Genomic DNA, 56,330 nt, shown 5'->3' with positions numbered 1-56,330 from the left:
CTCTACCTGGCGAGTTGGGACGGCGAACGGTGGAGCGTCGACCACAGTGGGACCGGCGGCGAGGGGACCGAGACGTACCAGGAGGTGGCAACGTTCCCATCGATGCGCCACTTCGGCGACCCGGACGGGCGCACGGCCCGGGAACAGGCGGACGCGGTGCTCGATTCGTTCGGAATCGAGATCGACGATCCCGAGAGCCTCCTGGGCCCCAACACGGCGACGTGGGCGCCGGACGAACCGCAGGACGACTGGACTGGTCTCGACACGGGCCCCTCGGGCTTCAGTGTGGAGCACCGTTCGGATTGGGTGGTGCGCGAGGCCGATCCGGAGGGTGCGCCGTCGCAGCTTCTCGTGTTCTTCGACCGCTACGGTGCCCAAACCGCGACTCTCGAACGCTTCAGCGCGGATCCCTCCGCGGGCGGAACCTGCGCACAGGGTGGGGAGACGTACCGCATCCACGCGAGTGAGGCAGTGTCCGCGAAGGACGACGCTGGGTCGCTTGAGGTGGCACTCATGACGGGCACGAACGCCGTCGGGAGTTGGTCGTTTGTGGGACTTGTGCGCGCCGGACAGCCGGCGGCGGGGGCGCTGTGCGAGGTGGACCGCCTCCTGGAGGTCGACGGGACGTTCGTGGTGGCGCAGGGCATGTCCGCTCGGCTCGGGTTCGAATCCGATGCCGAGCTTGAGGCCTATGTGAAGTCGCAGTCCTGGGCCGACACGGTCCGCTTTGCACAGTCGCTGCGCTTCGGCTGACCGACGCGCGGGGAAACGAGGGAGGCCGCGCGGCGATCGCCGCACGGCCTCCTTTCGCGATGTCGCTGTCCGTCAGACGGACCGCTGGTCCGGTCCGTTATAGGCCGAAAGCGGGCGGATCAGCGAGTTGGCCGCGCGCTGTTCCATGATGTGGGCGGTCCACCCGGCGATGCGCGAGGCGATGAACAGCGGAGTGAACATGGCCGTGTCGAAACCCATGAGGTGGTAGGTCGGACCGGCGGGGTAGTCGAGGTTCGGCTTGATGTTCTTCGCCTCGCCCATCGCCTGCTCCAGCCCGTCGTACAGACCCAGCATCTCGGCCCGGCCGTAGTGCTCGATCATGCGGTCGAGCGCGGCCTTCATCGACGGCACACGGGAGTCGCCGCTCTTGTAGACGCGGTGGCCGAAGCCCATGACCTTCTTCTTCTGGGACAGGGCCTCCTCCATCCAGGCCTTGGCTCGGGCGGCGGCGTCCTCCCGCGACTCGTCCTTGCGGATCCCGATCTCCTCGAACGTGTGCATCACGGCCTCGTTGGCCCCGCCGTGCAGCGGGCCCTTCAGGGCGCCGATGGCGCCGACGACCGCCGAATGCAAGTCCGACAGGGTGGAGGTGATCACCCTGGCGGTGAAGGTCGAGGCGTTGAACGAATGCTCGGCGTAGAGGACCATCGAGACGCGGAACGCGTCGACGACCTCGGGTACAGCCTCCTCGCCGAACGTCATCCACAGGAAGTTCTGCGAATAGTCCAGGTCCTCCCGCGGCTCCACCACATCCAGTCCGCGGCGTCGACGCTGGTCGTACGCGACGGCGGCGGGGAATGCGGCCAGCAGCGACTTCGCCTTCGCGAGTTCGGCCTCCGGGGAGGAGTCCTCCGCGAGCGGATGGTTGGCGCCCAGCACCGAGACGGCGGTGCGCGCCACGTCCATCGGGTGGCATGTGGTCGGCAGCAGGTCGATGGCCGCCTTCACGTTCGCATGCATGGACCGGTTCGCGCGCTCGAAGGCGACGAACTCCGCCAGTTCGGACTTGTTGGGGAGGTCGCCGTTCCACAGCAGGAGGGCCACCTCCTCGAAACTCTTGCTGGCCGCGAGCTCCTGGACCGGATAGCCGCGGTAAAGCAGGGAATTGGTGGCGGGATTGACCTTCGAGACGGCCGTGTAGTCGACGACAACGCCGTCGAGCCCCTTCTTGATGTCCTTGGTATCGGTATCGCCCATGGTGGTGCTCTCCTTCGAACGCTTACGGGTTGGCGTTGTTGCCGTCGATATCCAGGCCGGGGACCTGGAAGTTGAAGATGCCGGTGTCGAACTTGTTGTAGGCCTCGTAGTCCACCAGTTCATAGAGTCTCACGCGGGTGAGCATGTTGGGCACCTCTTCCTCCTGGCTTCCGGTGGCGGCGATGGCGTCGAGGGTCCGCTCCGCGGCGCCCATGGCGCTGCGCAGCAGGGTGACCGGGTAGATAACCATGGCGACCCCGACGTCGGCCAGTTGCCGACGGGTGAACAGCGCGCTTTTGCCGAACTCGGTCATGTTGGCCAAGACCGGAACCTCCACGGCCCCGCAGACGGCCGCGAACTCGGATACGTCCCGCATGGCCTCCGGGAAGATCGCGTCGGCGCCGGCGTCCACCAGTGCCTTGGCACGGTTGATCGCCGCATCCAGACCATCGACGGCGCGGACGTCCGTGCGCGCCATGATCAGGAAGTTGGGGTCTCGGCGGGCGTCTGTTGCGGCGGCGATCCGCTTGACCATCGTGCCCAGGTCAACGACGTTCTTGCCGTCGAGGTGGCCGCAGCGCTTGGGGTTGAACTGGTCCTCGATGTGGCAGCCCGCGAGGCCGGCGTTCTCCAGTTCCTGGACGGAGCGCGCCACGTTCATGGGCTCGCCGAAGCCGGTGTCGGCGTCGACGAGGGAGGGCAGATCCGTCATCCGGGCGATCTGGCCTGCGCGCTGGGCGACCTCGGTGAGGGTCGTGAGCCCGATGTCGGGCAGCCCCAGATCGTTGGCGAGGACCGCGCCGGAGATGTAGACGCCGTCGAAACCCTTTTCCCCGATGAGACGCGCGGAGAGCGGGTTGAAGGCCCCCGGGAACTGGCGGGCGGTTCCGGGCACGAGCATCCCGCGCAGGGCCGCGCGCTTCTGCTCGGGGGTCACGTTGGAGTACAACATCCTAGAACAGCCCCTTCGGGGCGGCCGCGAGGTCGATGACGCCGGGGGCCGCAACGATGTTGAGCTGCCCCAGCTCGCCGGAGCCCAGCTTCTCCAGGTTTTCGGCCGCCGCGATGAAGCGGTCGATCTCGTCGTCCTCGACCAGGCCGGCGGCCAGGGCGCGGAACTTGTTGACGTACTGCTCGCGGGCGAACGGCCGTGCGCCGAGCGGGTGCGCGTCGGCGACGGCGATCTCGTCGGTGACCACGGTGCCGTCGTTCAGGGTGATGACCACCGAACCGCCGAAGGCCTTCTCGTTGATGTCCAGCGAGTGGTAGCGGCGCGTCCACTCGGTGTCTTCCTCGGTGGTGACCTTGTTCCAGAGTTCCACGGTATCGGCACGGCGGGCACGCTCGGGGGAGTACGAGTCGACGTGGTGCCAGGAGCCGTCCTGCAGGGCCACGGTGAAGATGTACGGAATGGAGTGGTCCAGGGTCTCGCGCGAGGCGGTCGGATCGTACTTCTGTGGGTCGTTGGCGCCCGAACCGATCACGTAGTGGGTGTGGTGGCTGGTCTTGATCAGGACCGAGGCGACGTTCTTGGCGTCGGTCGTCTCCGGGTGTTCGCGGTTGAGCTTGCGGGCCAAGTCGATCCAGGCCTGCGCCTGGTACTCGGCCGAGTGCTCCTTGGTGTAGGTGTCCAGGATGGCGCGCTTCGCCTCGCCATCCCCCGGCAGCGGCACCTCGTAGGCCGCGTCCTTGCCGTCGAGCATCCAGGCGATGACGCCGTCCTCGCCCTCGTAGATCGGCACCGGGGAGGTTTGGCCGCGCATGGCGCGGTCGGCGGCCTCCACGGCCATCTTGCCCGCGAAGGCCGGAGCGTGCGCCTTCCAGGTGGAGATCTCGCCCTTGCGCGACTGGCGGGTGGCAGTGGTGGTGTGCAGTCCCTGGCCGACGGCCTGGAAGATGGTTTCGACATCGAGGCCCAGCAGCGTGCCGATGCCGGCGGACGCCGACGGCCCGAGGTGGGCGACGTGGTCGATCTTGTGCTTGTGGAGGCAGATGGCCTTCACGAGGTCCACCTGGATCTCGTAACCGGTGGCGATGCCCCGGATCAGGTCCTTGCCGCTGGCGCCGGTGTGCTGCGCGACGGCGAGGATCGGCGGGATGTTGTCGCCCGGGTGGGAGTACTCGGCGGCTAGGAAGGTGTCGTGGTAATCAAGTTCGCGCACGGCCACGCCGTTGGCCCAGGCGGCCCACTCGGGGGAGACCTTTTCCGTGATGCCGAAGACCGAGGCGCCCGCCCCGCCGGTCGACGGCGCATGGGTCAGCGCCTGGGCGCGGGCAGCGACGATGGGTCCGCGGTTCAGCGAGGCTATGGCGACGGAGGCGTTGTCGATGACGCGGTTGATGATCATGTCCGCGACCTCCGGCGCGACCTCGACCGGATCGGCGGCCACGCGGGCGATCTTGTGGGCCAGCTGCTCTTCGCGGGGAAGGTTTTCCTCCGAGCGGTACACACGTACGGCGTGGTTGATCATTGGGGATCCTCTCGTGTTGGTGCATGGGATTTGATGTGGTCGAGGCTGTGCTGCAGGTGGAGCATGGTGGCCGCCGCGGCGAGGTCCGGATCGCCGGCCGCGATGGAACGCGCGATCGCGGCGTGCTCGCCGGCGGAGGCGCGGAGGCGTGCGGGATCGTCTTGGGCCAGCCTCCGAACCCTCGCCAGGTGGACGCGCAATCCGCGTAGCGCCTGCTCCAGGTACGGGTTGCGGACCGCATCGTCGATGGCGGCGTCCAGCTCCGAGGCCAGGCGGTAGTAGTTCTCGCGGGGAGCATCAACGGTTTTTTCCCCGCCTGGGGTCGCTGCCGCGGCGAAACGCCGCGACAATGCGATAAAGGGGTCCGTGGCGCCGGACCGTGCTGCGATCCGTGCCGATTCCACCTCGAGTGCCCGTCGCAGTGCGAACAGGTCGTCGACGTGTTCGAGCGAGACGTCGGAGACGACGGCGCCCCGGCCGCGTTGCTGGACGGCCAGCCCGTCGGCCGTCAGCCGGGACAGCGCCTCGCGCAACGGGGTGCGGGAGACGCCGAGCCGTTCCGCCTGCTCCACCTCGCCGAGGACGGTCCCCGGTGGGAGCCGCCATTCGACGATGTCCCGGCGTAATTCGCCGTACGCCTTGTCACTTGCCCTCATATCGTCATTGTATACACAGCTGTTCCATTCATGGGCCACTTATCGCATTTCTTGGGTATTTGGGCGCCGGTCCTTCCACTGTGTATACACGTCTCTTGAATTGTTTGTGACGGTCGCCATAGTCTTGGCGCAGACAGGACGGGCCGAGCACCCGAGACACCGCTCGCGCCGCAAGTAAAGAACAAGGGAGTTCCGATGCCGCCAACGAACGAACAGCCAAGCACGTACCGGGCCACGCACGCAGCCAGCGTCAAGGATCCCGCGGGCTTCTGGCTCCGCGAGTCCGCGCGCATCGACTGGTCCACGCCACCCACCCGTGGCCTCGACGAATCCGCCGCGCCGCTCTACGGCTGGTTGCCCGACGGCAGGCTGAACCTCAGCGTCAATGCCTTGGACCGCCACGTGGCCGCCGGAGCGGGGGACCGGGTGGCCCTGGTCTACGACTCCGCCGTCCTCGGCGCCCGGCGCAGCTACACGTACGCCGAGTTGCTCGCGGAGGTCGAGCGTTTCGCCGGCGTGCTGGTCGGACTCGGCGTCGGCCGCGGGGACCGCGTCCTGCTGTACCTCCCGATGATTCCGCAGGCCGTGGTGGCCATGCTCGCGTGCGCCAGGATCGGCGCGGTGCACTCGGTGGTGTTCGGTGGTTTCGCCGCCACCGAGCTCGCGGCGCGTATCGACGACGCCGCTCCGGCAGCGCTGGTCACGGCGACCGGAGGCGTGGAGCCCTCGCGCCGCGTCGAATACCTTCCAGCGGTCGCGGAGGCGTTGCGGCTCTCCAACCACACCGTCCCGCACGTGGTGGTGCAGCACCGGGACGGTTTCGTCGCCAACCTGGCGGAGTACGACGGCGGCGTGGCTCGACCGGCGTCGGACGACGCCGGTCGGGCGGCGACCACCTGGCACGACTGGGAGGCGCTCGCGCGGACCGCACGGCCCGCGGCCGCGGTCGACGTGGACTCCACGCACCCGCTGTACATCCTCTACACCTCGGGGACCACGGGCGCACCCAAGGGCGTCGCCCGGGACACCGGGGGCTACGCCGTGGCGATGAGCTGGTCCATGGAGAACATCTACGGCGTCCGCGCAGGGGACACCATGTTGACCGCGTCCGACGTCGGTTGGGTGGTCGGGCACTCGTACATCGTCTACGGCCCGCTCATCGCCGGGGCCACCACGGTGCTCTACGAGGGCAAGCCCGTGGGCACGCCCGACGCCGGTGCCTTCTGGCGTCTCGTCGACGACCACCGGGTCAAGGTCCTGTTCACGGCGCCGACCGCACTGCGGGCCATCCGCAAGGCCGACCCGGAGGCGGAACTGCTGGCCGCCCACGACACGTCGTCTCTGCGCGCGCTCTTCGTCGCGGGGGAGCGGCTCGATCCCGACACCTACGGGTGGGCCACGGCCGTGCTCGGGGTGCCTGTGGTCGACAACTGGTGGCAGACGGAAACGGGTTGGCCGATCGCCGCCAGCCCTTGGGGGCTGGAGGAACTGCCGCTGAAGCCGGGATCGCCGTCGTTTCCCGTTCCCGGCTACGACGTCCGCATCCTCGATTCCCTGGGGCAGGAACTTCCGCGCGGACAGGAGGGCAACATCGCCATCCGGCTTCCGCTGCCGCCCGGCGCGTTGACGACCCTCTGGGGAAACGACGAGCGGTACATCTCCTCGTACCTGGAGCAGTTCCCCGGCCACTACGCGACCGGCGACTCGGGTCTGCTCGACGCGGACGGATACCTGTACGTGATGGGCCGCACCGACGACGTCATCAACGTCTCCGGCCACCGACTGTCCACGGGGGCGATGGAGCAGGTGCTGGGTGCCCATCCCGCCGTCGCCGAATGCGCCGTGATCGGCGTTGCGGACGGGCTCAAGGGACAGGTTCCCCGCGGGTTCGTGGTCCTGAAGGACGGAGCGGCGACCACCGAGGAGGCGCTGCGCGCCGAACTGGTGGCCATGGTCCGCGAACGGATCGGCCCGGTGGCGGACTTCCGGCAGGTGCGGATCGTCGAGGCCTTGCCCAAAACGCGCTCCGGCAAGATCCTGCGCAAAACCATGCGGCAGATCGCCGACGGCGTCGACTATGCGGTGCCGGCGACGATCGAGGATCCCCAGGTCGTGGAGGACCTGATCCCCCTGCTCCGGCCCGAGGGCTCGCACCAATCCGGCGAAGGGCGCCTGGGATAAACTCGCGTGGGACCGGGAGGGTGTCGATTCCGGCGGTGAGGGGAAAACGTTGGATCCACTGGGCGGAATGGGTCGGGAGGAACTCGGCATCCTGACGTGGGTTGCCGCCGGCGTCTTCGCGCTTGCGGTCGGCCTCTGGCGTCCACACGGATTTCATTGGACCGCTGTTGGATCCGTGCTGCTCTTCGCGGCGCTCAATGCGGGTGCCGGGATCTACGTCCTGAACCACTTCCGTGATTCCCGCTGGCCCGCGGGGGGACAACCGTCCCTGAGCGTTCCGTCGCTCTCGGGCACGCCCCTGGTCGGACAATACCTCGAATCCCTGGAATCCACCCTGAACGGCGTGGTCGGTGGCATGAACGATTTGCTGGCATTCCAACGGGCCCTTCCCGTGGCGCTGGATTTCCTGGCCGTGTCCGGATGGGCCCTCGTGGTGTCGTTTCCGCTGGCCGTTCTCGCCGCCGGCATCGGTTTAGTCCGGACCCGGCGCACGGCTGCGGAATTCGAAAAGTACCGTGCCACCGTTGACCTGCTGAAGGACGAGCTCGAGCGGGTCAAGCGGCAGATTGGGGCGCCGGACCGGCATTAGGCCCATGGGTGGCCGCTGGCGTCAGCCCTTCCAACGGTATTCGTATTCCGGGCGGCCGCGCGTCCCGTGCCGCGGCGACTTGGGCGCGACACCTTGGACGCTGAGGTGCTCCAGGTACCGCCGGGCGGTGACGCGGGAGATGTCGAGTGCCTCCGCGACCTCCGTGGCGGACAGGCCCGCCGCGGACCCGCGGAGGATGGCGGCGATCGACGCGAGGGTCTCCTCCAGCATGCCCTTGGGGAGGCTGGCGGGTCCGGTGGTGCGCAGCGCGGCGAAGGCATTGTCGATGGACGCCTGTGTGGGCGCGTCGGGACCGGAGAGGTTCAACCGGAAGCCGCGGTAGTTCTCCAGCTTCTCGCGGAAGGCCGCGAACGGAAAAGGCTTGATCAGGTATTGCGTGATCCCGGCCGCGATGGCCGTCCGGACCACCGACAGGTCCCGAACGGCCGTGATGGCGATGATGTCCACCGTGTTGCCTCGCCCGCGGATGCGCCGGGCGACGTCGAGGCCGTGCAAGTCCGGGAGGTTCATGTCCAAGAGCACCAGGTCCACGGGTGCGCCCGCGGCGCCGGCCGCCTCTAACAGCGACAGTGCCTCGGAGCCGCTGTGGGCGATCGCAGTGACATCGAACCCCGCCACCCGGCGGACGTAGTCGGCGTGGGCGGCGGCGGTGATGGGTTCGTCGTCGGCGACAAGAACGCGCAGGACGCGCCGTGGATCAGCCATTCGGACGGCCCCCGGCTTGCCCGCGCGGGGTTCGTCCATACGCGGCCGAGCCGCGCTCCAGCGGCAGGGTGACGGTGAAGATGGCACCGGCGTCGTTATCCACTTCCAGCGAACCCCCGAGCCGCACCACCGCCTGCCGCACCAGCGCCAGGCCGAGGCCCCGGCCGCCCGCCGTCGACGAGGCCGGCTTTGTCGACGCTCCCATGCGCAGGAAATCCTCCAGATGATCCGGATCTACTCCGGGACCGGAATCGGCAACGGAGATCACGACGTCCGAGTCGACCACCGAAAAGTCGGCCCACACCCGACGCGCCGCGGACGTCGCCGCGGCGTCGAATGCGTTGTCCAGAAGGTTTCCCGTGATGGTCACGAGGTCCCGGGCGTCGAGGGAATCGCGGGGGAGCTCGCCGTTGGCCGTGAGGGTCAATTCGATGCCGCGCTCGTTGGCCTGAGCGGCCTTCCCGACGAGCAGCGCGGTGAGGAACGGTTCGTCGATGGACTGCACGACGTCGTCGGTCAGCCGCTGCGATTCCTGGCGGTCCCGGACCGCGAAGTCCAGCGCCTCGCGCTCCCGCCCCAGCTCGATCAGCGAGGCGACGGTGTGTAGGCGGTTGGCGTGTTCGTGCGTCTGTGCCCGCAGGGCCTCGGTCAGGGTCTTCATGGTCTCCAGCTCGCCCGTCAGCGCCTGGATTTCAGTATGGTCCCGCAGCGTGGCCACGGCGCCCGGGCGGCGCGCCATGGGCCGCCGCGCCCCCGGGCGCCCGACCCGCAACCCGACTGGACCGTCGGTGGGTTCCGCCGCCCGTTCCTGGCTGATGACCAGGACGCGGCTCTTGGTGAGGTGGATCTCGTCCGTGGCCCTCCTGCCGCTTTCGAAGAGGTCGCGGACGGTGTCCGCGAGACCGAGTTCGCCCACCGGCAGGGGCCTGAGGGCACCCGCTGGCGGCAGGCCGAGAAGGTCCGCGGCGTGGTCGTTGTAGAGGACCAGCCGTCCTTCGCCGTCGACGAGCACCAGCCCCTCGCGCAACGAGTGCAACGCGGAGTCGTAGTAGGCGAAGAGGCGCCGGAGTTCTTCGGGCCCGTAGCCGAGGGTGACCCGGCGCAGGTAGCGGCTGAGCAAGTACGCGGCCACGCCTCCCAGGGCGATGGCGGAGGCGGCGACGCCCAGGATGGCCGGGACGCCGGCCGCCCGGCTGATGGCCAGGGTCCGCATCGTCACGCCCACGGACACCATGGCCGTGACTTGGCCGTCGGCGCCGCGGACGGGGGCGATCGCCCGGACCGAGGGACCCAGTGTGCCGGTGTACTCCTCGACGTGCGTACGTCCTGCGAGCGCCTGTTCGATGCTCCCGATGTAGGGGCGGCCGATTTGTTCGGGTGTCGGATGCGTGTACCTGGTCCGGTCGGTGTCCATCACCGTCACGAAATCCACCGACGCGCTCTCGTGGAGTTTCCGCGCGTACGGCTGCAGTGCGGCGGAGGGGTCCGTGCCCTGGACGGCGGACTCCACGAAGGGGTCCAGCGCCAGCGTCGCCGCGACGCTAAGGACCCTGTCGGCGGCGAAGTCGTGCGCCTGCGCCTCCGCGCCGCGGTAGCTGAAGGCGCTGACGACGAGAGCCACGGCGGTCACCAGCACCAGTTGCCACGCGAACAACCGGGTGGCCAGGCTCGCGGACCTGTTGCCCATGGCTCTCCCTTCGTCGCGGCGGACCCATCGACCGTCGCGTGAACAGTATGAACGCAAGGGGTGATGCCGGTCACGCGGGCCGCACCATGGTCATAAGAAGTCCCACCAACAATACCGAGGAGTACCCATGGCGACGACGCCAACCCACCTTGAAGGGCAGCCGGGCAACACGCCGGCTGGTAACAACGCGGCACCCAAGAAGGACCGCACGCACTGGCTGTACGTGATGGTCATCGTGGCCGTCGTCGCCGGCGCCACGATCGGCCTGGTTTTCCCCGAGCTCGGCAAGTCCCTGAAACCGCTCGGAACCGCGTTCATCGCGCTCATCAAGATGATCATCGCCCCCATCATCTTCTGCACCATCGTCCTGGGCATCGGTTCCATCGCCAAGGCCGCCACGGTCGGCAAGGTCGGCGGCCTCGCGCTTCTCTACTTCATGACGATGTCCACCTTCGCTCTGGCGATCGGGCTGATCGTGGGCAACATCATCCACCCCGGCTCCGGCCTCGAGCTCAAGCCGTACGAGTCGGCCGCCGGCGGCGAGGAGAACGCCACCGTCAAGTTCCTGTTGGAACTGATCCCCGGCGACATCGCGGTGCTGCCGACCCTCGTGCTGGCACTCTTCGTGGGATTCGCACTCCAGTCCATGGGCAAGTCCGGTGAGCCCGTGCTCAACGGCATCCGCAACATCCAGGCCGTGGTCTTCCGCCTGATGATGATGATCATGTGGGCCGCTCCGATCGGCGCCTTCGGCGCCATCGCCGCGGTCGTCGGCGCCACCGGCTGGGCCGCCATCGGATCGATGGCCATCCTCATGGGTGCCTTCTACGCGACGTGCGCCGTCTTCATCGTGGTCGTTCTCGGCGGCCTGCTGAAGGTGGTCACCGGATTGAACATCTTCTCGCTGCTGCGCTATCTGGCCCGCGAGTACCTCCTGATCTTCTCGACGTCGTCCTCCGAGTCGGCGCTGCCCCGGCTCATCGCGAAGATGGAGCATGTCGGTGTGTCCAAGCCCGTCGTCGGCATCACGGTTCCGACCGGCTACTCGTTCAACCTGGACGGCACCGCCATCTACCTGACCATGGCGTCCCTGTTCGTCTCCACCGCCATGGGCATGCCCATGAACCTCGGCGAGCAGATCGGCCTTCTGGTGTTCATGATCATCGCGTCCAAGGGCGCCGCGGGCGTCACCGGCGCCGGCCTGGCCACGCTCGCGGCCGGGCTCCAGGCGCACCGCCCGGAGCTGTTGGACGGCATGGGCGTCATCGTCGGCATCGACAAGTTCATGTCCGAGGCGCGCGCACTGACCAACTTCACCGGCAACGCCGTGGCGACCCTGCTGATCGGAACCTGGACCCGGGAACTGGACAAGGACCAGGCCCGCGCCGTGCTGGCGGGGGAGCGCCCCTTCGACGAGCTGTCCCTGCACCCGGAAAGCCATTGACCCGGGAAAGCCGCTAGCCGCGCCGCGCGCTAGCGCCCACGGGTCGCCGGCGCCGCGCGGAGCCGCGAGCACGGCACGGCCGCTTCGCCCCAGCGGGCGGGGCGGCCGTCGTCGTCCCTGTCAACCCTCCACCTCAGCTTCAAGGTAAAGGCTCGCCGACCCGGCGCGTCCAACGGCACCGGACGGCGGGGGATAGCCTAGGGGGTAGGCAGGAATCAGAGTCAAACGAACGGAAGCGTGGTTCATACCGTGAGCGAGGAACAGGGTTCGGGCACCCGGACGGCAGGTCTGCTGAAGGAGCCGCCGGCGATGGGACCGACCGGGCGACCCCTCACCACCTTCCCGGAGCCGCCGCCGCTTGACGGCCACGGCCCGGCGCGTGTCATCGCAATGGTGAACCAGAAGGGCGGGGTCGGCAAGACGACGTCGACGATCAACCTGGCCGCGGCGCTCGCCGAGTACGGCCGCAAGGTGCTGCTGGTGGACTTCGACCCGCAGGGGGCGCTGAGCGCGGGCTTCGGCACCAACCCGCACGAATTGGACACCACGGTCTACAACGTCCTGATGGACCGGAAGACGGACATCCGGGACGCCATCATGAACACCGACGTCGACAACGTTGACCTGCTGCCGGCCAACATCGACCTCTCCGCCGCCGAGGTCCAGCTGGTGAACGAGGTCGCGCGCGAGCAGGTCCTGGACCGTGCGCTGCGCAAGGTCGCGGACGACTACGACGTCATTCTCATCGACTGCCAGCCCTCGCTTGGGCTGCTGACTGTCAACGCCTTGACCGCGGCGCACGGTGTCATCATTCCGCTGACCGCCGAGTTCTTCGCGTTGCGCGCCGTGGCGTTGCTGGTGGAGACCATCGAGAAAGTGCAGGACCGCCTCAACCCGGGGCTGCAGGTCGACGGTGTCCTGGCGACGATGTACGACGCGCGCACACTTCACAGCCGGGAGGTCCTCGGACGCCTCTTGGAGGCGTTTGGCGACAAGGTCTTCGAGACGGTCATCAAGCGCACCATCAAGTTCGCCGACGCCAACGTGGCCGCGGAACCGATCACCAGCTACGCCACCAACCACCCGGGCGCGGAGTCCTACCGCAACCTCGCCCGCGAACTCGTCAGCCGCGGCGGCTCCCCGTAATGACCACGGGTGGGGCGGAGACCGCGCCGCCCGCAACCGCCGGGTTCGCCGTCAACCTGGCGAATTTCTCCGGTCCGTTCGACCTGCTGCTGGGCCTGATCTCCAAGCACCGGCTGGACATCACCGAAGTCTCGCTGGCGCGCGTCACGGACGAATTCATCGCCTATATCCGCGAGGTGCGCGAGCGAGGCGGCGAGAAGGCCCTGGACGAGACCACCCAGTTCCTCGTCATGGCTTCCACATTGCTTGACCTGAAGGCCGCGCGGCTGCTGCCGTCCGGGAAAGTGGAATCGGACGAGGACATTGCCCTTCTGGAGGCCCGGGACCTGCTCTTCGCCAGGCTCCTGCAGTACAAGGCATTCAAGGTCGTCGCCGGAGAGCTGGAGACCAGGCTGGAACTCGAGGCAGACCGTTTCCCCCGCCAGGTGTCGCTCGAGCCGCGGTTCTCGTCGCTCCTGCCCGAATTGCTGTGGAAGACCAGCGCGGCGGAATTTGCCGACCTGGCGCGGAGGGCCCTGGCGCCCAAGCCCGCCCGCGAAACCGAGGTGGGGCTGTCCCACCTGCACGCGCCCGCCGTGAGCGTTCGCGAACAGGCGGAGCACCTGGCTGAAATCCTGCGGTCCTCCGGCCGGCAATCCTTCCGGACGTTGATTGCCGACGCCGGATCGCGGCAGGTGGTGGTGGCGCGTTTCCTTGCGTTGCTGGAGATGTTCCGCGACCACGTCGTGGCATTCGACCAGGTGGCGCCGCTGGGGGAACTCGAGGTCCGCTGGAACGCCCACGGCACGAACTGGAGCCCGGACCTGCTCCGCGAGGAATACGACGCCGCGGCGGAGCCGGCCGGAGCCGCCACCGAAGGAGCCCCATGAGCGAAACCCCGCAGGACGTCCCGGATCCGGACGAGCTTCCCGGAGGCGCGCGCGCGGCGGTCGAAGCCGTGCTCATGGTGGTCGACGAACCGGTCTCCGCCGAACGGTTGGCCGCGGTCCTCGGCCTGACGCCGCAACGGGTGCGCGGGCTCGTCCAGGAACTGCGCGCGGACTACGGGACCACCCGGGGATTCGAGCTCCGGGAGGTCGCGGGGGGCTTCCGGATCTTTTCCCGACGTGATTTTGCTCCCTTCGTGTCCCGCTTTGTCCTCGACGGCCAGACCGCCCGGCTGACACGGGCCGCGCTGGAGACCCTGGCCGTCGTGGCCTACCGCCAGCCCGTGTCCCGGGCGCGGATAGCGGCCATCCGGGGCGTCAACGTGGACTCGGTTGTACGGACACTCACGGTGCGTGGTTTGGTGGAGGAATCATCCACGGATCCGGAGACCGGCGCGCTCCTGTACCAGACCACCTCGTATTTTCTGGAAAGATTGGGTATGGGTAGCGTTTCGGAGCTGCCGAAGCTCTCACCGCACCTGCCCGGAATCGAGCACCTCGACGAGTTCGAGGACCACGGGTTCTAGGCACCAAAACTACGCAACATTGAAGGACATGACATGACCCAGGGATCCCGTTCCGGCGCAGGCCGCGGCGACCAGCGCCGCCAGGGCCCATCGCAGGGCTCGGGGCGCGGCCAGGGCCCCGCCTCTTCCGGACGCGACGGCGGACCGCGCCGCGACGAACGGCAGGGCGGCTCCTTCGGAGGGGCGTCCGACGGCGCCAAGGGCGGTCCCAGGGGCGGCTCCAAGGGCAAGCCCGCCGGCTCCGGCAAGTCCGGGGCCGGGAAGGCCGGAGGCGGCAAGCCGGGCGCCAAGCAGGGCGGCGCCTACGCATCCAAGGGCCCGCGCCCGTTCGGCAACGAGCGCTTCGGGCGCAACCTCGGGCCGGTGGCGCGCAAGCGCCCCGCGTCGAAGCCGGCGCCGCGGCCGCGGGAGGACGTCGAGGAGCAGGATGGCGTGCGGCTGCAGAAGGTCCTCGCCAACGCCGGGGTCGCCTCCCGCCGCGTCAGCGAGGAGATGATCGCAGACGGCCGCGTCGAGGTCGACGGCGAGATCGTCACCGAGCTCGGCATGCGCGTCGATCCGGCCACGGTGAGCATCCACGTGGACGGGATGCGCATCCAGCTCAACGACACCCTGAAGTACTTCGTTTTCAACAAGCCCCGCGGTGTGGTCTCCACCATGGACGATCCGGAGGGCCGCCGTTGCATCTCCGACTACGTCAAGAAGCGCGGCGAGCGGCTCTTCCACGTCGGCCGGCTCGATGTGAACACCGAGGGGCTGCTGCTGCTCACCAACGACGGCGAGCTGGCCAACCGCCTCACGCACCCGTCCTACGAGATCCCGAAGACGTACCTGGTCCAGGTGCCCGGCCCGATGGCGCAGGGCATCGGGGCGAAGATGAAGGACGGCATCCAGCTGGAGGACGGCTGGGCCAACGTCGATTCCTTCAAGCTGGTGGACTCCACCCCCGGCAAGGTGCTCGTCGAGGTCATTCTGCACTCGGGTCGCAACCGCGTCGTCCGCCGTCTCTTCGATGCCGTCGGGCACCCCGTCAAGCGCCTCGTCCGCGTGCAGATGGGTCCCATCCGACTGGGCGACCAGAAACAGGGAACCATCCGCCCGCTGGGAAACCAAGAGGTCGGGCACCTGCTCGCCGCGGTGGGAATGTAGCCGGTGGCCGCGACTCACCTTTCCGGCAGCGTGCTGGTGGTCGGCACGGGCCTGCTGGGAGCGAGCATCGGCCTCGGCCTCAGCCGGCGCGGGATCGACGTCCTCCTGTCGGATCCTTCGCCCACGGCGGAGAAGGTGGCGCAGGACATCGGCGCCGGAACCATCCTGGGCGCAGGCAAGACGGCAACCCCGGACCTTGTCGTCGTCGCCGCGCCGCCGGACGTCACGGCGTCGGTCGTAGCGGCCGCGCTCCGCGAGCACCCGGGCGCCACCGTCGTCGACATCGCGAGCGTGAAGTCGTCCATCCTGGAGTCGTTGCGCGCGGACGCGTCACTGCGGCCCGCGGACCTCGAGCGCTACGTCGGCACCCATCCGATGGCCGGCCGCGAGAAGTCCGGCCCGGCCGCGGCGCGGGGGGAACTGTTCACGGCCATGCCCTGGGTCGTCTGCGCCCACCCGACGAGCAGTCAGCGCAGCCTGCTGGCTGCGGAGTCGCTGGCCATCGACCTCGGCGCCACGGTCAGCCGCATGGACGCCGCGGAACACGATGGGGCCGTCGCCCTCATCTCGCACTTTCCCCAGGTCGCCTCGTCGCTGCTGGCCTCCCGGCTGCTGAACGCACCGGGGCACACCCTGGCGCTCGCCGGCAACGGTCTGCGGGACACGACGCGGATCGCGGCGTCGGACCCGCGGCTCTGGATCCAGATCCTCAGCCACAACGCCCCCCAGCTGGTGCCGATCCTGCACGGCCTGCGCGAGGACCTGAACCGGCTCATCGACACCCTTGAGCATCCCGGCGCGCCGGGGGCGCTGCTCGACCTGGCGGAGCTGATGGGGGAGGGCAACGCCGGCCAGGCGAGAATCCCGGGCAAACACGGCGCGCCTCCCCAGGCGTTCGCCGTGGTCACCGTCCTCGTGGACGACACCCCCGGCCAAATCGCCCGTCTCCTGGCGGATGTCGGCGAGGCCGGCATCAACGTGGAGGACCTCCGCATGGAGCATTCCTCCGGACACCAGGTCGGCATGGTCGAGGTGTCCGTGCTCCCGGGCCGGAGCCAGGAACTGGTCTCCGCCCTCACCGATCGCGAATGGAAAGTGGTGCAGTAGATGAAGCAGCTAGTGGTGGCCGTCGACGGACCCTCCGGAAGCGGCAAGTCATCGGTTTCCAAGGAGGCCGCCCGGCGCCTCGGCGCCGCGTATCTCGACACCGGCGCCATGTACCGCGCCGTGACCTGGCACTGCCTCGACGCTGGAACGGACCTGACCGACGCCGCGGCCGTGGCCTCCGCCGTGCGCACCGCGGACCTGTCGATTAGCACGGACCCAGATGTGGACGAGGTTCGGATCCACGGCACGGACGTCACGCTCGCGATCCGCGAGCCGTTCGTCTCGGAGGCCGTCTCGGCCGTTGCGACCAACCTGGAGGCGCGGGCCGAGCTGGTCCGCCGGCAGCGCGAACTGATCGCCGGCCAGGGACGGATCGTCGCGGAGGGCCGGGACATCACCACCGTGGTCGCGCCGGACGCGGACGCGAGGATCCTCCTGACCGCCAGCGAGGAGGCCCGCCTGCGGCGCCGCGGGATGCAGTTGGGCGGCACGCAGTCCTCGGAGCAACTGCACCGGCAGGTGCTCACCCGAGACGCCCGGGATTCGACCGTCACCAACTTCACCACGGCGGCCGACGGCGTCGTCACGCTCGACTCCTCGGAACTCGACTTCGAGCAGACGGTGCGGGCCGTTCTGGAGATTGTCCAGGGGCGGCCCGAACGGGCCTAGAAACACATCGGCCCAAGACATGCGAAAATGGAAGGTGCCTTCGCGTCCAGCGGGGGCGGCAAACAAAGGAAACCCCTCATCATGACCGATAGCGCCGCCTACCCGGGCGACGGCGACGACTACGTCCCCTCGGGCGAGGACCACATCGCCGAGAAGCTCCAGGGCATCTCCGACGAGGACGCCGAACTGCGCGCCGCGTCGTTGCGCGCCGGGCTCGACGACTACGAACTCGACGAGGAGGACGCCGCCCTTCTTTCCCACGCGGACGACGACTCGTTCGATGAGGAGGACGAGCGGATCCCGCCGGTCCTCGCGATCATCGGGCGCCCGAACGTCGGCAAGTCCACGCTGGTCAACCGCATCATCGGGCGGCGCGAGGCCGTCGTCGAAGACGTTCCCGGAGTCACCCGCGACCGCGTGTCCTATTCCGCCGAGTGGGGCGGCCGCGACTTCACGCTGGTCGACACCGGCGGTTGGGAGCACGACGCGAAGGGCCTGCACGCGCGCGTCGCGGAGCAGGCGGAGATCGCCGCCGATCTGGCCGATGCGATCGTCTTCGTCGTGGACTCAGCCGTCGGCGCCACGGCGACCGACGAGGGTGTCGTGAAGATGCTCCGACGCATGAAGAAGCCGGTCTTCCTGGTCGCCAACAAGGTCGACGACATCTCCCAGGAGGCGGATTCCGCCGCGCTGTGGGGCCTCGGCTTCGGGCAGCCGTATCCCGTTTCCGCCCTGCACGGGCGCGGAACCGCGGATCTCCTCGACGAGATCGTCAAGAAACTGCCCGAGTTCTCGGCGAACGAAGGGCTCATCCCGCGCGGCGGACCGCGCCGGGTGGCGCTGATCGGCCGGCCCAACGTCGGCAAGTCCTCGTTGCTGAACAAGCTCGCGGGCAGCGAGCGCGTGGTGGTCGACAACACGGCCGGCACCACCCGCGACCCCGTCGACGAGCTCGTGGAGCTCGGCGACCGCACCTGGCGGTTCGTCGACACCGCCGGGATCCGGCGTCGGCAGCACATGGCGCACGGCTCCGACTACTATGCGTCGCTGCGCACGCAGAGCGCGCTCGACAAGGCCGAGGTCGCCGTCGTGCTCCTGGCCGTCGACGAGGTGCTCAGCGAGCAGGACGTGCGGATCCTCCAGATGACCATCGAATCCGGGCGCTCGCTGGTGTTGGCCTTCAACAAGTGGGACCTGCTGGACGACGAGCGCCGGCGCTACCTCGAGCGCGAGATCGAACAGGATCTGGCGCACGTGGATTGGGCGCCGCGGGTCAACATCTCCGCCAAGACCGGATGGCACAAGGAAAAGCTGGTGCCGGCCCTGGACACCGCCCTGGAATCCTGGGACAAGCGCATCCCGACCGGCAAGCTGAACGCCTTCCTCGGCGAGCTCGTGGCCGCGCACCCGCACCCGGTCCGCGGCGGCAAGCAGCCGAGGATCCTGTTCGGCACGCAGGCCTCCACGCGACCGCCGCGCTTCGTGCTCTTCACCACCGGGTTCCTGGATCCCGGATACCGGCGTTTCATCACGCGCCGGCTGCGCGAGACGTTCGGGTTCGAGGGCACCCCGCTCGAGGTCAGCATGCGCGTGCGCGAAAAGCGCGGGCGTCAAAAGTAGTCCCGATTCTGCGGTAGAGTATCCAAGGAGCTTTTCGCAGACGGACCCGCGAGGAAACGAGTGGGAGAACGGCTGCGGAAAACCTCGGGCTATGGCGCAGCTTGGTAGCGCGCCTGACTGGGGGTCAGGTGAGTTAGAGCGGCGGGACTGTCCGAAAGCTAAACAACGGGATGTGGCGCAGCTTGGTAGCGCACTTGACTGGGGGTCAAGGGGTCGCAGGTTCAAATCCTGTCATCCCGACAAAAAGCCCTGGTGAGAAGCAATTTTCACCAGGGCTTCGTCGTTTCTGAGGGTGGTCACTGGCTGGTCCACTTCCCTCATTTGCCTGTGCTGCTCGTTCGCGCATTGGTCCACTTCCATTCAGTGACTTCGGCTGTGGAGTGCACCAAAAGGTGCCCGAGAGGTGCACCAAATCGCGGGCGCGACGGTGCTCCGGCCCCCTTCTGGGAGGGTCGGAGCGTGGTTCCATTCGTGGTCACAGACGGGGTCCGTCGCGGCGGCTCGCATCCTTCCTCGTGGGGGTCTTGGAGAGGAACTGGTTGGCCTGCCTGGCAGCTTCGGCGAGGTGGCGGTGGTCGGGGTGCAGATACCCCTTGGTCGTCTCGATCGACTGATGCCCGAGGATCTCTTGGAGGACATGCAGGGCGATGCCGGCGTCGGCCATCCAGGTCGCTCCGGTGTGCCGGAGCCCATGCCGGGTGAGGCCGGTGAGGTTGAGGCCCGCGACGAGGTCATCCCAGCGGGTGGCGTCTCTGACGGTGGCGGTGGTGAGGACGCCTCCGCGTGGCCCGCGTAAGAGCGGGTCGTCGTCTTTCTTGTCGGTGGTGAGGCGTTCGAGGACGGGTTCGAGTGCGTCGAGCATCGGCACCGGGCGATCGCGCCGGCCTTTGGTCTGTTTGATGACGAGGCCGCCTTTGCCGGGATAGTGCTGGCGTCTGATCCACACGATGTGGTTCTCCCAGTCCACATCCCCGACCCGCAGCCCTGCGACCTCTGAACCCCTGGCGGCCAGGAGCGCGGCGAGCATGACGTGATCGGAATACGACTGATGCACCTCCCCGCACTCAGTCGCGAGCTTCCGCAGCGTCGCCAAATCCGGAAGCGCGTACTGTCGTAGCGCGCCGGTGGTCTGGGTGACGTGTTTGCCGAGGTTACGGCGTGCGCGGTGCTTGGCGGGGTTGATGGAGATGATGTCGTCGCGCACCGCTTCATCAAGCACCCGGACGAGTGGGGCGATGGAGTTCTTGATCGTCGAGGCCGAGTGCTCGGCCTCCCACGTGTCGATGGTGCGGTCGATCATCCCCGCGGTGATCTTCGCAACCCGAACGTGCCCGAGCGCTGGCAACACCCGCAGTCGCAGTCCGGTGTCGTAGAGCTCGGCGGTGGAGGTCGGGTCCAGGCCTCGCTGCCACCGATCCCCGATGGAAGTGGCGTAGTCGGTGAGGGTGATGGTGGTGTCCGCACCGGTTTCGGTCGCTGCCCGCATCTGATCGTAGAACTCCTCGACCTCCTCGTGGCTGCGGACGTGGGCGACGCGGCCGACGCGCTTATGCGTGGAAGGGTCGGTCCATCGCACGCGGGCACGGAATCCGTCGGTGCGGCGTTCGACATCGGTGGTGAGCTTCACCCCGACTGGCGGCATCCGCCTGTTGCGAGGGTCAGCCATGATCGTTCTCCTGCTCGGTGACCCAGGCGCGCACTGTGGCTGGGGTGTAGCGAGAGACGCCGCCGACGCGCAGGAACGGCGGCCCGATCTTTTCCCGTCGCCAGCGCGAGAGGGTGGCTTGGGAGACGTTCAAGAACTCCGCGACATCCCGCGCACACCACAACGTCTCGACCGGACCCGCACCGTGGTCAACGACGGTCGGGGCGTTCATCGTCGAGACTCGCGTAGAAGGCGTCTTCGGCCGCCTGCCGTTGGGCAAGATCGGCTTCAACGAAGGCATCGAAGTCTTCGGCCCGATCGGCGATCACGATGTCATCTACCGTCGGTGCAGGGGCTTCGCCGGGCCAGGTGGTCTGCCGGGTGGGGCGGTCGCGATCCAGTCGGGTGCTGCTCGCGGCGACCCAGTCGCGGAGTCGCTGCCGGGTGTCGGCGAAGTCGCGATGCCACCCGTTGGGTGCGGATCCGTTCTGATCGGGGTCGTAGGCGCACAGCCAGTGCAGGTGCAGCGCGGACAGTTCCCACAACAGCTCGGGGTGTCGGTACCAGAACGGCGGCACCACACTCGCGGGCAGGCCGTATGTGCGTCGGAGCCAGTTCACCCACCGGTCGAGTTCGAGCCACTCGGCCCCGGCCTCATCTGCGGTGAGTAGGTTCCAGTTCACCGGATGCGGTGGCCCCGGCAGTGAGTCCGGATCAGACAACGCCGGCCGCTTCCCCGTCTCCTCCGCGTCGTGGAGTGCGGGTTCGGGCTCGGGTTCGTCGAACTCCGGGGCGTCCTCAGCAACGATGGTGCTCATGGCTTTCCCTCCTCACAGTCCAGGTACGGGAGGTGCCTGCGTGCTGGGCCGGTCCGGTGCCTGGAACTCTGGGGCCGGCCTTGTCGGTGCCTCCCGTGCAGGGCCGTCCTGGTCGAGGGAAGGCGTGTTGCGAGGCGTGCGGTCGACGTCGTAGCGGGTGCGGGCGAGATCGTGGCCGATCTTCTTCGCGACGAACTGCTCGGTCTGTACCTGCTCACCGTCACGAGTGGCCTCGTACTCACGCACGTACCCCTCGGCGATGAAGTTGTCGCCCTTCCTGAACCGCTCGTGCGCCCGCGCCGCGGTGGCCCGGAACATCACCAGGTCGTGGAACGTGGACTCCAACTGCGTGAAGCTGCCATCGAGGTTCCGGTCGAAGTGTTCCTGCCCGAACCGGGCATAGAACCTCGCCTGCCCCTTGTCGTTGAAACCGAGCTGCGGGGTCGAGGCGATGAACCCCGAAATCGACTGCTGGGTATGAATATCCATTGCACTGCTCCTTCACGATCACCAGACCCCGCTGCGGGGTCATCCGTGAAAGTCAGGTGCACTACAACGACACAGCAACCCTCACGAGTCGGCGGGGCGTTGCAAGAGGGCTTCGAGTTCGGTGCGGTCGGTCTTCAACTGCCCGGCATCGCTACGGTTTGGCCAGGCGCGCAGGTCGGTGACGATCGGTGGTGCGGCGCGCAGTAGAGTGACGCCGGTGCCGAACGGCAGGGTTCTGATCCGGTCGGGTGGCAGGATCGGCACCCGCCGCACCGAGCGCTGGTTTGACCTGGTGCCGTGGTCGCCGAGAGTCACCGAATCGGTGTACTCGTCGCGTTCGCCGATCAGGGTGGAGAGGTCTTGGAGGTCTTTCGAGTTCGACGCCCCGCCGAGAATGATCTTCACGATCGAGGCATCCCAGATCGCCCCAGCCTGATTCTCCGACCACTTATCCCGCGCCTGCGCAAGCGACTGCAACACCGGCATCGTCGTGATCCCCGTACCGCCTCCCTCCGCCATGAGCGTCGGCAGAGACGGCAAGGGGGCCAGGTTGCCGATCTCGTCCAGTGCGAGCAGCAGGGGTGGGTCGAGGCGTGCGCCGGGTGAGCGCGCGGCGATGCGACGGGCGGTTTCGACGAGGTCTTCCACGAACGCCGCCACCAACGCAGCCGACGCCCCTGCGCCCGCGCCGGTGGCAAGGAGGTAGAGCGTTCCACGGTTCCGGATGAACGCCTCCGGATCGAACGACTCACCCTCGGCGGGTGAGACGGCATCAAGCACCCTCGGATCGGCAAGCGCCCCCAGCGCGAGGGCGACGCCCTGCCAGATGGAGTCACGGGTACGAGGGTCGGAGTCGATCATCGCCCCCAACGAATCCGCCCACCCCGCAGCCGCATTCGGATGATTCGTCAGGATCGCGGCCGCATCCGCAGCCGCCGACGGATCAAGCGTCCAACGGAACAGCTCGGCAGGCTGCCGATGATCCAACGCTGCCGCGTGGAGCAGAGCTTGGAGTGCTGTTCTGGTTTTGCCTTCCCAGAACCCACCGGATTCGACCCCACCAGCGGAGAGCCCGGTGGCGGAGGCGAGACCGGTCGCGCGGATCATCGCCGTCAGCGGGTCTTCACACCCCCGAACCGGCGACCACCGCAACCCCGCAGGGAGTCCTTCGGCGAGATGCTGCGGATCGAACACCGCAACCGGACGACCGTCACGTCGGCGGGCACGCAACGTCGCAGTGAGGTTGTCCGGCCGCGTGCTCGTGGTGACCACCGCGCCGGGCGCGTCCAAGACGGCGTTGATCACGACGTGCAGGCCTTTGCCGGAGCGGGGCGGCCCAATGAGCAGGATGGAGTCTTCAACTGACGCCCACACCTGTTTGCCGCGTGAGGTTCCGAGTAGATAACCCACATCCTCCGGTGACGGGGCATCCAGTGACGGGCGCAACGAGGCTGCCCGCCGCAGCAGCGCCTTCGGTGAGGCTGCCTGGGTGACTTCGTGCGTGGTGGCGACCCCGGCCAGGTGGCGCGGGTCGGTCTCGACCTTGTGGCTGTGGCGGCGCCATTTCATCCAGCACCACCCCAACCCGACCGTCACCAACGCGAGGAGCAAGGTTGTGACGATCCAATAGACGACCGGGTTCAGCCCCTCGGCTCCGAGCGCTGTACCGGGGTCGCCGGGGCTGAACAGCACACCCAGCCCACCGGCCGGCCCCGAGGTGGGTTGAGCCGTGCCGGTGAGGAACGCGGCGACCGACCCGGCACCGCGGAGGACGAGGCCGAGGGCGAAGACACTGATGAGGGCGATGAGGGCGGCGTTGGTGAGTTCGTCACCCATCGAGCCGGACTGCCGCTCGTTCACGACAACGCCTCGATATGGGTGGTGCCCGAGATCCGACCCAGCAGCAGCACATCGCGCCGCCCACCGTGTGCGGGTGGGAGCTGGTTGAGATCCAGCAACGCACGGGCTCGCCCGTTGGTGGCGTCGGTGTGGGAGACGATGATCGCCACGGCCACGTCCTCACCGGCAAGGAACCCGTCAGCGGTGACCTCGACCAGCGCCGGCCCCTTCTTCTTTCGGGCAGGCCGTGCGGGTTCTTGGGCTGGTTCGGGCTCGGCAGGACGGGTGCGGGTGCGGGGTTGGATGAGGTCGGTGAATACCGATCCGTCGACTTCTCGGACTTCGATCCGAACCCCGATGCTGCGGTTCTCGGTGACCGCATCGAGCAGGTCGGCGAAGGTGCCGCGCGTCCACTCACCCCTGGCTGGTGGCGGGTACTCGGCGCCGTCGACGGTCACGTCGAGCACACCGGTTTCGGTGACTGCGACGCGGACGTGCGGGAGGACAGCCTGTATGTCTTCGGCGATCGTCTTTGCTGCGGGGCGGGCTCTCATGCGCGCTAGGTGCGCCGCGACGCCGATGGGAAACTGGTGACATGGGTTCACGGGCGGATGACCGGCGGCGCTTCGCCGAGGAGTCCATGCCGCGTATCGCCGCTACTGCCGAGGACGAGGGATTCAGCCAGCAGGCGTCTTCTGGTGAGCGCAGGTGGGAATGGGTGAAGCCGACATCACCGACCGTGCGGGCGGCGGTTCTGTTGTCGGAGATGACGCCGAGGAACGTCCGTGATGGCGTGGATGTTCAGGCTTACGGGGCGATCTATCTCGATCAGGTGGAGCAGCGGCTGCATGAGGACGGGCAACGGCACCCGGACGCGGCGACGCTGATGGCTCCGCTGCGGGCTTGGGGATCAACCTTCACCCGTGATGGCGCCTACCGGTTCCGGCGGAGCGCCGATCCGGAGTCCAGGGTGGAGGAGCTGGCCGGGGATCTGAGATCGTTCGCAGCTTTCGCCACCGCGATCCGTGACGTGACGGATCTGAGCGAGGCTCGCTTGGCGCGCTCACGCATCCGCAGGCACGTCACCGCGGGCTTGGCACCCGGCTACGCGGCCCCTCAGGTCGCCTCGCTCATCGCCGAGATGAACACCAACACCGAAACCGGCGTCGAACCGTAGGCGTCATGGACCGGGAAGTTCCCGCGAGAACCGTCAATATTCACGCGAACTTCTAGACGTTCTGCTTGAGCCGCAAGCTTGTGTCGAAGAGCGAATATTCAGCAGGGTGCAGTTGGTGTTGAGTGACGAAAGACCGGTCTTTGATCCGCCACAGCCCCTGCCCGACACCTAATCCGGGTAGGAGTTTCTGCTCGGTGCCAGTGAGCCCGAGTGCGGATGCGGTGGCTCCGAGCTGGTCGGATTCTTGCCGGTAGACGATCCGGGTTTCCGCGTTCGCGAGCAGGGAGTTGGCGAGGGATCGCATGGCGGAGCCTTGGTCGCCGACGTTGTCCAGGTCGGTCAACTTGTGAAAGATCAGCATGTTCGCGATCCCGTAATGCCTCGCGAGACGCCAATGCGCATCCATCCGCTTCAAGAGTGCGGGGTGGCTCATGAGGCGCCATGCTTCGTCGTAGATCACCCACCGCTGCCCACCGTTCGGGTCGAGCAAGGCGGATTCCATCCACGCGCTGGAGCACGTCATCAGCACCGAGATCAGGGTGCTGTTTTCGGTGACGCGGGAGAGGTCAAGGGAGATCATCGGCAGTGACGGATCAAACCTGACGGTGGATGGTCCGTCGAAGAGTCCGGCGAGGTCGCCGGCCACGAGGCGCCGCAGTGCGTGCCCGACCAGTCGGCCGTCTTCGGCGAGGCGTCTGTCGGTGTCGTCGGTGGGGTTCAGGACGTGGTCGACGACCATCGGCAGGATCGGCACATCGTTCTCCCGCACCGCAGCCGTCAACGCCAGATCGATCGCAGTGTGCTCCAACGGCGTCAGCCCACGCGCGAGCACCGTCTCCGCGAGAGCGCCGATGAGATCCCGGCGGCGCGATGCGACGGTCGCGGCCCATTGCTCATCCGACAGCCCTGATGGTCGGTGCCCTTCATCGAGGGGATTGAGGCGGGTGTTGAGGCCGTGGCCAAGGACAATCGCCCGCCCACCGACCGCCTCAGCGACGGCCGTGTGCTCGCCCTTCGGATCACCGGGAACGTAGACTCGCCGCCCGAACGGAAGCGATCGCGTGTAGAGCGACTTCGCCAGGCTCGATTTCCCGCTACCGACTATGCCGGCGAGGACGACGTTCGGGGCGGTGATGACCCCGCGTGCGTAGAGCACCCAGGGGTCGTAAACGAAGCTCCCGCCGGAGTAGAGGTCCTGGCCGACGAAGACACCGTCAGAGCCGAGCCCGCCTTCGGCGACAAACGGATACGCCCCGGCGAGGGTCGCGGACGTGTCTTGGTGGCGGGGCAACTTGAACCTGCCCGGCGTCCGCAAGGTTGCGGCCCCTGGTTCTCCGGCAGCGGGCAGGTAGGTGGTCGCGCGACGTTCCGCGCGCTCGGCTTCTGCTTTCGCGACCGCGACCGCCTTCTCCGTCTTGCGTTGTTCGGCGGTGATCCGCGCGGCGGCCTGCCTGCGCTGTTTGCGGAGCTTGCGGCGTTCGGATGCGGGTGCGACGAGGACGGAGGTGTGCAGGCGCTCGGGCTCAGAGTTCATCGTCCGAGCCCCCGCCCCGCATGCTGCGCCGGGCGAGGCGTAGCCGCGAACCAGTCCTTACCCGCAACCGCGGGTGTCTTCCGGGTAGTGGCGGAGGCGACGGTATCCGTGCTGGGGGCGGCTCTGCCGGCTCCTTCACCCAGGCCGACCGCAGCAACCGCCGGTGCGGGCGCGGGCTCGGCGAGAGCGAAATCGGCCGGAGCATCGTAAGCGCGGAGTAGGGAGACGTGGCTGAGGAATGGATTGTAGGTCAACGTGTAGTTGCCCTCGGTGGTGGTGCGGTCGAGGTTCCCGACCGGTGGGGTGTCGTAGACGTACCCGTTGGTAAGGGCAGCATCGGTGGTCTCTTCCCCGTAATCCCACTGACTCAGGTGCTCGATCCCGGCGGTCGTGCCGTCACGCTGAATGAGATCGAGTACCCGGTCAGCTTCCTCACCATCGAAGAACACAACGCTGACCCACCGCCGCGCGGTTTCGGGGTCGGGGCGCCAGGCGATCCGGCCCGCTGCGTTCATGGCCGCATCGAGCCGGTCATGTGCGGCATCGATCAGGGTCGCGGCCTGATGCAGCTCATCCGCCGCAGCCAGCGCATCCTTCGCACCAATCGCGGCGTCACCTTGGTCGTCGAACGCGCGGGGTTGGCCGGTGACATGAGCGGCGGCGAGCTGGTCGAGTACCTGCCGCAGCGACCGGACACCTGCGAGGAGATCCCCGAGCACCGGATACATCTGCGCCGGCTGGTCAATACGGATTGTCGCGTGCGCAAGACCCCGCAGCGCTTCGGATGCTTCGGCAGCATCGGTTCTCGGATCGGTGAAAGTGGGCATGAGAGTCCTCCCTGACGATGGATGTCGCCAGCCAGGTGCGTCAGCTATTCCATGCGTGTCAGACGCTCCGGATACCCTTGAAGCATGAGTTTTTCCGCTTCCGTGCTTCGGGTGATGATCGCTTCCCCGTCAGACATTCCCGATGCTCGCGATGCAGTAGAAGCCGCGATCAATGACTGGAACAACGCCAACGCTGCAACCAAGCAGGTAGCGCTACTGCCGTGGAGATGGGAGACCTCGTCCGTTCCTGTCCTCGGAGGTCATCCGCAGTCACTGATCAACTCGCAAGGCGTTGACCAATGCGACATCGTCTTCGCTCTGTTTGGCAGCCGGCTTGGCTCCCCAACGCCCGACGCGGTATCCGGCACCGTTGAAGAGATCGAACGCGCCGTGGATAGCGGAAAGCCTGTTCACCTCTATTTCTCAACTGCACCGCTTCCTCACGACGTGGACACCCAGCAGCTCGACGGTCTCCGGGAATTTCGTGCTGCAATCAGCGAGCGAGGTTTGCTTGGCGAGTTCGCCAACACTGGCCAGCTCGGCCACGAGGTCTGGAAGGCCATCGAGTACGACATCGCTTCGTTAGAACTGTCAGCCCCGCAACTCCCTGCAACTAAATCTGGTGTGCGGTTCGCGGCTCAGCCTCAGCAAGAACGAGAACTGACGTCATACGACAGCAAGGGAAAGCCTCGCTACTCCACTCGGCACTGGATCGACATCACCAACACGGGTGACCAAGACGCCACTGATGTGCGATTCGAGGTCGTCGGAGAAAACTCCAGCATGATCCTGACTAGCGGCGATGAACCCACCGTCATCCATGCCGGCCAGACTCGCCGCCTGCATGTGCTTCATCACATGGGTGGCGGCGATCCCGACATCATTCGCATCCGCTGGAGCGAGGACGACGAACAGAAGGAACGCGAGTTCCACGTCGGCTGACGACTACACCTTCCGGCACAGCGGCAATGCCGCCGCCGTGAACGCCGCCGCCTGCTGCCCGACCAGCAACCGGGTCTCGCACGAGGCTTGGATCGCGGCCTGTTCGATCGCGGCGACCGCGGCATCGAGCTCGTTCACGGTGGGTGCGGTGATGGTGATGAGGCCGGTGTAGCGGAGGATGCCGTGCCCGGCAGTCAGGTCTGCCTCCTGCTGCAACACGTCCTGGTACTCCGCCGTCTGGGAGGCGTCTTCGATCTGCCCGATCCGTTGCCGTTGCGCCGCATCACTGATGTGCTCGACCTTCTTCTTCCTGATATCCCGTGCCGCCTGGTCCGATCGCATCGGGGTGCAGATCAGGGAGAACGAGCGCTGTATCCCGGTGGAGAGCAGGACGGGTGAGAGGAATCCGGGGAACACCATCGACCGCGGCCACTCACTGATCCACAGGGTGGCGTGGTGGGCGGAGTCGGTACGAATCCGCGACCACGACTCGTTCACCGCCAACGGCCCCGCCGTAGCAAGCGATTGTCCGATCTGGCCTTGACGCTCCAAGGTCGCGGCGATCGCCGGGTCGTAAGCGCTACGGAGGATGACAGCGATCTGCCCCGCGGTCAGCCACCCGCCGGGATTGAGGTCGGCGGAACGCAGCGCCGCTACCAGGGTTGCCATCTCCTGTCGCAACACGGCGGCGGCTCCGCGGATGCCGCCGCCGGCGGTGCGGATCTGCCGGGCTGCTGCTCGCATGTCCAGTGCGAGCGAGAGCGTGGTCGCGTGCCGTTCCCCGGCAGGCCCCGCCCGGTCGATCAGCTCCGCGTAAGTGGTGGATGCCCAGGAGTCGTCGTGGGTGCCATGCGAGGCCCACCACTCTGCCAACCCCGTACCCGAATCTGGAAGGGTGCGTTCAAGGACTTGGAGGGTCGCGACCCGTCCGGATCGGCAGACAGTGGCGAGCACACGGCCCCAGGAGGTAACGCGGCGTTCCTGCTCTCCCGGATCGAGGAGCACGAACGCGGGATGCGTCACCTCCACCACGACCGTCAGTGTCGAGGCGTGGGGGTCGTGGATCATCCCCGCCTCAGTCTCCGGGTCGGTGTACTCCCGCAGCCGCGCCATGTCACCGGGCAGGGCGAGGGTGCCGACCGGGCGCGGAACCACCACCCGGCGGCGGTAGAGCAGTTGTCCGATGGTGGTGCGGTAGAGCCACCAGCAGGCGACGGGGAGCCATTCGACCATCGGCCGCCCCGCGACCGGTATCCACGTCAACGCAATCGACATGGCCCAGATGGGTGCGGTGTACGCCATGAGTATGCCGCCGCCTGCGTAGAGGGCTCCGACGAAGGCGAGGATGCCGATGGCCAGGGTGACGAGCTGTGAGAGGGAGAGGCCGAGGAGGATGCCGCGGCGTGCGAGGCGGGAGAACTTCACCGGCACCAACTCGCCGCCGCTGGTTGTGTTCGTGTTGTTCATCGGTTACTCCTTGCCGGGCTTCGGGGCAGGTGGCTTCGGATTCGACGGCGGCAGGTCAGACGGCGGGATCGGGTTCTTCGGCACCGGCGTAGACGGCGCTGCCGGAGCGCCCGCGTTTCCGGGCTGGCCCGCACCGTCCGCAGCGGCGTCTGCCTCGTTGGCGAGGTGACCTGCGGCCTTCGGTCCGGCCTCGAAGGAGTCCTTGGCGATCTTCGCCGCAATCAGGCCCGCTGCGATCGGTGCCGCAACGGCCGCACCACCGGCAGCCGCACCGGATCCGCCAGCCCCCGCACCCGCACCGGCACCTGCGCCGGCTCCGGCGCCTGCGCCACCACTGGATGCGGCGGGGGTCGGTTTCGGTGCGGCCGCAGCCGACCCACCGCCCGATTTGCCTCCGCCGCTGCCGGTGCCGTCGAGGACCTTCTGTGGGTCACCACCCTGCGGCTTGGACGGCACCGGCATCGGCCGGTTCAACGACTGCTTGGCGTCCTGTTCGGAGCCGATCGCGTGATACATATCGAATCCCACGAACGAGATGAACTTGTAGGTCAGGTATGGGGCGAATCCGGCCATCGCCATCAGCACCACACCCGCGATCGGGTCAGACACGGAGGCGAGGTCGGCCTCGATGGGTGCGCTGACCTGGGTGACGGCGACGAGGAACATCACCACCAGCACCAACTTCGACGCGATCAGCGCGATGACGAACATGGCCCACTTCGACACCCAACTCCGTGACGCATCCCACGACGAACCGGAGAACGCGAGGGGCGCCATCACGATCGCCACCAACAGCAACGCCTTCCGCACCAGGAGCGACAGCCACACGATTGCGGCGGAGGTGATCGCGAGCCCGGCGAGGAAAATGGTGATGATCGCCCCGACGCCGGGCGCGGCGATGCTGATGCCGGTGAGGCCTGCGACGAGGAGGGTGATCTTGTCACCCATCGTCTCCGTGGTCTCCCCGCCGGCTTGGATGATGCCGGTGCAGAGCTGATCCACGATCTCCAACGCCAGCCCGGTCAACGTGATCACCACGAAACTGCCAAGCACGCTCTTCGCGAGGCCGAGCGCGGCCCTGGAAAGGGCGCCGGGGTCTCGTTTGATCAGGCCGGTGATGAGTTGGAGACAGAAGAAGATCAGCATGATGAACACGGCGATCCCGAACACCAGGTTGTAGACGCTGACGTACCCGTCGGATGTGACGTCGACGAGCGTGGTGGTGTCGAACACGTTCCAGACGGCCTCGAACAACCAGCCCGCGGCCGCACCCATTGCCTGGGCGAGCCAATCGAACGGGGCGGAGATCAAGGCTCCGGCGGCGTCGCCTGCGACATCGCAGACGGTGGAGATGACAGGAACATCGCAAACCCCCATCACAAACCTCCTCAGATCGAGCGGGGGATGGGGTTAGACCTGCTGGCCGACGTTCCAGAAGAAATTGATCAACGTGACCGCAGCACCACAGATGACCGCGGCGCCGCAGGAGACCAGGACGCCGATCTTTCCCCTGCCCGCCAGGTGCGGGTTGCTGCTGTTCGCACCGAAGCCCCACACGATCGCCGAGATGATCAAGGCGAGAACGGAGAGGATGAGGCCGACGGTCATGACCGCGCCCACGATCGTGCGCAGCTGCGCGATACCGGGCAGGCCGGAGTCGTTGGGGTTGATGTCGATGTCCATCGGCACGAGCGCCGGGATCACGGATACAGCGGTGGTGATGAGGTCGAACACGGTGGGGTCTCCTGACACGAACAAGGCCCACAAGCGTGGGCAGCGGAAGGGTTCTGACCTCAGGTGCGCCAGGACAACCACCGCGGAGAAGGCGACTAGCGTGGGAGGCGTGGAGCGTGTTCTCGCCGCCAGCGCGGTCATCACCGACGACGCGGGCCGCGTGCTGCTCGTGCTACGGGGCGAGGAGCCCGAGAAGGGATGCTGGTCGGTGCCCGGAGGGTCTGCTGAACCCGGTGAAACCCCCGCGCAGACCGCCCGCCGGGAGGCATGGGAAGAGACCGGCCTACATGTCGAGATCGGTCAGGAGCTGTGGACGGTAGATGTGCCGACCGGCGACGGGCGCGTGTTCGAGATCCATGACTTTGCAGCCACCGTCACCGCAGGAAACCTCACGCCGGGCGACGATGCCGACGACGCACGCTGGTTCACCCCGGACGAGCTCACTCAGGTACCACTGACGACGAGCCTGCTGGACTACCTCGCCCTCGCAGGCATCGTGCCCGCCAGATAGCGCTACCGCAGCCGTCCACGAGCTGACGTGAACCTCAGAGCTGGTCACCGACCGCGATGAGCCAGTTCATCCACGCCACCCCACCGCCAGCAAGCGCGGCGGTGCCGAGGGCGACGAGGAGGCCGGTGCGGGATTTCGATGCGGTGGCGTGGTTGCCGTGCGCGGAGGCGACGGCCCAGACGATCGCGGACACGATCAACATGAGCACCGCGATGACGAGGACAAAGGTGAGCAGGGCGCCGATGACTTCTTTGAGGTCACCGATACCACCGAGACCATCGAAATCCGGGAACACATTCATGACTCGTTCCCTTCACTGGTGGTGCAGCCGCCCGGATCGGTGATCTCGCCAGCGTCGAGGTCTGCGGCACCGTGCTGTTCCAGCCAGACGGCGGGGTCGGTGTATTCGCCGTTGGTGCCGCCGATCCTGACCTCGAAATGCAGGTGCGGGCCAGTGCTGTTGCCCGAGGAGCCGACATCAGCGATGTGCTGCCCCGCGGTCACACGATCACCCGCCGTGACGCGGATGCCGGTCTCCCAAGAGTGCGCATACGCCGTCGCGACCGTCTTCCCGTCCACGGTGTGCTCAATGACGACCAGGCCGCCGTAGCCGCCGGAGTATTCGGCAACGGTGACAACACCATCAGCGGCGGCGAGGATCGGGGTGCCGTCGGGGCCGGCGAAGTCAGTGCCGGAGTGGAGCTTGTATTCCCCGGTGATGGGATGTTCGCGCATCCCGTAAGGGCTGGTCATCACCCAGGTGCCCTCCGGCATCGGGAATACCACACGGGAGGTCTCCGGCACCGGCCCCAACACCGCACCACCACCAGCGGGCTGTGCTGTGGTGTTGGTGGTGAGGGCTTGGAGGATCTGCTCTGCGACCGACTCATAGTTCCGATACCGGTCGGGGTAGGCGGAGACTTCGACGGATTGGGCGGCCTCGCCCTTGTCCATCGACTCCCGCCCCGCAATATCCAGCAATCCCCGCGGCGACGGATAGTTCGGCCCAGCGGGTCCGCCGAAGAAGGCGCGGACTTGGTAGTTCGGGTCCATGAGATCAGCGACCGTGCCCCACCCGGATTGTGGGCGCATCTGGAACAAGCCCAGGCTGTCGTTGTCGGACCCGTTGCCGTCGTTCGGGTAGTCCGCCGAGTCCGGGTAGTGGCTGGTGTTCGACAGCATCCGCAACGTCGACTCCGTCAGCGCGGCCATGAGCGCGATCTGCACACCGTCACGATTCACACCCTCGATCGCGGAGCCGGTGGTGATGATCGTCGCGGCGTGGGTGAGCTGCTGATGGTTCAGCGTGAACGAGTACCCGGAAGCATCCGTCACGTCGAGTTCGTCCGGGATCGTGCCGACGGTCAGGCCGGTGGACAGGCAGGTGGCGTTCGCGGCCTGTGCGGGGTTGATGAGCGCCCCGATCGAGACGAGCATGATCGAGGGTGCGAGGAACAGCAGGGCGATCCCTGCGATGGCGAGTTTCTTGAACACGATCCACCCCCTGCTACTTCAGGGGGGTGTCGAGTTGGGAGAGCCGCAACAGGTGGCAGTCGTCGCCGTCAGGCGGGCAGACGATGAACACCGTGAACGACACCGCATGCTCACTGGCGACAGGGTCCTCGTTCCAGACACCGGAGCGGTGCCGGGTGCCGTCGATCGTGTACGCCGTTGTTCCCTCTGCGAGCTGGCCCGGCTGTGCCTGCTCGACGGCCGTATCCCACGCCTCCGGCACATAAGCGTTGTCGATGGTGAGGTGCTGGGTGGTGAGGTACTTCCGCAACTCGAGCCACGCCTCTCTCGCTGGTAGATAGGCGGCAACATCGGCCGCGAGGCCCGCCTGCTCAGCACCGTAGGGATCGCCGACATCGAGGATCACTGATGTGTAGTCCAACGGGAAGAAGCCCGACGCGGTATCCCAGGTGAAGAGGGCTTCGGCGACGTTCCGGGCGAAGGTCTCCGGATCATCCGACCTCGACACCACCGGCAACCGCGGCGAAGTGGTCGGCCCCGGAGTTTCGGGTGCGATCGATGACGGTTCCGAACCGGTCGGGTAATCCGTGCCGGTGGCGTTGCGGGGGCCGGTGATGAGGCCGTAGATGCCGATCCCGGCGAGGATCAGGAACACCACCCCGCTCGCAGCGGCGGCGATCAGGCGGCGACGGATGCGAGGGTCGGACACATCGAGAGTTCTCATAACCCCCAGGTGCGCCCCAGCTTCACCAACGCGCGGGGCAGTTAGCGGAGAGGTGCCAGTGCTACGTCCTCAGCCGCTGACCGAGTGGCGGTGCGGGCGGTGCGGAGGTCTTCAGCGAACGTCACCGTGCCTTCGACGACGGTATAAAAGGCGTCGGCTTGTTCGTCGGTGAGGTCGGTGGCGAGCCGGGTGAGGTCGTACTTGATCCACCAGGAATCGAGATCGGTCCACGTGAGCACAAATGCCCGCACCCCCAGCAGCGTGATCCCCTCTTCGACCGGCGACACCGGGCGGGTCTTCCGCGCCTGTTCTTTCTTCTTGGCTTTTGCTTCGGCTTGGACGCGGGCCACGGCTTCTTCGGCCATCTGATGTAGTTCCGCATCCCGGGCCGCGCGGGCTTGCTCGGTCATGCTGGTGGCGAGGGCGCGGACGCGCGTGTATTCCGGGTCGACGGGGCCGCCGTCCTGGATCTGATCCAACGCCGCCTGTGCAGCGACTCGGACATGCTCGGGGTATTTGCGGTCGGTGGCGACCTGTTCGACGTAGCCGATCTTGTCGTAGGTCCGATACGACGCCCCACCCGGAATCATTGCCGCAGCCTGCTCGCGCGTCTTCCCGGCTTGACCGGGTGGGGGTGGAAGATGTCCACCCCCATGCTCACCGGGCGCATGGCCTTTCTGGAACTGCGTGGATTGCTCCCGCAGCGCGGCTTCCTCGCTCATGATCGCCTTGAGCTCCCGATACAACGCTGCCGCTTCCAGCGCGGTGAGGGGCTTGTGGAGCACGTTGTCGTCCTGCTCCGCGAGCAGCTGCCCGAGCCGATCCGACAGCCCGGATCGCACCCACACGTTCACGGTCTTGATGCCGAGCATCTTCAACGCCGCCAAACGTCGAGCCCCGCAAACGAGAAACCCGTCCGGGGTCACGGTGATGGGTTGCAGCAGCCCGTCACGCTTGATCGACGCGGCAAGGACGTCGATGTCGCCGAGTTCAGCACGGTGCCGGTTGCCGACACGGATCGAGGCGACGGTCCGCTCGACCTGCACACTCCCCACTGGTTGCTCGCTCATCACCCATCACTCCCTGGCTCCGGGAGCCGCCAGAGAGAGTGCGAGGACGAGGTCGTCATCGCGCAGCAGCAGCGGGATCGTCTCGCCGATCAGCAGCCGCAGCAGCACACCGCGGCCAGCGCCCGTCGTGGCGTGATCGGTGTCGGGGTTGCCGAGCATCGCCCGCAGCAACGCATGCCACGACCCGGACGGGATATCCAGCAGCACGCGAACTTGCTTGTCACGGCGCAATGCTTCGAACGCTGTCGCACGTGAGCCGGCTTTGATGAGAGCCCCGCACACGTGCTCGACCCCAGAGCGCGCGGTCTCTGGTGTCCAGCCGAGCATGGCGAGGAACGCGATTGCGTCTTCCGCAGCCGACATCGCCAACTGCGTCGCACTGTCCGATTCCTCTTCGCCGGTTGGGGCGTACTTGCCGAGTTCGATGCTGTCGATGATCCGAAACGCCGGATGGTAGTCCGTCAGCGGGTTCTCCCGATCGCTGAACCGCTCGGGATCGTGGAAGGAAGAGATGTGGGGGCGGCGGGCTTGGTGGACGGAGCAGAGGAGTCCTTGGGCGCGTTCTTCGAAGATGCAGGTGATCCGCACCGCATGCGTGATCACACCCCACGGATTCTCCGCCGTGCGTGCCGCCCTGGTGCGCATGACATCGAACGCCGCCGATGCCGCTTCCCACGGGTCCAGGCCGTGCTTACTGGCGAGGGGTGCATACTTCTCGGCGGCATACGCCATGAGTTCCGCAACGACCGGATCGTGCTCCCACGCACCAGGGCCTGCTTCATGGAGTCGGACGAGGAGGGTGCGGAGGCCTTCGCCGGTGCGGAAGTCCTCGGGCCGATCCGGCATCGCGGTCGCTGTTCTGGTGGTCATGGTCGGACACCTCCTCTTCCGCAGTCAGGTGCACAACCTGTACCTAGTGGAGCTGGTGTCAGTGCCTTCGTGTCCATCGCTTCTCACCGGCCTAGCTCTTCCCGACCGAACCACGAGTGACCGGCTCACGCGACGAGCTGCGGCGGCCGAACGCGGACAGCGGCGGCAGTTGACCGATTCGCTTTCCGATCTTGGTTGAGGCGTTTGCGATCCCTGTGCGGGTTTGGCGGGCGAGGTTGGCGTGGAAGTCGATGCCGCGCCGGGCCACGGTGGCTGAGTGGCGGGCCATGAGATCGGTGGGGCGTACCCAATCGACTCCTCGTGCCCGATGCTGCTCCTGCGCGAGCTGCATGGCCTGCTGACGGGTTGCTTCGGCCTCGATCGCATCCGGGGTCAGATCCTCGGCGGGGTTCTTGGTCGGCTCGTTTCGCTTGATGGCCGACGTGTGCTCGGTGGTCATCGAGCGGTCGTCGTTCCAGGGGTTCTCGTTGTTCATCGTGTTCTCTCTTCCTCCACCCACACGGGCGAATCGTTTTCGGTTTCTTCTTCTGGGGGTTCTTGCTCGTCTTTACGTTCTGGGTGGGTGAACCAGCGGCCCACGGTTGAGGGATGCACCCCGAGCTGCCGAGCGATGCGCTTGTTCGACCACCCCGACAACCGCAGCTCCGCCGCATACTCACGACGATCAGGCATCTCCGGGGCGGGCTCGATCACGGAGAAGGAGAGAGGAACAGCGTCGGGACTGTTCGACGGTTCCGGCTCGGCCTGATCGGCTTCGATTGCCGGTTCGGATTGCGGGGAGCGGGTGAGGATCACGGTCAGATGCGTGATCGCCAGCAGCACCACCGGCGGCACCGCAGCCACAGACGCAGCAAGTATTGGGGGCACGTCGGTGTCCGCGGTTAGGATCGCGTGGATCGCATTCGCCGTCACCGACACCGCCGCACCACCAATCAGCAGCGCCCACGGATACCACGCAGCCCGGAGCCCCGCGAGGGCGACGACGGCGACGGTCGCGACGACGATGATGCCGTCCACGATCAGAGGCCATGCCCACGCCTGCCCGACCCCGATCCCGGAGCGACGGGCGAGGTCAGCGAGGGCGGTGTAAGACAGCCAGAACGCGCCGGACGCGATGAACACCGTTCCTGCCACCGCGGTGCGCACCGCCCACCGCCGCGTATTCACGACAACCCCCGACCCGCTGGACGTGAGGCTGCATGCCGCGGGCGGGCGAAACCATCAGACCGTGACGTGCTGGATGTTCTCGGCGGTGGGTGGACGGCGCGGTAGGCCGACCGCACGGTCGTGGTGACTTCCCGCTCGCTCAGCCCGGCGTGTCCGGCGGCCGCGGTGAGCACGTCGAGCGCATCAGACGGTGCGACCCCGTTTTCAGCGAGGCGGCAGGCGGCCCAGAACAGGCCGCGGTTGCGTTCGCCTTCGCCGCGGGTGGCGACCCACGCTGCGATGCGCGACACATCCCGATCACGTACCGCACCCGATGGGGAGATCCCACGCGACACCGGCCGCGATGTTGGTCTGGGGTCGAGGAAGTCACGCAGCCCGCCCGAGTCGATGGTGGATGCGGGGCCGGTGTTGATCTGTCGCAGCGCATACGGCACAGAGGCTCCGTGGATGACGACGGAGGAGGGCGGGATGATGATGTACCCGCCGTCACCGCGGAAGTCGATCCCCGCCCGAGCCGCCTGCCACGAAGGTTGCGCCGTGTCCGGTGTGGCTGGGTAGTAGGCGTGCAGGCCACCCGACGGGCTCGTGACGGTGAACATCCACCCATCGATGAGCCCGGCACGGTGTGCGCGGTTCATCGCTTCGAATCCGTTGACCGAGCCGTGAACATCGACATCGACGACCACGACCCCGGAAGAGGCGCCGGTGGGGAGGCCGACGTTCGCTCCTGGATGCTGCCGCCACCACGCATCCACCAAGGCCGGGTCGGTGCTGGCGTCGTAGAAGCCGTGCTCGGTCAGCGGACGCTTCGCCCCCGACACACACGGAAACACCGGCACCCCGGCCGTGGCGAACTCGCGAGCAGCAGCCGAGACCGGCCAGCGCCCATTCAGCCGCAACAACACCTCCGAGAACGCATCGTGAGTAGCCATCACAGCCCCCGCCCCACCGTTGCCGCAGCCCGCACGGGCTCACTACGCTCCGACACTGGCTTCACCGGCCGGGCCGCCGCACGTTGCGGCTTCTCCTGCTGCGCAGCGTCGCGTTCCAGACCTGGTGGGGTGCCGTCGGCGACCACCACTGTGTCGAGCTGATCGAGAATCCCGAGCGCGGCCTTGCGGACGCGTTCGCCGGTGGCCTTCACCACCTCAACAGGCTCCTTCCCATCGACACGGGCGGCCCAGGTCGAGACGTACGGGATCGTGTACCCGCTGGTGTCCATCCCGTGCGCCGCACCCACCATGAGGGCGACGGATTCCGCCTCGACCTCACCGATCCCGCGATGGTGCCGAGCGTCCTCGTCATCGGGGTTGTGCAGCAGCACGTGCCCGAGTTCGTGCGCGAGGGTTTTTACTTGGGCAGCGGGGTCCATGTTCTCCCGCACCGCCACCGACTTGGCATCCCAGTCGGTCATGCCGTTGGCGCCGTGGATCATACCCTCATGCGGCACCCGCAGCACACGGAACCCCGCAGCGACGACCTGCGCCGACAGGCCCTCCCAGAGCCCGGTTGGTGCTTCACCTTCGAGGAGTTTCGGTGCCGGAGGTTCCGGTATCGGATCGCCATCGGTTTGGGAGGCATCCCAGACGTACGCAGGGCGGGCGGCGATCATCCGGGATCGCACCACCTCACCCGGACGAGGCTTCTCACCCCGCTCCAACCGCCGCCACGAATCCGCAACTGCCGGCGTCGCCGAAGCGAACCGGCCCGTGACAGGGGCGAAAATCTGCAACCCCGGCTGGCCCTTCTGAACTTGGCGGCCGAGCTGCTGCCACTGCCGATACCCAGCCACCAACGACGGAAACGGCTCAGGCACCCGCCCCGCCGAGTAGTTCGCTTCGTGTTGGAACCAGATCAGCAGCGTGTTGTTGAAGCTCCGTGACCTGAACCTGGCCGCGAACGCTAGAGCGCGCCCCCAGTCCTTACCGGAGACCAGCGTCTCGACGGCACCGGTCAGGCGCTCGTGGAGTTCGTCGAGCTTCGCATCCCGTGCCGCTCGGATTTCCTCTTTCGTCGCCATCATCGGACCTCCTTTCGGCGAGGCCCATGACATGACAGCCGAGAGCCCTTGCGACCATGAGGTGCGCCGGGACGTGCGCGAGCACTGGCAGGAACGAAACGAGGTGCGTGACCGCCAGGGATCTGACCAGACCCGACGAGTTCGATCTGGTCTATCTCCTGGCTCGCAGCGATGTCGAGCCTTTGGGGCCTGTCCGGGTCACGTGATGAGTAACGCGGTTCATACGACGAGTTCGAGTGGGCCTCACGCCCGTCGAGCGCGAGGGAACTCGCCGCTACGCAGTTTCGCTGCGGGTCGCGGGCAGACGATGTCGGTAGCGTGTCGGCGTTACTCCGAATCGTCGTGAGAACCATGCGGAGGCGACACGCGGATCGGCCCAGCCGACGGCTTGTGACGCTTGATGAACTGAGAGATCAGTCTCATCAATCAGGCGGCTGAACTCGGTCAAGCGAACTTCGGTAAGAAATCGCATTGGGCTGGCCCCCATGTGCGTCGAGAACAGCCGTGTTAAGTGCGTACGAGACAGCGCGAGTTCTTGGGCCAGTGAAGTAACAGTCCACGGCTCGCCCATGCGCTCCCGAAGCAGCCGCGCAGCCCGCCCGACGTGCCCAATCATTGCCGGATCTGCCTGCCGCCTCGAAGCCGGCACTTGATTCCGGGTGGGCACGTGGAGAGAGCGGCTGTCTTCGGTAAGGAAGACCGGTGCGACTGTGCCAACCCACCTCGCTAGAAGCTCGATTGTGCGAATCGATGTCTCTTCGGGCGATGAACACGTATCTGGAAGCATGCTCAGCTGTCGCCAGATCGGTTCCAGCCGCCGAAAGGACTCGATTCCTGGGGTAAGTACAAGGGAGTTGCCGTCCCAGTCATCAGGATGCACGCCTCGACGAACGCGCTGCCGTGACCGCAAGAGCCAGCGCATCTGCGCCCTAATGAAGGGTTCGTCCGCATAGATCACCCACAACCGTGATGGCGACAGTGGCAACAGTTGATGCCGCTTGTGCGAGCCGAGCGCCACCGCTGACCCGGGCGCCAAGCGCTGTATCGCCACATCCGTACAAAGATCGATCTTTCCGGACAGTACGTGGATGAGCGTGACGACCGGAAACGTCAACTCCTGCGTCGGGACGCAGCGCAGTATCTCGATCGCTGACATGAGCCCGAACTGTTCTCCGGGCGACGCGTCTATCGCAGGGTCGCTCGCCTCACGAAGTCTGCTCTCGCCGGCCGGTTCGGCGGACACGTCCCATCCGCTTCCTCAGCCCAATTGGTGGCGTGGGCTGGCCGGACTCGTTGTAACAGCGAGAAGGAGATTGCGCGTATGTCCATGATCCGACGACCGAGAGGCTGCCGGTTCACAGAGCAGGTCGATGCGCGAGCAAAGGTGATATCGGCCTGCTCGACGTCGAACACATATGGTGTGGTCGCCACTATGCATGGGACTCTCTGGATCTGATCGCGATGCCGATCGTGGTTACCGTGGCCACGATGGCACCGAGGACCGCGGAGAGAGTTTGGGCGTTCGGCGTCACTGCGACGAGTGCAAAGACGAGTGGCTGGGCGAAGCCGATATAGGAGAGCGAGTAGAACGCGGCGTTGAGCCGTGCGCGATCTTTCGGGTGACCGATCTCCTCCATGCGACGAAGACCTGCGACGAGCACTAAGCCGTATGCGGCGCCGAGGGCGATAGCGCTGGGGAGCATCAGGACGGTGAGCCGAGCCGCGAAGGTTCCTGCGGCCAGGAGCATCCCTAGAGCGGCGATTCCCATTCCTAGAGGGAAGGCTCGTCCGGCCCTCCCACGCTCGATGCGTTGCGCCAAAGGCTGGATGAGTGCTCCGGTGCCCATGGTGAGTCCCGTGATGATCCCCGCTGTGGCGGCCTCGAATCCTTGGACATGGATGACCGACGGGATCACGGCGAAGCTCATCGTCGCAGCGCTAAAGACCCACGGTGCCGTGAGCGGAATGGTCCAGAGGAAGGGCCGTGTCGTGATCGCGCTCCAGAAACTCGCTCGGCGTCTCGATACGAGTTCTGTGGCGGAGACCTCAGCCTGCTCGACGAGTTCTTCGTTGTCGAGGGAAGTATCTGGGGCCCGCCACAGCAGCGCAGCCGCGATGGCCGAGATGAGCAGATGGAGGGCGTAGGGCAGGACTTCCGGCAGGGGTGCCCATTGCGCGACGAGTCCTGCTGCGAGCGGGCCGCCACCAAATCCGACGGAGAGCGCGACCGCCACCCGCTTCGGAGCAGCGGAGCGGTCATCCGCAGACAGGTCGGTTACCCATGCCGTGCCTGGACCGAGAACCGCGCCAGCGGCCGCACCGGAGAAGAACCTGCCCAGAAGGAGAAGCCAGGCCTCCTGCGAGCCGAGGCACAGCACGATAGAGGCGACAGCGGACAGGATGACCGCAACCCGGACCGGCCACCGTCGGTCAACTCGGTCCGCGATCTCGGCGGCGACGAAGAGCACCGGGATGAGACCCACGATGTAGGTAGCGAACGCGAGGGCGATGAACGAGTCCGGCAGGCCGGCGGTCTCCCGGTACACCGGTAGCAGAGCAGCGAACTGGTTCGCTCCCCACCCCACGACGGTGATACCGGTCGCGACGCGTGCCCAACCAGGCAATCGAGTTCCCATGTACTCTCCTAAGTAACCGTTCTATCGGTTACTATAGTTGCATGGCTACCGACCTTCGAACCAGCACGGCACTGCGGAAGCTTCGTTTCGACGGTGGTTCCCTCGTTCTCAATCTCACCGCAACCGTCGGGCGGCGGGGCGCTGGCGAAGAGCATCGCGTCGAGCGCCTCGACGGCGAGGGGGCCCTGGAACAGTGGCTCGTCGGTGTAGGTATCGAGGTCGATGCGAGCGTGGATCGGGGAGCGCTGCTGACGGAGTTGCGTGAGCTTCGCGAGGATGCCTGGGAAGTGCTGTCTGGGGTCGTACACGAGCGACCCGTGTCATCGTTCGCCGTGCAGCGGATAGAGCGGTGGGCCAGCGCCGATGTTCCCCCGCCCCGCTTGGCGAACACATTGCATGGACCGCAAGCTCGGATGGTGGCACTCAGCCAAAGCGCGATGTGCGCCCGCGCGGCTCGGGACCTGCTGGACATCCTCGCAAGCCCTGACGTGCGTCATCGACTCCGGGAGTGCGCGAGCGAGGAATGCCGCATGATCTACGTGCTCCCGTCCGGTTCGAGAGAGCGTCGCTGGTGCTCAATGAGCCAGTGCGGTAACCGAGCGAAAGCCGCCGCGCACCGCGCACGTTCGCGCCAACCGAGAGAGCACACCGCCGACGTTGACGTGACGGACGATCGCTCGATCAAGGAATTGGGAAGATGACTTCACCCGGCTTGCATGTTGCGAATCCGGACGGCTTCTGGCTTGACGACCTCGCAGTCGGAATGCGGTTCCATTCGCCAGTTGTGCTCCTGCGCGAGGAAGACATCATTGCCTTCGCCGAACAGTTTGACCCGCAGACATTCCATCTCTCTGTCACGGCGGCCCGAGACAGCTTCTTCGCAGGACTCGCTGCGAGCGGATGGCATACTGCTGCGTTGTCGATGAAACTGCTCGCGCAGGCTTTGCCCTTGGCTACAGGAATCATCGGCAAAGGCGTGGAGATCGAGTGGCCAAGCCCGACACGACCGAATGACGAACTCGGGGTTGTTGCCCGAATCGACACGATCACGCCGTCGAAGAGCCGGCCCGGTCGCGGATCGATCACCGTGGGCTACCAAACTCTGAACCAGAACGGCGACATCCGGCAGCGCGCGCGAATCACGCTCATAGGCTGGAGACGCGACGTTGGAGCTCAGGCCGCAGCACCGGGTGCTGAGAGCGGCGAAAAGGCGATCAAACGCGGAGAAAGTCGCTGAGTCGTACCTGGTCTGGCATTGCGACTACAGGCTGATGCCGGCAATGCCGGCAAGTACGATCACGGCGCCGATCAGACGCCGGGCGAGGTGTCCTTCGCCGAAGAGACGCCAGGCGAGGAGCGCGCCGATCACGATGGATGCCTCCCGCAGTGGCGCGACGAGTGCCACGGGTGAGGTTTGCATTGCGGTCAGCACAAGGATGTACGCGAGCGGGGACAGCACGGCGACCGCGGCGATAGGCGCGCGATTGACGCGGAGGGTGTTCGCGAACGCTGTGCGGCGTCTGATGATGGCTGGGGCCAGGAATGCGACCTGGACGACGAGCGTGCCGGCGTAGTAGCTGACGGGTGCGAGCCCGATGGAGCCGATCGCGAACGCGTCCCACAGCGTGTAGGCGGCGATCGTGGCTCCGGTGGTAGTACCCCATGCGATGCCGCGGAGGGGGCGGTTGCCCGTTCTCTGGAAGGGGTTGCCCGTGACGACGAGGATGCCTGCGAGGATGACGAGCGCTCCGATGATCGCCAGTGCCGTGGGGCGTTCTCCGAGCAGGAAGATAGCGATCACGATGGTGAGCAGCGGTCCGACGCCGCGAGCGATCGGGTAGACGACTCCGAGGTCGGCTCGGTCGTAGCCCGCCTGCAGGGTGAGCGAGTACGTCAGGTGCAGGGCGGCGGACACGGCCGCAGCGGCGACCAGGGTCCAGGTGATCGGTTGCGAACCGGTGGCGGCGGCACCGATCGCGAGAGGGAGACACAGGATCGCGGAAGCGGTCGTGTAGGCGCCCACGAACAGCAGCGTGTCGCCCTTCTTGTACTTCGATACGAGGTTCCAGCCAGCGTGGGCGACTGCGGCGATGAGGACGATCGCAACGGTGACTGGTGGCATCAGGTGATGTCGGGCAGGTCGATCCCGGCCCGCTCGGCGCGCGAGACACGGTCGGGATCGCGCAGTGCCAGTGCTGCCGCGAGAGCGTCGACGACGACAAGCTGCGCCAGACGGCTCCCGGCAGCAGCCATCTGCGTCGTCAGCGGCGCGCCGCCCACGACGAGTGCGACGGCGGAGACATCGGTGAGTGGTGTGCCGTACTGGTTGGTGATGGCGATGACGGTCGCGTCGGCGGTCGCGGCGGCGTCGGCGATCGCGACGGTCATGTCGGTGCGACCGGTCGAGCTGACGGCGACGACGACGTCGCCGGGGTCGAGCAGGCGTGCCGCGATCATCGCGGACTCGTGATCGACGACGCCCGATGTCCGCACGCCCAGCGACCGCAGCCGGAACACGACATCGGCCGCGACCGTCGCCGATGGGCCCGCACCATAGGCGAGGAGCTGCCCCGCGCCACAAATCGCGGAGACCGCTTGGTCGAGAGCGTCCGGGTCGATCGCGCCGCTGAGGGCGGTGAGCGCGTCGATCCCTGTGCGCGCTGTCGTGTCGATGATCGTGCGTGTCGAATCGGTGCTCGTGAGCGTGTGTGGCGGGGCGAAGAACTCCGCTGTTCCGCGAGCGCGGGCGATCTCCAGCTTCAGTTCGGCGAAGCCTGAGAAACCGATTGCGCGGGCGGCACGGACCACGCTCGGCGCCGAGACCCCTGCTCGCTCGGCGACTTGCGCCGTCGTGCTCCTTCCCACGAACAACGGGTCCTCCAGCACGAGGTCGACAACCTTTGCCTCGCTTGCCACCAGCCCCGCACTCCGCGCCTGAACCGTTCCGAGCCAGCGGCGCAGCGGATCCTCGGCGGCAGAAACGGAGTTACTTGATGATCTTGCCATAGGTAATAGCGTAACATTGGGGCATGGTGACAGAGCAGCAACCGAGTTCTTTCAGGGAGCGCAAGCGCGTTGGAGTCGTGGGCCCGGGAGCCATAGGGACGACGGTGTCCGCACTGCTCCATGAGGCAGGCAACACACCGACGCTCTACGGTCGCACGCCGCGAACAGAGCTCACCCTGATCGACGGCGACCGCCGGATCGTCGTTCCCGGCCCCGTGCGCACCGATCCTGCTGCGCAGCCTGAGAAGGCGGATGTGCTCTTCTTGGCGGTCAAGGCCACCCAGACCGCGGCGGCAGCCCCCTGGCTGCGTGCTTTGTGCGCCCCCGGGACCGTGGTCTGCGTGTTGCAGAACGGCGTCGAGCAGATCGCTGCCGTTCGACCCCATGTTCCTGAGGGAGTAGAGGTCGTCCCCGCGGTCGTCTGGTTCCCGGCGCAGTCGCAGGAAGACGGCACCATCCTCCTGCGGGGCGAGCCCTGGCTGACGCTTCCCGCATCACCGGAGGCGGAGCGCATCGCGGATGTCCTGCGCGACACGCGCTGCCAGGTCGAACTCGCGGGCGACTTCACCGCTCTCGCCTGGCGCAAGCTTCTCCAGAATGCCGCTGCCGGGCTGATGGCGCTCACCGGTCGGCGTGCCGGCGTGTTCACCCGCCCTGACTTCGCGGATCTCACTCTCGACTATCTGAAAGAGTGCCTGGCCGTTTCGCATGCGGAAGGAGTAACCCTGAGCGATGACGTGCCCGCTGCCATCCTGGCCCGCTTCCAGGCCTTCCCGGCTGATATGAGCACGTCGATCCTCACCGACCGAGAAGCCGGCCGGCCGCTCGAATGGGGTATCCGCAACGGCGTCATCTCGCGTCTCGCGCGCAGACACGACATCCACACGCCGATCAGCGACGCCATCACTGCGCTCCTCGCCGCCACAAGCGACGGCCCCGGATGACCCGGGACGCTGCTGCTCCGGCTCAGCGTCCGGAGAGATTACTGAGCGACTGGGACCGAGCGGCGAGGAGCTCCTCGTAGGTGTCGTCGTGCTCAGCCCAGCGGAGGGGCTTGGCGCGCTCGACGACGATCTCCTTCGGAGTCGGGTTCTGGGTGAGCAGCCCGATGATCTCGTCGAGGAAGTCGCCCATAGGCAGAGCATTCGGGTTGAGCTTCTCCTGGCCGGCGTTAGCGACGGCCGGCGGGATCAGCTCGGTCACAGCGATACCAGTTCCAGCGAGGTGCGCGCGTAGCGATTCGGTGTACGAGTGCACGGCCGCCTTCGAGGCGCCGTACGTCGCCATGAGCGGGAACGGCAGGAAGCCGATGCCCGAGGAAACGGTGATGATGTCACCGGCGCCACGGCCGAGCAGGTGCGGGGTGAACGCATCGATCACGCGGATCGTGCCGAGCAGGTTCACCGAGATCGTGGTCTCGGCCTGGGCGATGTGGTCCGGGTCGCGCAGGTCCTCAGTGAGCATGACCCCCGACATCGTCACGACGACGTCGAGCTCGGGGTGCTTCGCCAGCACCTCATCGCGCGCCTGAGCGACCGACGCCGCATCGGTGACGTCGATGCGCACCGTCTCGACGCCGTCGACCTGCTCGATGTTGCGCCCGCCGACAACGACCGTGCTGCCCGCGTCAACGAATCGCTGGGCGAGGGCACGTCCGATTCCCGTGGTACCTCCGACGATCAGGACGGTACGTCCGCTGATATCCATGTGCTTCCTCACTTGTCCGTCTCCGACTATGGGCCGGATGGTCTCCCCGGCTCGATCGCCGGCATGCATCCATGCTCGGCCGATGGTCGAAGCCGAGGAAGGACCCCGCTGATCCGCGTCCTGACAGGGCACCTTTCGATCGGTGGGGAATGGCTACCGTTGATCGCATGGACGGCAACAACGACAACCGGCTCGGGGAGTACCTGAGCGCACGCCGTGCGCTGGTCACTCCCGAGCAGGCGGGCATCCCTGCTGGATCGGGGCGCAGAGTCCCCGGTCTTCGGCGTGAGGAGGTTGCGCTCCTCGCCGGTATTAGCGCTGACTACTACTTCAGGCTCGAACGTGGCCGCGACAAGAACCCCTCGCGCCAGGTACTGGAATCGCTCGCCCGGGTGCTGCGCCTCGACGAGATCGAAGCCGACCACCTGATGAGCCTCGGCGGCCCGCGCCCCCGTGTCCGCCGCGCGAAAGCCTCCGGGCGCGCTGAGCGGGTGCCTGCCCGGCTGCGCGACATGCTCGCAGCGCTGAACATGCCCGCGTTCATCGAGAACCGCTACTTCGACGTCCTCGCTGCCAATCCGTTCGCGATCGCCTTCAACCCCCGCCTGGAGCCAGGGAACAACCGACTGCGCTCGTTGATGCTGGACCCCGCCGAGCGCGACTTCCACGAGGACTGGGAGACGGCCGTCGACGATTTCATCGCTGCTTTCCGTCGTTCTCTCGGCGACGAGACCGATGACCCGCGCGCCATCGAACTCGTCGGCGAGCTCTCGCTCGCCAGCGCACGTTTCCGCACACTGTGGGCTCGGCATGATATCCGGCAGCTCGCGGGTGGCACCGCGGTTGTCAATCATCCGAGTCTCGGCGCGCTGCGCCTCCACCGCGAGAAGATGCCGATCGACGACCTTGTCCTTGTCGTCTACTACCCGGCTGAGCACAGCGCAGACGCCGAGAAACTTGACCTGCTCGCATCCCTCACCGCTGAGTAGGAGCGCGGGCCTTGGGAACCGACAGTGCTCAGTTCAGGCAGATCTCTCTCCTGTAATGGCTGGTATCTCGCGGGTCGCACGCGGTCGGATCCCGCCTGTATCGCGCCGTCCAATCGCTCAGTTCGCCGACGTCCCCGAATGGCAGTGCACGCTCGGCTGCCCCTCACAGCGAAGCAGGGTTTGAAGAGCTATCGACGCCTGTCGCGGTGCTACGCCGTTGCCAAGCGCAGCAAGCTGCTGTGCACTGGTCAGGCCGAGGTGCGGAGCGGTGACCCATCCATCGGGTAGCCCCATAAGCCATTCCACGAAATCGGGTGCAGGACGCCAGACGCCAGCTTGGTTCAGAATCGCCGGGGATGGCGCTGGCCGTCCGATGATGCGTTCCCATCGGGAAATGGCGGGGGCGTAACGTCCCCAGCGTCGAAGAACTCCTCGATCAGCGCGAACGTTGTGTCCGATATCGGGTGCCGACCACGCCGGGTCATCAGGTCGATCACCTGATGGCTGAGAGCGATCGTCCCGCGGCGCGCTTTCACCTGATCTAGCGTCTCCCCACCCCTGGCCGAGTCCGAGGCCAGAGGGGTTCGGAACAGCGCGTCGCGCGAGGACGAAGATGCGAAACCGTGGATGCGGCGCGCCGACGAGGGAAGCGGGTATGCCGAGCCACCGCGCGTCATACCGGAGGTCGGCCAGGTCTCCGAGTACGGCACCAAGCGCCCGTAGAGGTCGGGCTGGCTGGTCTCCCAGACCCCACGGGTCGGGTTCGAGGTCGCGAAGGGCTGCGGTGGCATCGGTGCCGGTTGCGTCGTTGGGGTTGCGTGCATCGGGGGATGCTCCTTGCTGGGTGGGGCGGATCGCTTTGGTAGAGAGCAGGCCGCGGACATTCTCGATCACGACGAACTGTGGTTGCAGGATCTCGATCGCTGTCGCCATCTGCGCCCACAAGCCGGAGCGAGTGCCAGGTGCGAGGCCAGCACGCTTGCCTACCGTGCTCACGTCCTGACAAGGAAAACCTCCGCAGAGAATGTCCACCGATGGCACGTCATGCCAGTTGATCGATGTGATGTCGCCGAGGTTGGGGGCGTCTGTCCAGTGGTGGGCGAAGACGCGGGCGACGGGTTCATTGATCTCGGAAAACCAGACCGTCTCAGCACCAAAGACGTGTTCGACCGCGAGATCGAGACCCCCGTACCCGGAGAACAGCGAACCGACACGCATCAGCCGGTCCGGGTTGGTCGCCTGCTCCTCGTGCAGCGTGGCTCCGCCTGGTCGATGACCTTGGCCGGGCTCCACGTCGGAGTTCTGTCGCCGTTCAGGTCACCTGCCAGGTGCGCTCACGCCGCCGCCTCCGCTGGCGCGGATCACCTCCCGAGAGCCACGATTCGGACTCCTGCTTCCGACCCTCGTTTTGAGCTGCCACACGTCTTTCAGAAGAGGCGCGCCGCCCCGCGAGCGCCGCGATCGCTGGCGGTCATCGGACGCTCACCTCTTGTCCAGAAGGAGGTGCCGGGTGACGGTCTCGATGCGTGTCATGTCCGCCGGCGACGGTTACAAATACCTCCTGCGATCCGTCGCTGCCGGTGATGGCGATCGTTCCCTCTCGACGCCGTTGACGCGGTATTACGCTGAGGCCGGGAACCCGCCCGGTCACTGGCTCGGCGCCGGACTCTCGACGCTTGGGAACGGGGAGCTCACCGACGGTGCCCAGGTGAGTGAGGCGCAGCTTCAGCTTCTGATCGGGATGGGCCACGACCCCATCACGAAGGCTCCGTTGGGGCGGGCGTATCAGCAGTTCGCGTCGGTCACCGAGCGCATCGAAGCCCGAACCAACGCCTTGCCTACTGATCTGGGGCCGTCCACACGGGCGGAGCAGATCGTCCAGATCGAAGCCGAAGAGGCCGAGCGTGGCACGCGGCGTGCGGTGGCGGGGTTTGATTACACGTTCAGCGTGCCGAAGTCCGTCTCAACGCTCTGGGCTGTCGCCGATGCGGGCACGCAGGCGCTGATCGCAGACGCTCATCACGCGGCGGTTGCGGAGTTGGTTGCGTTTATGGAGCGTGAGGTTGCATCGACCAGGGTGGGCGCAACCGGACCCGACGGAGCGGTTGCACACGTCGATGTCGCAGGCGTCGCCGCCGCAGCGTTTGATCACTACGACTCGCGGGCTGGTGATCCGCAGTTGCATACCCATGTCGTGGTGAGCAACAAGGTCTTCACTGTGCAGGACGGGAAGTGGCGGACGCTGGCAGGGCGGCCGATGCATCAGGCGGTGGTGGCGATCTCGGAGATGTACAACGCGGTCCTCGCCGACCAGCTCACCCGCGTCCTCGGCCTGACCTGGGAAGCCCGAGACCGCGGACGCGACCGGAGCCCCGGGTGGGAGATCACAGGAGTTCCGCAAGAGCTGATGGACGAGTTCTCCACCCGAACCCGACACATTGAGGCGGAGAAGGAACGCCTCATCGCCGAGTACGTCGCCCAGCACGGCAAGCAACCCACCGCCAGGACCGTCCTGAAGCTCCGAGCCCAAGCAACTCTTGCCACTCGCCCCGAGAAAGAGATCCACTCTCTGGCCGAGCTCACCGCCGATTGGCGTGACCGCGCGGGGCGGGTCCTCGGACAGGATGCAACCGCCTGGGCTCGTGCTCTCACCGCGAATCCGCCCGTGCTGGTGCTGCGTGCCGACGATGTACCGCTCGATCTGATCGGCGAGATCGGGCAGGCGGTGATGGAGACGGTCGGTGAGAAGCGTTCGACGTGGCAGCGGTGGAATCTGCACGCGGAGGCGTCTCGGCAGTTGATGGGGTGGCGGTTCGCCTCGATGCAGGATCGGGAGGCGATCACCGGCATGGTCGCCGACGCCGCTGAACAAGCTTCTCTGCGGTTGTCGCCGCTGGATCTGGCGTCGAGTCCGGTGCTGTTTCGGCGGGCGGATGGGTCGAGCAGGTTTAGGCCAGCGCACGCCAACGTTTACTCATCAAAAACTATCCTCGAAGCAGAAGACCGCCTCTTGGAACGCTCCCGCGCCACCACTGCACCGACTGTGGCGTTGGAGACGGTGGAGAAGATCACCAACCGGCCTGATCGGCAGGGGAGGATGCTCAGCGATGACCAGGCCGCGGCGCTCACCGCTGTCGCCGTCTCCGGCCGCCAGATTGACGTTCTCGTCGGCGCTGCTGGGGCGGGGAAGACCACCGCCATGTCCGCGCTACGGCAAGCATGGGAGGCCGAACACGGCAGGGGTTCTGTCGTCGGCCTCGCACCCTCCGCTGTCGCTGCTGCGGTGCTGGCCGAAGACCTCGGGATCACAACGGAGAACACGGCGAAGTGGTGGAGCAACCACACCCTCCACGGCACCACCTTCACCGCCGGGCAGCTCGTCATCGTGGACGAAGCCTCACTCGCCGGAACGATCTCCCTCGATCGCATCACGCACGCCGCGGATCAGGCGGGGGCGAAGGTGCTGCTGGTCGGCGATTACGCGCAGCTCCAATCCGTTGATGCCGGTGGCGCGTTCAGCCTCCTGGTCTCTGATCGTGACGATGCGCCCGAGTTGGTCGATATTCACCGGTTCACGAACGAGTGGGAGAAGACCGCCTCGCTGTCCTTGCGTCACGGCCGCACCGAGATCATCGACACCTACCTCACCCACCAGCGCATCCACGACGGAGACACCGACACCTCGACCGATGCCGCCTATGCCGCGTGGCGTGCCGACACCCAGGCAGGCCGTGCGTCGATCCTGATCGCAGAGACGAACGAGAATGTCACTGCCCTGAACAACCGGGCTCGCGCCGACCTCATCATCGACGGCACCATCACCCCGATAAAGGAGATCGAGCTGCACGACGGCAGCACTGCCTCAGCCGGAGACACGATCATCACCCGCCGCAATGACCGGCGCCTGCGGAACCGGCACACTTGGGTTCGCAACGGCGACCGGTGGCAGATCACCAACGTCCGTGACGACGGCTCCATCACCATCCGACCCCACGGTAAGCGGTTCGGCGGAGCGATCATCCTGCCCGCCGCCTACGTCTCAGAATTCGTTGATCTTGGTTACGCTGTCACCGCTCATAGGGCGCAAGGCGTCACCACCGACACCGCCCACACCGTGGTGACGGTGACGACGACGCGGGAGAACTTCTACGTCGCCATGACCCGCGGACGCCACGCCAACCACGCCTACGTCGTCACCGACCAGCCCGACCACGACCATCACCACCCGCACCCCAGCGACAACACCGACGCCACCGCGAGGTCCGTGCTCTACGGAGTCCTGCAACACGTCGGAGCCGAACCCTCCGCCCACGAAGCCATCACCGCCGAGCAGGAGCGGTGGGGGTCGATCGCGCAGCTCGCAGCCGAGTACGAAACCATCGCCCAAGCAGCACAACACGACCGCTGGGCGAGGCTCATGCGCACATCCGGCCTCAGCGACGAGCAGGTCGACGACATCGTGAACTCCGACGCTTACGGTGCGCTCTCCGCTGAACTTCGCCGCGCCGAAGCCAACCACCACGACGTTGACGCTCTGCTTCCGCGCCTCGTCAACGCCAGGCCGCTCGGCGACGCCGATGACCTCGCATCCGTCCTCCACCACCGGATCGAACGAGCCAGCGCGCGGCCTGCTGGGTCTGGCCGAGTCCGTAAGGCTCCACGGTTGATCGCCGGCCTCATCCCCGAAGCAAACGGTCAGATGGCTCCGGAGATGCGGCAGGCCCTCGACGAGCGACGCGATCTCATCGAGACCAGAGCAGATGCGATTCTCGACGCTGCCTTCCACGGCAGACAGCCGTGGGTGCGAGCGCTCGGGCCGATCCCGAAAGATCCACGCGCTGAGAGAGTGTGGAGGCAGCAGGCCAGAGTGGTTGCCGCCTACCGCGACCGATACGCCATCACCACTGCGACACCACTCGGCACAGTCTCTGCTGAGTCGGTGGCGCAGAGGATCGACCAGGCGCGTGCACAAGCTGCACTCGCGCAGGCACAATGCATCACAAAGCCGAAGCCGGAACGTGGGCGTCGGACGACCGAGCGCGAGAGCACAGGCCGCACGCTCTGATCGGCGGGGCCTTCCGGCTGTCCGGGGTCCGTCGTAGAGTGGAAGGCGAGGCGGCCTCTAAATATGCGCTGTCGCTCGTCGCGACAGTATGGCTCCACCTTCGCGGGTGAGTCCTTCAAGGTTCTTGTCGCCGAGACCACGACAGGACTCCGCCATGCTCCGACTCCTCTGGACCCTCAGCGTCCATACCCGCACCTACTTGCGCCGCTACATGCCAACCAGCCGGCTCCTCGACGCGATCCGCACCCGGCGCGGCCTCAAGTGGGGCATCCCTGCGATGCTCCTCGCCATCCCATACCTCCTCGCCGCAGCCGTGTGCCGCGAACTCATCGAAGACGGTGGCCCCGGATGGCTCCACCTCCTGGTCATCCTGTTCATCTGGAACGCGATGAAGCTGACCATCATTGGGCCGGTCAGCCTGATCCTCCTGATCCGTGCCCGCATCCAAGAGGCTGCCGCCCGACGGAGCGGGTCTCAGATCGATCGTGTGGAGACGCATGAATCCGTCGAGTTCCACTCGTGACCGTGCGCTCGCAGCCGTCAGCCCCCTGCTCGGAACCGAGGATTGTCTTCTTTGGGAGCGGTCAATACCTTCGCGTCGCGTGAAGGTATTGACGCTGGCGGGCCGGGATCTACCCGCGATCACCAAACGTTTCGCGCAAGAGATCAGCGGTGCCCGGCGCATCGATGGAGAGACTGTCAAGGACATCCCCGTAGTTGGTCTCGCCGCCCCACACCGCTGTGATAGCGGCGACGATCCTGCCGAGGGCGTCCGGGTGGTCCTGAAACAGACCGGTGAGGAAGCCGTCGGGATGCTGCGCTTCCACATCCCACGAGCTCAACCGGTCGGCGGGGAAGTCGCGGAGGTTGTGGGTGACGATCACTTGAGCGCCAGCGTGGATTGCAGCGGCCAGGACATGCCGGTCGTCGGCATCGGGAAGATCGAGCTGGTCGATCAGGTGCTCGTAGCCGGTGACCGTTACGTCACGGATCGCCTCATTCATCAGGCGGCGAGTGCGATCCAGTCGCGTGGGGTCGAGGTCAGAGCGGTTCACGCGCAGGTTTCGGAACACCTCATCGAGAATCTGCTCCGTCCACTTCGGCCGCACCAGGCCTGCGAGCCCTGCCCGGATCAGTACATCCCGCAGGGTGGAGGGGTAGAGCACGTTGGCGTCGTAGACGACGACCTGCATCAGGCGAATCCGAGCTCGCGGGTCTCCGCGGTCAGCGCGTCAGCAGCAGACTGGCGGCGCTCGTCGTCTTCACGCAGGTAGCGGATCAGCGACGCCGCCTTGACACGACGGTGCGTACCTACCGTGCGGTACTCGATCTGTCCGTCGTCGAGCAGCCCAATCAGGAACGGTCGCGATACACGCAGCGCATCGGCAGCTTGCTGGGTCGTCAGCTCTGCCTGCGAGGGAAGAACGGTCACGCCCTCGCCGTGCGCAAAGCTGTCGAGTACCTGCGCCAGTGCGGCCAGCGCAGACCGGGGCACCTCCACATCGCCGACCTGCCCAGCCAGATGCAATCGCACCGGACCCTCAGCGCCGAGCACTGCGTCGAGCCCGCGCAGAGCAGATACCGCCAGCTCAGTGTCGGCCGGCTCAGGAACCAGCGTCGCGATGTCGCTCATCAGCCCATCCTCCTAATCGAAACAATCGAAGCAGTCGCAATAAGTGTACCCGAGGCGGCCTGGAAGAGGTGGCGTTCGGCCCGCCCACAGGGAAGACGAGCGGCTCGTCGCCCCAGGATGGTGTGGGGAGAAGGCAAAGGTGAACAGTTTTGGGCACTCGGCACGACACGCGGTTTGCTTTGATGCGTAATTTACTACCTCCGGGTGTACTCTCGTCATATGAGTGAACGAGATGACCTGGTAGGCGCGCTGGATCGTGCTGGTGTGCTGGCGGGCATCCGCTGGGCCTTCCTGTCGGCTGCGGACCGTGTGCTGGAAGACTATTCGGAGGCCGCGGGCCACGACGCGACGTGGGTCGGCGTGACTCGGTTCACTCTCTTCCGCGATCGCCTCGATCGCGTGTTTTCATGCCGCCGCTACGCCGTCGCGGAAGGAACGGACGGGCAGACGAGCCTCGACCTTCTCCACGCGGAACTGACCGAGCGCGACATCACGACCCTTCCCGCACTTGATCCTGAGCTCGTTGGGCGCGCTGATCTCAGCGGAAGTCCTGGTTGGTCGCACGAGGGAACTCGTTGGCTCCTCGCCTCGTCTGCGTTCGGCAAACTTGATGAGGTGCCGTGGCCGCAAAAGAGCACCACGAAGCAGCGCGTCGCGCAGCAGCCGACGGACGAACCTGACCCGCCGACGTTGTTCGACCACTTCACAAGCGACGAACAGGCTGGCCTGGCAACCCTGATGGCTGGCTCGAAGCTCGACCTGCACACCCTGGTCGTAGGGCACTCCCTGGATGCCGAGCGCGGCGGTCGCGAACTTGTTATCGGCCAGCCTCGCCTGAACTCCGGGGGTGGCTCCGCCTGGTACTGGAAGCACGACCTTCTGCAGACACCTCCGGCGGATGGTGGACGCCTGCGTCCGAGCGCGCCCATGCCTGTCAGTCCCGACACGACGCCTGACGCCCCGGTCAAGCTCCGCCGTCCGGCGGCTGAGCAGCCAAACCACGGACAGGTTGGTCAGTGAACAGAACCGACCGGACAGCGACCGCAGCAGCCTTCTTCGACGGTGCGCGCCTGACCATGGCGCGTCACCTGGCAGGGCTTCGCAAGAGCGATCTTGCGGCACTGATCAAGAAAAGCCCAACCGCAGTATCGGCATGGGAGACAGGCGCAAAAACGCCGACTCCCTCCACCGTCGCCCAGCTCGCTCTTGGACTCTCAGTCGATCCAGGGTTCTTCGCCGCACGCCCGAATGATGTCGCCAAGGCCAGCGCCCTCCCACACTTCCGGTCGCTGCGATCAACGAGCCAGCTCGCACGCGACCAAGCCTTCGCCTACGGACAGATCGCCCTCGACATCGCCGAATCCCTAGAGCGTCACGTCGAGCTACCAGACGTCGACCTGCCATCCATGCCTGTCGAACTGGATGACCTTGAAGGCGACGGTCCCGAGCGGGCCGCGCAGGAGCTACGCGATGCATGGGCGCTCGGTACAGGACCAGCCGGGCACCTGGTGCGCGCCTTGGAGAACCACGGAGTCCTCGTTGTCTTCAGCCCGAACCAGACTGCCTCAGTAGACGCCTACTCCTTCGACAGCCACCTGCGTCCGGTAGTGATCCTCAACCCCGTGAAGCGCGACTACTACCGACAGCGTTTCGACGTCGCCCACGAGCTGGGCCACCTCATTATGCACAGCGACGCAGAACCCGGCGGACGAATCGTTGAGGAACAGGCTCACAGGTTCGCCTCAGAGCTGCTGATGCCAGAAGCCGAGATAGCCGACCTGTTACCAACGGCAATGAACCGGAGCGCTTGGGTCACCCTCGCCAAACTCAAAGAACAGTGGGGAGTGAGCATCCAGGCGCTCCTCTACCGGGCACGGCGCCTCGGACGACTCGGCGACGTCTCCTATCGCAATGCGATGGTCACCCTGTCCACGCGAGGCTGGCGACGCAACGAACCCGGCCTCATCACGGCTATCGAACAGCCATCCCTGCTGCCACGAGCGATCGAGCTACTTGAAAACGAAGGCATCGAAGAACTCAGCCTCATCGAGCAATGCCGTGTACCGGCAGAACTCTTCCGCCTCGTCACAGCACGCA

55 protein-coding genes, 1 tRNA gene and 1 pseudogene (2 of these 57 running past the window's edge) are annotated in these 56,330 nt (G+C 66.7%); 23 read left to right on the top strand and 34 right to left on the bottom strand.

Annotated elements, in window-relative coordinates; genetic code table 11:
- On the top strand, positions 1-753 hold the 3' portion of the coding sequence (locus tag AC0QSG_RS05275; RefSeq protein ID WP_475376865.1) for a hypothetical protein. 381 nt of this gene lie to the left of the window's left edge; only the last 753 of its 1,134 coding nucleotides appear in the window; its start codon lies off the left edge, out of view; its stop codon occupies positions 751-753.
- 72 nt (positions 754-825) lie between these two features.
- On the opposite strand, the gene AC0QSG_RS05270 is transcribed toward AC0QSG_RS05275, so the two are convergent.
- Genes AC0QSG_RS05270 through AC0QSG_RS05255 form a run of 4 tightly spaced genes read right to left on the bottom strand, consistent with a single transcriptional unit; the run spans position 826 to position 5,098 of the window.
- Positions 826-1,971, bottom strand: a complete 1,146-nt coding sequence (locus AC0QSG_RS05270; RefSeq protein ID WP_475376864.1) for a bifunctional 2-methylcitrate synthase/citrate synthase — start codon at positions 1,969-1,971, stop codon at positions 826-828.
- 22 nt (positions 1,972-1,993) lie between these two features.
- Positions 1,994-2,923, bottom strand: coding sequence for a methylisocitrate lyase (gene prpB, locus AC0QSG_RS05265; RefSeq protein ID WP_475376863.1), 930 nt, complete (start codon positions 2,921-2,923; stop codon positions 1,994-1,996).
- 1 nt (position 2,924) lies between these two features.
- Positions 2,925-4,442 (bottom strand): MmgE/PrpD family protein, encoded by a 1,518-nt coding sequence (locus AC0QSG_RS05260; RefSeq protein ID WP_475376862.1) that lies wholly within the window; start codon positions 4,440-4,442, stop codon positions 2,925-2,927.
- Positions 4,439-5,098 carry a GntR family transcriptional regulator gene (locus AC0QSG_RS05255; RefSeq protein WP_475376861.1) on the bottom strand — a complete coding sequence of 220 codons (660 nt, stop codon included), beginning with the start codon at positions 5,096-5,098 and terminating at the stop codon, positions 4,439-4,441. Before AC0QSG_RS05255 ends, AC0QSG_RS05260 begins: the two co-directional genes overlap by 4 nt.
- Before the next feature lie 195 nt (positions 5,099-5,293).
- Between AC0QSG_RS05255 and AC0QSG_RS05250 the strand changes: the two genes are divergently transcribed.
- On the top strand, positions 5,294-7,279 hold the full coding sequence (locus tag AC0QSG_RS05250) for an AMP-binding protein (protein ID WP_475376860.1): 1,986 nt from the start codon (positions 5,294-5,296) through the stop codon (positions 7,277-7,279).
- A 49-nt stretch (positions 7,280-7,328) separates the two neighbouring features.
- Positions 7,329-7,868, top strand: coding sequence for a hypothetical protein (locus tag AC0QSG_RS05245; RefSeq protein ID WP_475376859.1), 540 nt, complete (start codon positions 7,329-7,331; stop codon positions 7,866-7,868).
- A 21-nt stretch (positions 7,869-7,889) separates the two neighbouring features.
- Here AC0QSG_RS05245 and AC0QSG_RS05240 read toward each other — a convergent pair whose 3' ends face one another.
- Positions 7,890-8,594: a response regulator gene (locus AC0QSG_RS05240; protein WP_435728446.1), complete on the bottom strand. Its 705-nt coding sequence runs from the start codon at positions 8,592-8,594 to the stop codon at positions 7,890-7,892.
- Entirely contained in the window at positions 8,587-10,281 is a 1,695-nt protein-coding gene (locus tag AC0QSG_RS05235; protein ID WP_475376858.1) for a sensor histidine kinase, read from the bottom strand. The genes AC0QSG_RS05240 and AC0QSG_RS05235 overlap by 8 nt, the downstream gene beginning before the upstream one ends.
- Before the next feature lie 127 nt (positions 10,282-10,408).
- On the opposite strand from AC0QSG_RS05235, the gene AC0QSG_RS05230 reads away from it, so the two are divergent.
- From AC0QSG_RS05230 to AC0QSG_RS05190, 9 genes are all read left to right on the top strand, one after another.
- Entirely contained in the window at positions 10,409-11,725 is a 1,317-nt protein-coding gene (locus AC0QSG_RS05230) for a cation:dicarboxylate symporter family transporter (RefSeq protein WP_435728450.1), read from the top strand.
- 249 nt (positions 11,726-11,974) lie between these two features.
- Complete coding sequence (locus AC0QSG_RS05225; protein WP_435728451.1) at positions 11,975-12,871, top strand: ParA family protein; 897 nt, start codon at positions 11,975-11,977, stop codon at positions 12,869-12,871.
- On the top strand, positions 12,871-13,740 hold the full coding sequence (locus tag AC0QSG_RS05220; RefSeq protein ID WP_475376857.1) for a segregation and condensation protein A: 870 nt from the start codon (positions 12,871-12,873) through the stop codon (positions 13,738-13,740). Before AC0QSG_RS05225 ends, AC0QSG_RS05220 begins: the two co-directional genes overlap by 1 nt.
- Positions 13,737-14,324 carry an SMC-Scp complex subunit ScpB gene (gene scpB / locus AC0QSG_RS05215; RefSeq protein WP_475376856.1) on the top strand — a complete coding sequence of 196 codons (588 nt, stop codon included), beginning with the start codon at positions 13,737-13,739 and terminating at the stop codon, positions 14,322-14,324. The genes AC0QSG_RS05220 and scpB overlap by 4 nt, the downstream gene beginning before the upstream one ends.
- Before the next feature lie 33 nt (positions 14,325-14,357).
- A complete protein-coding gene (locus AC0QSG_RS05210; RefSeq protein ID WP_475376855.1) occupies positions 14,358-15,473 on the top strand; it encodes a pseudouridine synthase in 1,116 nt (371 codons plus the stop codon).
- A 3-nt stretch (positions 15,474-15,476) separates the two neighbouring features.
- A complete protein-coding gene (locus AC0QSG_RS05205; protein ID WP_475376854.1) occupies positions 15,477-16,580 on the top strand; it encodes a prephenate dehydrogenase in 1,104 nt (367 codons plus the stop codon).
- Entirely contained in the window at positions 16,581-17,249 is a 669-nt protein-coding gene (gene cmk, locus AC0QSG_RS05200) for a (d)CMP kinase (protein ID WP_475376853.1), read from the top strand.
- An 81-nt stretch (positions 17,250-17,330) separates the two neighbouring features.
- Positions 17,331-18,869 carry a ribosome biogenesis GTPase Der gene (gene der, locus AC0QSG_RS05195; protein ID WP_435728459.1) on the top strand — a complete coding sequence of 513 codons (1,539 nt, stop codon included), beginning with the start codon at positions 17,331-17,333 and terminating at the stop codon, positions 18,867-18,869.
- Positions 18,870-19,035: 166 nt separating this feature from the next.
- A tRNA-Pro gene (locus AC0QSG_RS05190) sits at positions 19,036-19,109 on the top strand.
- 235 nt (positions 19,110-19,344) lie between these two features.
- Here the strand turns inward: AC0QSG_RS05190 and AC0QSG_RS05185 are convergent.
- The 6 genes from AC0QSG_RS05185 to AC0QSG_RS05160 form a co-directional block, all read right to left on the bottom strand.
- Positions 19,345-20,535, bottom strand: a complete 1,191-nt coding sequence (locus AC0QSG_RS05185; RefSeq protein ID WP_045247670.1) for a tyrosine-type recombinase/integrase — start codon at positions 20,533-20,535, stop codon at positions 19,345-19,347.
- Positions 20,528-20,746, bottom strand: coding sequence for a helix-turn-helix domain-containing protein (locus AC0QSG_RS05180; RefSeq protein WP_045247671.1), 219 nt, complete (start codon positions 20,744-20,746; stop codon positions 20,528-20,530). The genes AC0QSG_RS05185 and AC0QSG_RS05180 overlap by 8 nt, the downstream gene beginning before the upstream one ends.
- Positions 20,724-21,332, bottom strand: coding sequence for a hypothetical protein (locus AC0QSG_RS05175; protein WP_045247672.1), 609 nt, complete (start codon positions 21,330-21,332; stop codon positions 20,724-20,726). The genes AC0QSG_RS05180 and AC0QSG_RS05175 overlap by 23 nt, the downstream gene beginning before the upstream one ends.
- 12 nt (positions 21,333-21,344) lie before the next feature.
- Entirely contained in the window at positions 21,345-21,821 is a 477-nt protein-coding gene (locus AC0QSG_RS05170; protein WP_045247673.1) for a single-stranded DNA-binding protein, read from the bottom strand.
- Positions 21,822-21,902: 81 nt separating this feature from the next.
- Positions 21,903-23,657, bottom strand: coding sequence for a type IV secretory system conjugative DNA transfer family protein (locus AC0QSG_RS05165; protein ID WP_084603854.1), 1,755 nt, complete (start codon positions 23,655-23,657; stop codon positions 21,903-21,905).
- Positions 23,658-23,677: 20 nt separating this feature from the next.
- Complete coding sequence (locus AC0QSG_RS05160) at positions 23,678-24,214, bottom strand: hypothetical protein (RefSeq protein ID WP_045247675.1); 537 nt, start codon at positions 24,212-24,214, stop codon at positions 23,678-23,680.
- 41 nt (positions 24,215-24,255) lie between these two features.
- On the opposite strand from AC0QSG_RS05160, the gene AC0QSG_RS05155 reads away from it, so the two are divergent.
- Entirely contained in the window at positions 24,256-24,837 is a 582-nt protein-coding gene (locus tag AC0QSG_RS05155) for a hypothetical protein (RefSeq protein WP_045247676.1), read from the top strand.
- 52 nt (positions 24,838-24,889) lie between these two features.
- Here AC0QSG_RS05155 and AC0QSG_RS05150 read toward each other — a convergent pair whose 3' ends face one another.
- Complete coding sequence (locus AC0QSG_RS05150) at positions 24,890-26,371, bottom strand: ATP-binding protein (protein WP_045247677.1); 1,482 nt, start codon at positions 26,369-26,371, stop codon at positions 24,890-24,892.
- Entirely contained in the window at positions 26,368-27,198 is an 831-nt protein-coding gene (locus AC0QSG_RS05145) for a hypothetical protein (protein ID WP_045247678.1), read from the bottom strand. Before AC0QSG_RS05145 ends, AC0QSG_RS05150 begins: the two co-directional genes overlap by 4 nt.
- A gap of 84 nt (positions 27,199-27,282) precedes the next feature.
- On the opposite strand from AC0QSG_RS05145, the gene AC0QSG_RS05140 reads away from it, so the two are divergent.
- Positions 27,283-28,140, top strand: a complete 858-nt coding sequence (locus tag AC0QSG_RS05140) for a DUF4062 domain-containing protein (RefSeq protein ID WP_045247679.1) — start codon at positions 27,283-27,285, stop codon at positions 28,138-28,140.
- Positions 28,141-28,143: 3 nt separating this feature from the next.
- Here AC0QSG_RS05140 and AC0QSG_RS05135 read toward each other — a convergent pair whose 3' ends face one another.
- From AC0QSG_RS05135 to AC0QSG_RS05125, 3 genes are read right to left on the bottom strand one after another with little or no spacing between them, the layout of a single operon-like run.
- On the bottom strand, positions 28,144-29,607 hold the full coding sequence (locus tag AC0QSG_RS05135; RefSeq protein ID WP_045247680.1) for an SCO6880 family protein: 1,464 nt from the start codon (positions 29,605-29,607) through the stop codon (positions 28,144-28,146).
- A gap of 3 nt (positions 29,608-29,610) precedes the next feature.
- The gene (locus AC0QSG_RS05130; protein ID WP_045247681.1) at positions 29,611-30,984 is read right to left on the bottom strand and encodes a hypothetical protein; all 1,374 of its coding nucleotides are present in this window, start codon (positions 30,982-30,984) and stop codon (positions 29,611-29,613) included.
- 33 nt (positions 30,985-31,017) lie between these two features.
- Entirely contained in the window at positions 31,018-31,290 is a 273-nt protein-coding gene (locus AC0QSG_RS05125) for a DUF6112 family protein (RefSeq protein ID WP_411742250.1), read from the bottom strand.
- Between the two features lie 151 nt (positions 31,291-31,441).
- Here AC0QSG_RS05125 and AC0QSG_RS05120 point away from each other — a divergent pair, with 151 nt between their 5' ends.
- Positions 31,442-31,852 (top strand): NUDIX hydrolase, encoded by a 411-nt coding sequence (locus AC0QSG_RS05120; RefSeq protein WP_048809050.1) that lies wholly within the window; start codon positions 31,442-31,444, stop codon positions 31,850-31,852.
- Between the two features lie 34 nt (positions 31,853-31,886).
- Here AC0QSG_RS05120 and AC0QSG_RS05115 read toward each other — a convergent pair whose 3' ends face one another.
- From AC0QSG_RS05115 to AC0QSG_RS05065, 11 genes and pseudogenes are all read right to left on the bottom strand, one after another.
- Positions 31,887-32,153 carry a DUF6112 family protein gene (locus tag AC0QSG_RS05115; protein WP_045247684.1) on the bottom strand — a complete coding sequence of 89 codons (267 nt, stop codon included), beginning with the start codon at positions 32,151-32,153 and terminating at the stop codon, positions 31,887-31,889.
- Positions 32,154-32,167: 14 nt separating this feature from the next.
- Positions 32,168-33,346, bottom strand: a pseudogene (locus AC0QSG_RS05110) (M23 family metallopeptidase); the annotation flags it as partial.
- Between the two features lie 13 nt (positions 33,347-33,359).
- The gene (locus AC0QSG_RS05105; RefSeq protein WP_045247685.1) at positions 33,360-34,049 is read right to left on the bottom strand and encodes a hypothetical protein; all 690 of its coding nucleotides are present in this window, start codon (positions 34,047-34,049) and stop codon (positions 33,360-33,362) included.
- Between the two features lie 41 nt (positions 34,050-34,090).
- Positions 34,091-35,119 (bottom strand): ParB N-terminal domain-containing protein, encoded by a 1,029-nt coding sequence (locus tag AC0QSG_RS05100; RefSeq protein ID WP_045247686.1) that lies wholly within the window; start codon positions 35,117-35,119, stop codon positions 34,091-34,093.
- 6 nt (positions 35,120-35,125) lie between these two features.
- Positions 35,126-35,989 carry a hypothetical protein gene (locus tag AC0QSG_RS05095; RefSeq protein WP_045247687.1) on the bottom strand — a complete coding sequence of 288 codons (864 nt, stop codon included), beginning with the start codon at positions 35,987-35,989 and terminating at the stop codon, positions 35,126-35,128.
- Positions 35,990-36,080: 91 nt separating this feature from the next.
- The gene (locus AC0QSG_RS05090) at positions 36,081-36,485 is read right to left on the bottom strand and encodes a hypothetical protein (RefSeq protein WP_048809052.1); all 405 of its coding nucleotides are present in this window, start codon (positions 36,483-36,485) and stop codon (positions 36,081-36,083) included.
- Complete coding sequence (locus tag AC0QSG_RS05085) at positions 36,482-37,156, bottom strand: DUF2637 domain-containing protein (protein WP_045247688.1); 675 nt, start codon at positions 37,154-37,156, stop codon at positions 36,482-36,484. Before AC0QSG_RS05085 ends, AC0QSG_RS05090 begins: the two co-directional genes overlap by 4 nt.
- A 17-nt stretch (positions 37,157-37,173) precedes the next feature.
- A complete protein-coding gene (locus AC0QSG_RS05080; RefSeq protein WP_045247689.1) occupies positions 37,174-38,112 on the bottom strand; it encodes a bifunctional DNA primase/polymerase in 939 nt (312 codons plus the stop codon).
- Positions 38,109-39,197, bottom strand: coding sequence for an ArdC-like ssDNA-binding domain-containing protein (locus AC0QSG_RS05075; RefSeq protein ID WP_425411864.1), 1,089 nt, complete (start codon positions 39,195-39,197; stop codon positions 38,109-38,111). Before AC0QSG_RS05075 ends, AC0QSG_RS05080 begins: the two co-directional genes overlap by 4 nt.
- 274 nt (positions 39,198-39,471) lie before the next feature.
- Positions 39,472-40,440, bottom strand: coding sequence for a helix-turn-helix domain-containing protein (locus AC0QSG_RS05070; RefSeq protein ID WP_084603851.1), 969 nt, complete (start codon positions 40,438-40,440; stop codon positions 39,472-39,474).
- A 187-nt stretch (positions 40,441-40,627) separates the two neighbouring features.
- Positions 40,628-41,833 (bottom strand): MFS transporter, encoded by a 1,206-nt coding sequence (locus tag AC0QSG_RS05065; RefSeq protein WP_045247691.1) that lies wholly within the window; start codon positions 41,831-41,833, stop codon positions 40,628-40,630.
- Positions 41,834-41,874: 41 nt separating this feature from the next.
- Between AC0QSG_RS05065 and AC0QSG_RS05060 the strand changes: the two genes are divergently transcribed.
- Together AC0QSG_RS05060 and AC0QSG_RS05055 are read left to right on the top strand one after the other, a co-directional pair.
- Complete coding sequence (locus tag AC0QSG_RS05060) at positions 41,875-42,534, top strand: CGNR zinc finger domain-containing protein (protein ID WP_084603852.1); 660 nt, start codon at positions 41,875-41,877, stop codon at positions 42,532-42,534.
- Positions 42,531-43,070 (top strand): MaoC/PaaZ C-terminal domain-containing protein, encoded by a 540-nt coding sequence (locus tag AC0QSG_RS05055; protein WP_048809056.1) that lies wholly within the window; start codon positions 42,531-42,533, stop codon positions 43,068-43,070. The genes AC0QSG_RS05060 and AC0QSG_RS05055 overlap by 4 nt, the downstream gene beginning before the upstream one ends.
- A gap of 24 nt (positions 43,071-43,094) precedes the next feature.
- Here the strand turns inward: AC0QSG_RS05055 and AC0QSG_RS05050 are convergent, their stop codons facing one another.
- Both AC0QSG_RS05050 and AC0QSG_RS05045 read right to left on the bottom strand, forming a co-directional pair.
- Entirely contained in the window at positions 43,095-43,955 is an 861-nt protein-coding gene (locus tag AC0QSG_RS05050; protein WP_045247693.1) for an EamA family transporter, read from the bottom strand.
- The gene (locus tag AC0QSG_RS05045; protein ID WP_045247694.1) at positions 43,955-44,839 is read right to left on the bottom strand and encodes a MurR/RpiR family transcriptional regulator; all 885 of its coding nucleotides are present in this window, start codon (positions 44,837-44,839) and stop codon (positions 43,955-43,957) included. Before AC0QSG_RS05045 ends, AC0QSG_RS05050 begins: the two co-directional genes overlap by 1 nt.
- Before the next feature lie 104 nt (positions 44,840-44,943).
- Here AC0QSG_RS05045 and AC0QSG_RS05040 point away from each other — a divergent pair, with 104 nt between their 5' ends.
- On the top strand, positions 44,944-45,783 hold the full coding sequence (locus AC0QSG_RS05040; RefSeq protein WP_048809058.1) for an oxidoreductase: 840 nt from the start codon (positions 44,944-44,946) through the stop codon (positions 45,781-45,783).
- A gap of 22 nt (positions 45,784-45,805) precedes the next feature.
- On the opposite strand, the gene AC0QSG_RS05035 is transcribed toward AC0QSG_RS05040, so the two are convergent.
- The gene (locus AC0QSG_RS05035) at positions 45,806-46,546 is read right to left on the bottom strand and encodes an SDR family oxidoreductase (RefSeq protein ID WP_045247696.1); all 741 of its coding nucleotides are present in this window, start codon (positions 46,544-46,546) and stop codon (positions 45,806-45,808) included.
- A gap of 149 nt (positions 46,547-46,695) precedes the next feature.
- Between AC0QSG_RS05035 and AC0QSG_RS05030 the strand changes: the two genes are divergently transcribed.
- Positions 46,696-47,535 (top strand): helix-turn-helix transcriptional regulator, encoded by an 840-nt coding sequence (locus AC0QSG_RS05030; RefSeq protein WP_475376852.1) that lies wholly within the window; start codon positions 46,696-46,698, stop codon positions 47,533-47,535.
- A gap of 117 nt (positions 47,536-47,652) precedes the next feature.
- Here the strand turns inward: AC0QSG_RS05030 and AC0QSG_RS05025 are convergent, their stop codons facing one another.
- Complete coding sequence (locus AC0QSG_RS05025) at positions 47,653-48,828, bottom strand: DNA cytosine methyltransferase (protein ID WP_245610973.1); 1,176 nt, start codon at positions 48,826-48,828, stop codon at positions 47,653-47,655.
- Between the two features lie 229 nt (positions 48,829-49,057).
- Between AC0QSG_RS05025 and mobF the strand changes: the two genes are divergently transcribed.
- Complete coding sequence (gene mobF, locus AC0QSG_RS05020) at positions 49,058-52,600, top strand: MobF family relaxase (RefSeq protein WP_045247720.1); 3,543 nt, start codon at positions 49,058-49,060, stop codon at positions 52,598-52,600.
- Positions 52,601-52,754: 154 nt separating this feature from the next.
- A complete protein-coding gene (locus tag AC0QSG_RS05015; RefSeq protein ID WP_045247699.1) occupies positions 52,755-53,123 on the top strand; it encodes a hypothetical protein in 369 nt (122 codons plus the stop codon).
- Between the two features lie 109 nt (positions 53,124-53,232).
- Here the strand turns inward: AC0QSG_RS05015 and AC0QSG_RS05010 are convergent, their stop codons facing one another.
- Together AC0QSG_RS05010 and AC0QSG_RS05005 are read right to left on the bottom strand one after the other, a co-directional pair.
- Positions 53,233-53,793, bottom strand: coding sequence for a PIN domain-containing protein (locus AC0QSG_RS05010; protein WP_045247700.1), 561 nt, complete (start codon positions 53,791-53,793; stop codon positions 53,233-53,235).
- On the bottom strand, positions 53,793-54,233 hold the full coding sequence (locus AC0QSG_RS05005) for a helix-turn-helix domain-containing protein (protein ID WP_045247701.1): 441 nt from the start codon (positions 54,231-54,233) through the stop codon (positions 53,793-53,795). Before AC0QSG_RS05005 ends, AC0QSG_RS05010 begins: the two co-directional genes overlap by 1 nt.
- 219 nt (positions 54,234-54,452) lie before the next feature.
- Between AC0QSG_RS05005 and AC0QSG_RS05000 the strand changes: the two genes are divergently transcribed.
- Both AC0QSG_RS05000 and AC0QSG_RS04995 read left to right on the top strand, forming a co-directional pair.
- The gene (locus tag AC0QSG_RS05000; protein WP_045247702.1) at positions 54,453-55,253 is read left to right on the top strand and encodes a hypothetical protein; all 801 of its coding nucleotides are present in this window, start codon (positions 54,453-54,455) and stop codon (positions 55,251-55,253) included.
- Positions 55,250-56,330: the 5' portion of a helix-turn-helix domain-containing protein gene (locus tag AC0QSG_RS04995; protein ID WP_048809061.1), read on the top strand. The gene runs 161 nt beyond the window's last position; the window shows 1,081 of its 1,242 coding nt (coding positions 1-1,081); the start codon lies at positions 55,250-55,252; the stop codon falls past the right edge of the window. The genes AC0QSG_RS05000 and AC0QSG_RS04995 overlap by 4 nt, the downstream gene beginning before the upstream one ends.

It is taken from the genome of Arthrobacter sp. LT660 (assembly GCF_056172845.1).
This window is presented reverse-complemented; position numbering and strand designations above follow the sequence as displayed.

Coding starts and splice junctions, on each gene's coding strand:
- AC0QSG_RS05270 (WP_475376864.1), bottom strand. CDS start 1,971: ATGGGCGATACCGATACCAAGGACATCAAGAAGGGGCTCGACGGCGTT.
- prpB (WP_475376863.1), bottom strand. CDS start 2,923: ATGTTGTACTCCAACGTGACCCCCGAGCAGAAGCGCGCGGCCCTGCGC.
- AC0QSG_RS05260 (WP_475376862.1), bottom strand. CDS start 4,442: ATGATCAACCACGCCGTACGTGTGTACCGCTCGGAGGAAAACCTTCCC.
- AC0QSG_RS05255 (WP_475376861.1), bottom strand. CDS start 5,098: ATGAGGGCAAGTGACAAGGCGTACGGCGAATTACGCCGGGACATCGTC.
- AC0QSG_RS05250 (WP_475376860.1), top strand. CDS start 5,294: ATGCCGCCAACGAACGAACAGCCAAGCACGTACCGGGCCACGCACGCA.
- AC0QSG_RS05240 (WP_435728446.1), bottom strand. CDS start 8,594: ATGGCTGATCCACGGCGCGTCCTGCGCGTTCTTGTCGCCGACGACGAA.
- AC0QSG_RS05235 (WP_475376858.1), bottom strand. CDS start 10,281: ATGGGCAACAGGTCCGCGAGCCTGGCCACCCGGTTGTTCGCGTGGCAA.
- AC0QSG_RS05230 (WP_435728450.1), top strand. CDS start 10,409: ATGGCGACGACGCCAACCCACCTTGAAGGGCAGCCGGGCAACACGCCG.
- AC0QSG_RS05220 (WP_475376857.1), top strand. CDS start 12,871: ATGACCACGGGTGGGGCGGAGACCGCGCCGCCCGCAACCGCCGGGTTC.
- scpB (WP_475376856.1), top strand. CDS start 13,737: ATGAGCGAAACCCCGCAGGACGTCCCGGATCCGGACGAGCTTCCCGGA.
- AC0QSG_RS05210 (WP_475376855.1), top strand. CDS start 14,358: ATGACCCAGGGATCCCGTTCCGGCGCAGGCCGCGGCGACCAGCGCCGC.
- cmk (WP_475376853.1), top strand. CDS start 16,581: ATGAAGCAGCTAGTGGTGGCCGTCGACGGACCCTCCGGAAGCGGCAAG.
- der (WP_435728459.1), top strand. CDS start 17,331: ATGACCGATAGCGCCGCCTACCCGGGCGACGGCGACGACTACGTCCCC.
- AC0QSG_RS05185 (WP_045247670.1), bottom strand. CDS start 20,535: ATGGCTGACCCTCGCAACAGGCGGATGCCGCCAGTCGGGGTGAAGCTC.
- AC0QSG_RS05180 (WP_045247671.1), bottom strand. CDS start 20,746: ATGAACGCCCCGACCGTCGTTGACCACGGTGCGGGTCCGGTCGAGACG.
- AC0QSG_RS05175 (WP_045247672.1), bottom strand. CDS start 21,332: ATGAGCACCATCGTTGCTGAGGACGCCCCGGAGTTCGACGAACCCGAG.
- AC0QSG_RS05170 (WP_045247673.1), bottom strand. CDS start 21,821: ATGGATATTCATACCCAGCAGTCGATTTCGGGGTTCATCGCCTCGACC.
- AC0QSG_RS05165 (WP_084603854.1), bottom strand. CDS start 23,657: ATGGGTGACGAACTCACCAACGCCGCCCTCATCGCCCTCATCAGTGTC.
- AC0QSG_RS05160 (WP_045247675.1), bottom strand. CDS start 24,214: ATGAGAGCCCGCCCCGCAGCAAAGACGATCGCCGAAGACATACAGGCT.
- AC0QSG_RS05155 (WP_045247676.1), top strand. CDS start 24,256: ATGGGTTCACGGGCGGATGACCGGCGGCGCTTCGCCGAGGAGTCCATG.
- AC0QSG_RS05150 (WP_045247677.1), bottom strand. CDS start 26,371: ATGAACTCTGAGCCCGAGCGCCTGCACACCTCCGTCCTCGTCGCACCC.
- AC0QSG_RS05145 (WP_045247678.1), bottom strand. CDS start 27,198: ATGCCCACTTTCACCGATCCGAGAACCGATGCTGCCGAAGCATCCGAA.
- AC0QSG_RS05140 (WP_045247679.1), top strand. CDS start 27,283: ATGAGTTTTTCCGCTTCCGTGCTTCGGGTGATGATCGCTTCCCCGTCA.
- AC0QSG_RS05135 (WP_045247680.1), bottom strand. CDS start 29,607: ATGAACAACACGAACACAACCAGCGGCGGCGAGTTGGTGCCGGTGAAG.
- AC0QSG_RS05130 (WP_045247681.1), bottom strand. CDS start 30,984: ATGGGGGTTTGCGATGTTCCTGTCATCTCCACCGTCTGCGATGTCGCA.
- AC0QSG_RS05125 (WP_411742250.1), bottom strand. CDS start 31,290: ATGGACATCGACATCAACCCCAACGACTCCGGCCTGCCCGGTATCGCG.
- AC0QSG_RS05115 (WP_045247684.1), bottom strand. CDS start 32,153: ATGAATGTGTTCCCGGATTTCGATGGTCTCGGTGGTATCGGTGACCTC.
- AC0QSG_RS05105 (WP_045247685.1), bottom strand. CDS start 34,049: ATGAGAACTCTCGATGTGTCCGACCCTCGCATCCGTCGCCGCCTGATC.
- AC0QSG_RS05100 (WP_045247686.1), bottom strand. CDS start 35,119: ATGAGCGAGCAACCAGTGGGGAGTGTGCAGGTCGAGCGGACCGTCGCC.
- AC0QSG_RS05095 (WP_045247687.1), bottom strand. CDS start 35,989: ATGACCACCAGAACAGCGACCGCGATGCCGGATCGGCCCGAGGACTTC.
- AC0QSG_RS05090 (WP_048809052.1), bottom strand. CDS start 36,485: ATGAACAACGAGAACCCCTGGAACGACGACCGCTCGATGACCACCGAG.
- AC0QSG_RS05075 (WP_425411864.1), bottom strand. CDS start 39,197: ATGGCGACGAAAGAGGAAATCCGAGCGGCACGGGATGCGAAGCTCGAC.
- AC0QSG_RS05065 (WP_045247691.1), bottom strand. CDS start 41,833: ATGGGAACTCGATTGCCTGGTTGGGCACGCGTCGCGACCGGTATCACC.
- AC0QSG_RS05060 (WP_084603852.1), top strand. CDS start 41,875: ATGGCTACCGACCTTCGAACCAGCACGGCACTGCGGAAGCTTCGTTTC.
- AC0QSG_RS05055 (WP_048809056.1), top strand. CDS start 42,531: ATGACTTCACCCGGCTTGCATGTTGCGAATCCGGACGGCTTCTGGCTT.
- AC0QSG_RS05050 (WP_045247693.1), bottom strand. CDS start 43,955: ATGCCACCAGTCACCGTTGCGATCGTCCTCATCGCCGCAGTCGCCCAC.
- AC0QSG_RS05045 (WP_045247694.1), bottom strand. CDS start 44,839: ATGGCAAGATCATCAAGTAACTCCGTTTCTGCCGCCGAGGATCCGCTG.
- AC0QSG_RS05035 (WP_045247696.1), bottom strand. CDS start 46,546: ATGGATATCAGCGGACGTACCGTCCTGATCGTCGGAGGTACCACGGGA.
- AC0QSG_RS05030 (WP_475376852.1), top strand. CDS start 46,696: ATGGCTACCGTTGATCGCATGGACGGCAACAACGACAACCGGCTCGGG.
- mobF (WP_045247720.1), top strand. CDS start 49,058: ATGCGTGTCATGTCCGCCGGCGACGGTTACAAATACCTCCTGCGATCC.
- AC0QSG_RS05015 (WP_045247699.1), top strand. CDS start 52,755: ATGCTCCGACTCCTCTGGACCCTCAGCGTCCATACCCGCACCTACTTG.
- AC0QSG_RS05010 (WP_045247700.1), bottom strand. CDS start 53,793: ATGCAGGTCGTCGTCTACGACGCCAACGTGCTCTACCCCTCCACCCTG.
- AC0QSG_RS05005 (WP_045247701.1), bottom strand. CDS start 54,233: ATGAGCGACATCGCGACGCTGGTTCCTGAGCCGGCCGACACTGAGCTG.
- AC0QSG_RS05000 (WP_045247702.1), top strand. CDS start 54,453: ATGAGTGAACGAGATGACCTGGTAGGCGCGCTGGATCGTGCTGGTGTG.